Consider the following 57,671-nt stretch of genomic DNA (forward strand, 5'->3'; position numbering starts at 1 on the left):
GCTTTCGTTTCTTTTATCATTTTGTGATTTTACAACCCCTTTTAATCCTTTAATAAAGCTGCTTTTCTGGGTTTTGGTTAGCTTATCTACCCCTATATATAAGCTGAATTCACCTTCTCTGCCTAATCCGGATTGCTCATAGATTTCAAAAGCTTTAAGCTTGTTTTTCTTTTGAAATTGAGTGATATAATTCATAACGGGAACATCAGACAGTGGGCCGCAGCAAATACTTCCGTAACTTACTTCCAGGTAATTTTGATTCTTTTGTGAATAAAATATGGAGAAACAAAATACACTTAATGCCAATATAATTTTTTTCATGACGATGGGTTTTAAGAGTGCTTAAAATTAAGCTTTAAAATTTATTTATTAAAATAATCCCAGACCACTTTGGTAACATCTGAAACAATTTTGCAGTTTACGGCATCCGTTTCAGTGGAATTACTTACGAATACAGCTATTGCAAAATGCTTACCGTTAGGTAATGTGATGATACCCATGTCATTTTCGGCACCCGTTACACCATCCTTGTTTTTTCCAGATGCTCCCGTTTTATGGGCAACAGGAGTTGTTTTTGGAAGCTGTTCAACTATTTTGTTGGCTCCGGTTTTTGTTCCGAGCATTACTTTCATCAGATAATCGGTAGACTTTTTAGAGAGTAGCTTTCCGTCATAAAACTTCTTTAAGACCTGTACAATGGAACGTGTAGTACTGTAATTTTCATATTGAACATTCCAGTCTCTATGCATCTCTTCTTCATTGAATTTGATCTGGAAACCGGTTACTCCTTTTGAATCCATGAACTTCTGAACCGTTTTCGGTCCTCCGATCAACCGCAAAAGAATATCACAGCCGTTATTATCACTCAGGGCAACCGTATAATCTATGATTTCATTCAACGTGACCTCCACATTTCCGTTGGGGTATTTGTCGCGCATTGGTGACCAGGTATTTTCAAGGAGATCTGATTTTTTAAGCAATATTTTCTGGTCTAAAGAAAGCTTTCCCTGATCTACAAAATCTAAAACGGCGCAGGCAATATGAAACTTGAAAACACTTTGCATCGGTAGCTTCTTCTCCCCATTCTTATTATATTGGAAGCCGGTTTCAATTCCGAGAACGGAAACACCTACGGTGGCCTTTTTGTCTTTAAGAATTGTATTGATTCTCTTTTCCAGAACAGAATTCTGAGCCCAAACAAATACTGAGAGTAAAATAAAAAGCAAGCTTATTTTTTTCATATTGCTACAGTTAAAAAATGAATCCCTTTCAGAGTCTAAAAGGGATTTGCAATTTAAGATATTTATTATTGTACTTCAAAATAATTAAGGTTCGTTCCGTTATTTTCAAAGACGACCCTTATTTTATTCTCTCCTTTTTTAAGATGAACTCCTTTTACAGAAATGGTTTTCCAGTTTTCATTTCCACCTGTTGAAGGCAGTGCTACCGCAGCCAATTGTTTGCCTGATGCATCTTTAATTCTTATGCTAGAATCATTGGGAGCTGAGTATCTGATGTTGAAGATGTAGGACTTATCCGTTTTACCATTGATGGTGTATTGAAGCCATTCTCCGGTTTCTGTTTTCCCTATGTAATATTGATTGGTAATTTTATCATTACATACATAAATGTCGACACCGTCATTTCTCATCTGATGGCCGGAATTCCAGTCTGATCTTTTATTTTCATCACTTACCCAAAGATTCATGAAATCTTTATCCGAATAAGCCGATCCTATTCTTCCCAAATCATATTCCGTGGCAAAAATCCTTCCCGGAGCCTGATGTTTTTTAAAAGGCTTCGTTGATTCTTCTGTCGTTTGCCTGAACATTGCATCAATGACATCATTTTTGACTTCAACATTGCTGAATTTATAGTTATCTGCAATTTTCATCAACGTTTTATAGGCAAAATCCCTGGATGGTTTTTCACCTCCGTTTTTCCAATAGTTTAATAGCTTTTGATATTCCGGAGTGATCTTTACATTCGTGATACCCGCAATATTGTCAATTTTCTTCATGGGCCAGAAAGCATAGCCAATATTGTGTTTATCCAGCAAACTTATCAGTTCTGTGAACCACACATTGGAGTTTTCTCCTGTTTCTCCCAACCAGATAGGAATATTATGTTTCTCTCTGAGATTTAAAGCAAATTTCAACGTTTCGTCGTTGTTATAGTTCCAGTATTTATGAAAACTGAATACTAGATTGTTGTCCCAGAGAGGAGTGAGTCCGTTATAATTATTTCCCCATCCGTTCCCTTCAATAATGATGATATGTTTTTTATCCACTGTCCGGATGGCTTCTGTGATCTCTTTCTGCAGCTTCCATAAAGGGGCATTAGACATTTCATCTGTTCCGTTCGGATTTTTGCCGGTAAAATTGATATTGGGTTCGTTGATCAGGTCATATCCACCAATCCAGGGTTCATCTTTATATCTTTCCGCCAGTTTTTTCCAAAGAGCAATTGTCTTTTTCTGATTGTCTTCACTGTCCCAAAGAGACGGTTTGGATTTGTCGTTATCAGAAATATTTGCATCATTTCCTTGACCTCCCGGAGCTGCATGCAAATCCAGAATCAAATATAATTTATTATCGGCGCACCATTTCAGCAGATCATCCGTCATGGTGAATCCTTCTTCCAGCCAGGTATTCTGTCCTTTCACCGGTTCTTTTTCAATCGGCAGAGTGTAAAGATTATAATGCATCGGAAGCCTGATCGAATTGAAGCCTGCTTTTGCTAAAAAATCAATATCCTGTTTCGTGATACCGTTTTTAAGATAAGCCTTGTAGAATTCATTCATTCCATCTTCTCCAACCAGTTCAGCAATCTTCTCTTTGATTTTATATTGCGGACCGGCAAAATCGGCTGTTTTAAGCATATATCCTTCCTGCAACATCCATCCTCCGAGACCAAGCCCCCTCAGCTGAATGTTTTCACCTTTATCATTAATAATTTTTTGACCATTTGTTGTTAATAATTGTGATGTCCCAAATTGAGACAATAATAAAGCGGATAATAGGATGGTTCTTTTCATAGTAGTTTTTAATTATTAATTGTTAGGAGTAATATTAATCATAATGAATGGTGACTCCGTAATAGGAATCTACATTCACGCCATTGATTTGGGCAGGAATCCATTGGGTTTGTAAAACAAAATCTTTCAACTGCTTATTGAATTGCTTTTCAAATATATTGTTTTTTTTGTTCTGAAAACTGCTTTCTATTGTTAAATCTTTAATTTCTCCACTTTTAGTAAGGATGAAATCAGCGGAAGTATAAGAATAAGATTCTTCGTTTTTAATGATATATTCTTTGGGGATAGGATATTTGAAGAAATAGTCTTTCTCGATTTTATCAGCCTGATTATCAAAATTGGAAGAAGGATAACGGGAAACCTGGTCACACTGCTCAAAAGAAAAGACTTCTTCAGGATGATTTTTTACAAATTCTTTTTTAGCGATATTTCGTAAAGAATCAATGAAATGTTGGCCAAACTTCCCCCCGATCAGTTTATTCATTTCAATTTCTCCACAGTTTTCGTATTTTTCTGTAGGTGAAGAGATGCAGGTGGTATGGATGGTTTTGTTTTTGATTCTATGTTGAGTTAAAAGCTTTTTAAATTCTTCTTCACCTAGAAAATCATAACCGAGTCCCGAAAAAATGGTCCAGGTATAATTTTGATACCTGAAATCATTTTGAGCCTGCCTCTTCTGATATTCACAATCTATCTCATAGCCGCTTTTCTTAGGAGGGCTACAAGACAGAATGGTAATACTACTTATTGTGAATAAAAAAAGGGAAGGTTGTAATTTCAATTTTTGCTGATCAGTTTCATTACTTCCAAAGCCACTTTCAGGGCTTCTGTACCGTCTTCCAGGGAAACCTCAACATTTTTATTTTCGGTGATGGCTTCTGCAAAAGAGTTAAGCTCATCCAGAATGGCATTATTAGGCTGGATATTCGGATATTCGAATAAAATCTGATTTTTTTCTCCTTCTGCATTTTCAATGATCATGTCAAAGGGAGTAGGATTTTCAGGAGCATCTTTCATACGGATCACTTCTGCCTTTTTTTCAAGGAAATCTACTGAAATATAAGCGTCTTTCTGGAAAAAGCGGCTTTTTCTCATCGCTTTCATCGAAATTCTGGAAGTCGTAAGATTGGCAACACAGCCGTTTTCAAATTCTATCCTTGCATTGGCGATATCCGGTGTTTTGCTTACGACACAAACGCCGCTTGCATGAATGTTTTTGACTTTAGATTTGACGATGCTCAATAAAATATCAAGATCGTGGATCATGAGATCCAGAACTACAGAAACATCTGTTCCGCGAGGATTGAATTCCGCCAGTCTGTGGATTTCAATAAACATTGGATTATTAATGTATTCTTTAGTGGCCATAAAAGCAGGATTATACCTTTCAACGTGACCTACCTGAGCTTTAATGCCGTTTTCACGACATTTATAAAGAATTTCCTCCGCTTGCTGAAGTGTTTGTGTAACGGGTTTTTCAATGAAAAAATGAAGGCCTTTTTCAATGGCTTTTAAGGCATAGTCATAGTGATAAACAGTTGGTGTTACAATATCCAACACGTCAATCTGATCCAAAAGGTCATCGAAATTCTCAAAATAGGTGAATCCGAATTCGGCTTCTATTTTTTTTCCGTTTTCTACATCTTTATCATGAAATCCAATCAATTCGTACTGGTCTGACTGGCTTAAAAGTCTCAAATGTATTTTTCCCAGATGTCCGGCTCCTACCAAACCTGCTTTCAACATAGTTTTTTAATTTTTGTAAAGATAATAATTTTCGGTATTCAGAAACAGATGATAGGTTTTAGGTTGATCAATATGGATTGTTTTGTTACTTTTGTAAAAACTAGCACCTATTACCAAATACCTACTATCTAATGATGCATGATTCGTTTGTACATAAAGGGAAAAGAAAAAACTTAGTGAGTTATCTCCGGCACAAAATCGGAATTTCCGATGAGCATGTACTTTCGGCAATGAATGAAGTCCCGAGACATCTGTTTATCGAAAGTATTTTCGAAGATTATGCTTATGAAGACCGTGCATTTCCCATTCTGGCCCATCAAACGATTTCCCACCCCTCAACGGTAGCGGAGCAAACAGAGCTTTTGCAGGTGAAACCGGGAGAAAAAGTATTGGAAATAGGAACCGGTTGCGGATATCAGACGGCTGTTTTATTGGCTATGAAAGCCTTGGTGTATACTGTGGAAAGGCAGAAAGACCTGTTCGATTTTTCCAAGAAAAAATTCAGGGAGCTTCATTTATATCCTAAATTTCAAAGTTTTGGAGACGGTTTTGCCGGGCTTCCTACTTTTGCTCCTTTCGATAAAATTATCGTTACCTGCGGGGCATCTGTTTTACCCACAGAATTATTGAAGCAGCTGAAAGTCGGAGGCAAAATGGTAATTCCTTTAGGCCCTACGGATGAACAGGTTTTATACAGGTTTACCAAAATTTCTCCTACGGAATTTGAAAAGGAAGAATTCGGGGCCTATAAATTCGTTCCCATGCTGAATAACACCAATCAATAGATATAAGTTTCCAGTTCGGAATGATAATTGAAGCATATTCATTACCAAACACTTAAATCTTTTATTATGGATACGAATAGGTTTAAATCATCACACGATTTTAGTAATCTTCAGAAAAACCTGCACAATAATCCGGGGTATAGTGTGGAAAGCTATTCCCAACAGGTGAAAGATTATATTAACGATATGAAGAGTAAGAATCAGGAAGCTACCAAACAGGGATTTATGACGCAGGCTAAGAAATCTGCAAAAGATGTATGGGAGGAAATCCAGGAGATGGCTTCCGAAGCGTGGGAAAAAACTAAGAACTATGATGATGAGAAATAGTTTTTAATATTAAAGTTAGTAAGAAGCCTCACTTTTAATAAGAGTGAGGCTTTTTATTTGGAATTATTTTTGTTCTTGTAAAACAACACTAAATAATAAAAATATGATACCGGAAGACAATATTAACGAACAAAACAGGAAACTGGAACAGATGGACTACGATCCTGAAGAAGATCTTTTCAATCAGGAAGAACATATTCCGTTGGACGGAGACGGCAATCCGATGATCAACGAAGATAAAGAAGATGATAAAATAGATAAAGGACTGGATATCCCCGGCGTTGAAGATGACGATGAAATGGAAGAGCTGGGAACGGAGGACGAAGAAAATAATTATTGGAGCCTGAGTGATAACGAAGACGACCATGAAGAAGAAAATACGGATTTGATTCATTAACCTTACTGCTTCAGTAAGGTTTTTTATTTTCCCCATTTTTTCAATTTTATGAATGCTGATAGGGGCTTGCTGTTATTTTGCTTTGCATTATTTAATAAATACTTGATCTAGATCATATATTAATAAATGTTTATCATTGTATATTTCGCAAATAAATAACCTTATTTATAATATTTATTTGTAATTTTATAATAATATAACAGATTGAATTTTTAATATGGGAAGATCTTTATCAATTTTATTCCTGTTTATATGGGGCTTTGCCTTCTCTCAGGCACCTGCAAACGTTAAAGTAAAAGATACGGCAGGAAACGAAAACTTTAACGTGACGTGCAACAATGATCTTGATGCAAACGGTTGTATACAGCTTCACGTAGAATATCCCATATTGAATGCTACTACCGGTTATCAGGTAAATCCTGAAGCTTATAATCCGGTTATACCTCTGAATCAGGGAACACCACTGAATGCCAATTATGATGACCTTTTTGCCACAAAACTGGATCTGCCTTTTAAGTTCTGTTTTTATAACCAGTATTTTGAAGCAATTGTAGTAGGTTCCAACGGGATGATCACTTTTGATCTTGGCCAGCTTGGAAATATCAACTACCCGAATGTACAGTGGCAAAATCCAAGCGCAAGCCTTCCAAAGAATTCCATTTTCGGGGCTTATCATGATATGGTGTTTTCTTCTTCGGACCAGTCGGAGATCTATTATTCTGTTATAGGAACGGCTCCTTTCAGAAAGTTTGTGGTCAATTTTTATGAAGGAAGAATAACAGGGTGTACAGATCGTTCTTCTTCTCAGATCGTACTTCACGAGACAACGAATATCATCGAGATTTTTATTGATAAAAAGCCTCTTCCGTGCCCCACCAGAAAGTTTGAAAATGCTTTGATTGGTGTAATTAATAATGATGGGACTGCCGGAGTTTCTCCTGCTCCCAGGAATACCGGGAACTGGCAGGCTTCTCAGGAAGGATGGAGGTTTAATCCCCAGGGAAATGTGATTCAGCCAGAAGTAACCTGGACGAATTCGGCAGGGCAGACGGTAGGAACCGGAATTCAGACGACGATCTGCCCAACTCAGAACGAAGTATATACGGCTCATGTCGCATTTAATATTTGTGGAAACAGCCAGCTTATCTTAACAGATGATTTTACGTTAAATTTTGATGCTACATACCCCGCTGCAAAAAATCATACCCAGGATTTCTGTGGAAATGCTCCGTTGAATATTAATCTTAATAGCCTTCAGCAGAATGTGACCACACAAAATCCGGCTAATTTTAACTTTAGCTTTCATTCCTCCCTGCAGGATGCTCAGAATGGGCAAAATGTATTACCCACTTCTTATACGTTAAATGCAAATACTGTTTTATATGTAAGGATTCAAAATCCAAATGTGCCGACCTGCTTCAGAGTGGCGGTTTTAACACTTAATTTCCTGGTTAAGAATTTATTGAAAGATACCGTACTGCTTTGCGACACCAATAACGATGGAGTAGAACAGGCGTATGATCTTACTTTGCTTAATAACGAGCTTTTACCACCCGGAACCACCGGAATATCTTACCATCTTAGTCAATCGGCAGCTCAAAATAACACCAATGCCGTACTGACAGCGGATATTACCACTAATACTACTATCTGGGTAAGGCTTCAGGGTGCCTGTACGTATGTATTAGGCCCGGTGCATTTTCAGTTTAAGCCGGGAGTTAATATGAATTCGCCTATTACGTTTCCTTATACGATGTGTGATATCAATGCGGATAATACTGAGCCCTTTGATTTTCCAGTGAATATAGGCCCTCTTGTATCTTCTCAAACGGGAGCTATTTTTACTGCTTATGAGACCTATGCAGATGCTTTTGCGGGAACGGGGATTGTTTTAACCTCAATAAAGGAAGGGCAGTATCCTGTATTTATAAGAGTGCAGATTCCAAACGGATGCTTTGCAGTCGCTCAGGTAAATATGAATATCACATTCACTAAAATAATTGTGAATGAAAAGAACGAATATATTTGTTTTAACGGCACCGATGATATTTCAGTCAATCTCAACACGCTATCGGCTAATATGCTGGTTGCTCCGTCATCTGTACCCGTAACGGAATTTTATGCTGATTTTAATAGTGCCATGCTGGGGAATAATCCGATCAGTCCTAACCAAACCATTACCACTGACGGAAATTTTGTTACCCAGACGTATTATGTCCGTTTTGAACAGTCAGATACATGTTTTACGGTAAGGGCCATTAATGTGAATCTGGTTCATCCGGTAATCGTTCAGTCCAGCTTCACCGTTTGTGATATTAATAATAATAATACCGAAAATGTGTCTCTTGCCCAGTTTTCTGCAGGAATAACAGGAGCACAAAATGCAACTACGACATTTTATATTACCCAGTCTGATGCGCAAAATGGAATAAATCCTGTAAGTAATATTACAGTTATAGGCAGTGTGCAAATCTATGTAAAGATTACCTCTTATAATTGTGTAGAAATATATCCTTTAAATATAAGCCTGACTTCCACGCCCGTGGTCAATTCTCCGGTTACTATTTCTTTATTGAATATTTGTGATAACAATAATAACGGAACGGAGACCTATGATCTGACTCAGGCACAATCTCAAATTTACAGTGGGTCCAATGTTAGCTTCACCTATTATACTTCTTATGATCCTGCAACCCATACTTTCTTCAATGAAATTACCAATCCGGGACAGTTTACCATACAACCGGGGAATATAACAGTATATGTAAAAGTGAAGTTTAATAACGGCGAATGTTATTCTGCAGCGCAACTGAACCTTCAGGTGAGCTTCTTACCTCCGGTAGTTTTGCATAATGCAGTGCTGGACAGATGTGATGAAGATTTCAACCTGAGTGAAACTTTCCAGCTGAACGATGCCATCCCACAGTTATTCATCCCTTCACAAAATACGCAGCCGCTGTCGGATATGACGATATCTTATTATAATACGGCTGCTGAAGCGAATGCAGGAAATCCTGCGACTCAGATCGGTACTAGTGTGACAACGAATATTTCCACAGTGGAAGTTTGGGCAAGATTCCAGTCTCAGACCACGGGATGCTACTCTGTAGCCTCAATTCAACTGAATACGTATTTTCCTCCAAAAGCAATCAACTCAAGCATTATTATATGTGATGACAACCTGGATGGCATCTATGAAGTGAACCTGCTGAACTATACCAATCAGATGGTAGATATTCAGAACCCGAATAATATATTCACTTTTTATCTTACTCAAACGGATGCGCAAAACGGAACCAACGCCATTATGAATCCGCAAAATTTCACGGCACAGCCATTCCCGACCCAGATTTGGGTAAAAGTACAGAATTTACCTGGTTGTGATGATATTGCAAGCGTCAGCTTTGTGATCGGAAGCAAAGTGGTTGTTCAGAGCGGAGGTCCCTTCCAGCTTAATAACGTTTGTGATACAGGGAATAACGGAATTGAAAATGTTGATTTGACCCAGTTCCAGTCACAGATATATACAGGAACTAATGTTACGTTCACCTATTATCCTACATTGGCTGATCTTAATGCCAGTACCAACGCAATTAGCACTCCTGCCAATTATCAATTCAACCAAAATACAGGACCTAATAATATTTATGTAAAAGTAAGTGTTCCAGGATTTTGTCCGGAAGTAGTGGAAATTCATTTATCGCTTAAGCCGATACCAATTTTTGATATTTCGACCCAATTCTTCTGTCCGGATAGTTCTTTGAGCTATACCGTCCAGATTACCAATTATAATATTGTAAGCTACTCCTGGAGTGATTCTTCGGGACAGGTAATTTCTACAACAGATACTATCAGCGGGATCACAGGAGTAGGAACCTATAGCCTGACGGTAACTGCGGATAACGGTTGTTCTTATACCGATACCTTTGAAGTGAAACATTTTGATGTGCCGGTTATCCAAAGCCTGGAAGCTAATGGAAATAGTATTACTGTTCATGCAACAGGTTCGCAGCCTATTCTGTATTCAATAAATGGAGTTACATGGCAATCAGGCAATGTTTTCCATAATTTACCTACCGGAGTTACCACTTTCTATGTGAAATATGTGGAAGGAGAATGTATCATCAAGAAAGATGGTGTAATTCTCGATATTAAAAATGCCATTACGCCTAACGGTGATGGCTTCAATGATCATTGGATTGTGAAGGATCTTCATGTATTCGGAACTCAAAAATCCAATGTGAAAATTTATGACCGTTACGGATTTAAAGTTTTTGAACAGGATACCAATACCCAAATTGTCTGGGATGGAACCATAGCCGGAAGAACAGTACCTACAGCCACTTATTGGTATGTAATTACCCTGCCGGATGGAAGGTTGTTCAACGGTTGGGTTGTTGTAAAAAGTAATAATTAAATAGACCTTCAAATAGAACATAGAATCAATCAATTTTACCTTACTGAGTTTTTCAGTAAGGTTTTTTTATTTTTGAAAACCATCCCGTTTTAAAGATTAAAATTCCCCTCCTTTGGAGGGGTGGCAAAATTGAAAATTTTGACGGGGTGGTAAAAAAGATACACAAATGAAAGAAACCGTAACCCAAATCAACGGAGTTCCCATCCGCAGGAACTTTGTGGAAAACCTGCCGTATAATCCACATTTAAAAGTATTGTTAAAAGATAAACGTAAAGCCGGAATCCTGAGCGAAGTTTTATTCTGGAAAAAGGTCCGCGCAAAAACATTCCATGCTATTGATTTTGACAGGCAGAGAATCATTGGAAATTACATTGTAGACTTTTATGTGAAAACTTTAGGGCTTGTTATTGAAATTGATGGTTCAGGCCATGATCTGGAGCAGGAGTATGATGACGCCCGGCGAAATTATCTCGAATCATTAGGATTGGTTGTTTTCAGGACTACTGATTTTGAGGTAAGGAATAATCTTTCTTTAGTGATGAAAGACCTGGAAGATTTCATTGTGCAGCAATATGGAACCACCCCGTCTTCCCAAATTCCTTGAATTTTGAAATCCACCCCTCCAAAGGAGGGGAATTTTTCCCGTTTAGTTGCATTATATTTTCTAATTTGAATATCTTTAAAACTTCAAACTTTTGAATATAAAATCGTTGAACTTTGAATAACAATATGACTTTCCAGGAACAGATACAACAGGGGATACCCAATCAATTACCACAGCCGAAACCATACGAAACCAACATCAATCATGCGCCGAAACGTAAAGAGATTTTAGGAGAAGAAGAAAAAAAGCTTGCCTTAAAAAATGCATTGCGTTATTTTGATCCGAAATTTCATGCTGAATTATTACCTGAATTCAGGCAGGAGCTGGAAGATTACGGAAGAATCTATATGTATCGTTTCCGTCCGGATTATGAAATGAAGGCAAGGCCTATCACAGAGTATCCGGGAAAGTCTGAGCAGGCGAAAGCCATTATGCTGATGATCCAGAATAACCTGGATTATGCCGTGGCGCAGCATCCGCATGAACTGATCACGTATGGAGGAAACGGAGCTGTATTTTCCAACTGGGCGCAATACCTTCTGACGATGAAGTATTTGTCTGAAATGACGGATGAGCAGACCTTGGTGATGTATTCCGGACACCCGATGGGATTGTTCCCTTCTCATAAAGATGCTCCGAGGGTGGTGGTGACTAACGGGATGATGATCCCGAATTATTCAAAGCCGGATGACTGGGAAAAGTTCAATGCTTTAGGGGTTACACAATATGGGCAAATGACAGCTGGAAGCTATATGTATATTGGTCCCCAGGGAATTGTTCACGGAACAACGATCACGGCGCTGAATGCTTTCAGGAAAATCAATAAAGAGCCGAAGGGAGGACTTTTCGTGACTTCCGGATTGGGAGGAATGAGTGGTGCTCAGCCGAAAGCAGGAAATATTGCGGGCTGTGTTACCGTTTGTGCGGAAGTAAACCCGAAGATTACCAAAATCCGACATGATCAGCAATGGGTGAATGAGATCTATGAAGACCTTGACCAGTTGGTGGAAAGAGTAAGAAAGGCTCAGGAAAATAAAGAAACGGTTTCTATGGCTTACCTTGGAAATGTAGTTGAGGTTTGGGAGAAATTCGACCAGGAAGACTTAAGAATAGATATAGGTTCTGACCAGACTTCGCTTCACAACCCTTGGGCGGGAGGTTATTATCCTGTAGGGCAAAGTTTTGAAGAATCCAATGTGATGATGGCGGAAGATCCGGAGTTATTCAAAGAAAAAGTTCAGGAAAGTTTAAGAAGACATGCTGCAGCCATCAATAAGCATACAGAAAAAGGGACTTACTTTTTCGATTACGGGAATGCCTTTTTATTGGAAGCATCAAGAGCCGGAGCAGATGTAATGGCAGAAAATCCTACGTTGGGCAGAGAGTTCAAATATCCAAGTTATGTTCAGGATATTATGGGGCCTATGTGTTTTGACTATGGTTTCGGGCCGTTCCGTTGGGTATGTACAAGCGGAAAGCCGGAAGACCTGCAGAAAACGGATGATATTGCCTGTGCGGTTTTAGAAGAAATTCAGCAGCATTCTCCTGAGGAGATTCAGCAGCAGATGAGAGATAACATTCAATGGATCAAAGGAGCGCAGGAAAATAAGCTTGTGGTAGGTTCACAGGCAAGAATCCTTTACGCGGATGCAGAAGGAAGAATGAAAATTGCAGAAGCCTTTAATAAAGCCATCAAAAATGGTGAAATTGGACCTGTAGTGTTGGGAAGAGACCATCATGATGTTTCCGGAACGGATTCGCCGTACAGGGAAACTTCCAATATTTATGACGGTTCCAGATTTACAGCAGATATGGCGATCCATAATGTGATCGGTGACAGCTTCCGTGGGGCAACCTGGGTTTCCATCCATAATGGAGGTGGAGTTGGTTGGGGAGAAGTGATCAATGGTGGTTTTGGAATGTTATTGGATGGAAGTGATGATGCAGACAGAAGACTGAAATCTATGCTGTTCTGGGATGTCAACAACGGAATCTCCAGAAGAAGCTGGGCCAGAAATGAAGGGGCAATTTTCGCTATTAAAAGAGCGATGGAAGTAGAGCCGAATTTGAAGGTAACACTGCCGAATTTAGTGGATGAGAGTTTGTTTTAAAGCTTTTTAAATATTAATAAAACCTGCTTTGAGGCAGGTTTTATTTATTCTTGTATTCTGTTTTTAGATAAGTCTTCAACTGCTTTATTGGTGAAAAAATACTTAGCTATTCATTTTGGCTTTTAAAGCCTCAAGATGTTTTTGAGGCGTAAAGTCTTTTGCAATACCGGAATCAATTCCTTTTGAATAACATTTTAAACCCGATTTTACTTTCAATAAACACAATTTAAAATGTAAATTTTTTTATGGATTCATTATTTATTTCTTTTCCTAGTAATTTAAAATGTTTTATTATCAAATCTGGCACTTCATATTGAAAAGTATTTGATTTAATTTTCTCTCTTAATTCCATTAAAAGTCTTCCTAAGGCATTTGTTCCTTCATATATATTTCCATCAAGAACAGCTCCCCAAACCTTATCTTTCATTGTGTATTCTACTATTGGTTTATCACCCGTTTGTAATAAAATGCTAGAAAAAGAATTATAATTTTGTTGAAGTTTCGTCTCAATACAAAACTTCATTACCTTAAAACGTGTGTATTCCCAATCGGATCTTGTATACATATCATAATGCCTACTTATTCTCTTTGCAATCATAGGACTATATGCATCAATGATTTTTTTTTGAATGTCAGGAAATTCATTAAATTTTAAGGCTTGGTACAAAGCTTCAGAAGTTTTAATTAAATCGTTATTAATTGATATTGGGAAGTTTGGTGCCATATTTGAAAGAGCACCGAATTTTGATTTAGTACTTTTAAAAGTAATACAATTGTTATAATGATATGTTCGTATACTATATTTCACTTGTACAAAACTAATGTTTTCTTGCAAATAATGGATGCCAATCGTTAGCATCCCACCAAAATACTATTGGACAAGTATTTGATATATTTCGCCAAGTAAAGGTATGACTTCCTGTTCCTAAAGTCTTGTAAGAGGGCGGAGTCATCCCGAGTGGTCGTAAACTAGCAACATTTATTTCATCAATTCTTTTCATTATTTCAAACCCTTTACTTAGTAAAATATTCTCATATCTAATTCTATTTTGCGGTGATGAAAAAAAATTTTCTTTAATTGGATATGCATTATTTCTAAATGCATATTCAGATTTTACCATAGGGTAATCTCTTTTACAACAATTTTCTACGAAGTTTAAAGCATCTTCCCCTAAATCTGATTTAATAGGAAAAATATTATTAAATGAAGGGTTAGAATTATAGTAATTTATCATTGGTTTATTTGTTATAAAGCTAACACAATAAAAAAACAATCTTCCGTCTAATTTTATAGATAATTTTTCCTCTAGTGCAAATTTGGTATTATCACGCCCCCATTGATGAAGAATTATAAAAGGTGCAATGATTCTTATATCATCTTCTACAAATTTATTTATACCATATTCAGTAATAGTGTTAAAGATGTCATCTTTAAATGTGCGTCCTGATGCTAAAACGTCATCAACATAAAACCAATTTCGAACCTTTTTCGTCCCACAATTAGTAATGTTTGTATTATAATGTTTTAAAAGATTATTGTCAATAAAATCATTTAATATTTTTTGACTCTTTCCTTGTTCCTGACAATCCATAAATATTGTTTCATCAAAAAAATCTTGAAGAGTATTATAATTGAAATTTTCTCTATAAATGTCAAAATTACTCAACACTTGAAATGTTTTTTCTTTTGTTAGGTAGCTATTAGGTAATAGATATAAAAATTCTGATAAGATAAATTCTTGATCAGTTTCATCAAATTGATTAATCCATCGATTGATGTGTTCGTAATTCATATCATATATTCTCGAGGAAACATCTTCGTCATTTCTATAATCTTTTATTATTTCAAGTATTTTATTAATTAATTCTTCTTTCATATAAGTTTCTATGGCTATATTGTAATACATTAAATATAAAAAAGATTAATTAAAAGCAATTACGGTTTCCCGTAATCCAAAAACTTTTCATCCCAAAATCCCGCTTATAAACAAGATGATCCGAAAAAAATCAAATGAAAAAACTCAGCTACAGGCTGAGTTTTTTTATTATAATTAAAATCTTACTATCTATTTTTTATACGCATTCAATTCCTCCTGCAACCTTTGGTTTTCCTTTTTCAAAAGCTCTATAAGTTCTCTTTGGCTTTCTAAAAGAAATTCAGGAACATTACAATACAAATTTCCACTTACATTATTGCCAAAACCACTGCTTGAAGTAACATTATCAAAACTGAATGATAGTTTAACTTCATCTTCTTCATAGATTTCCTCCAAAGGAACTTCCAGAAATTTGGCGATTTTTTCCCACTCTTCTTTTATAATTTTTACGTCTCCGTTTTCCTTTCTGCTATAGTTGGAAACGTCTGTAGCGATAATATCTGCAATCTGCTGTTGTGTGATGCCTTTTCTTTTTCTTATGTTACGTAGTTTTTCTTTTTGCATGACCGTATTTTCTACAAATATGCAAAATATTGCTCAAAATAGACTAATAATCGGGAGGTCTTTTGGGTTTCTATCTTTTAACGCAAAGAATTTATTAAGGGAATGTAATATTTCAAGTGTGCAAAGAATAGCGACAAAGTCGCTGATAAAGCTATTGGTAAAAGCGTCCGATTCTTCAAATCAATTGAAAATTGATCAATCTTTGCCTACTTAAAAATGAAGGGTATAAAAATAAAGCTTTGCGTTTTTCTTTTCAGTATTGATAACCGTTTTCAAAATTATTTAACGACAAAAGGTACAAGATAAGCTTATACACATAAGTTATTTGAGAGTACATATAAAAGTGGATATAAGACCACATTAGTTTGAAAATCAAAGATTTTCTTCTTATGTGTTCTTCTTTTCTCAATCCTTTCAACTTTGAACTAAAGTGAGCTGAAGTGTTTACATCTTTTGTGCCTTTTGTGGTTGCAAAAAAATATTCCCAATAAAACAATATTTTTGAATACTATAAATATTTAACATTCACCATGAAAAAATTAGGCATCATCGGTTTTGGCTGGCTGGGAAATCATATCGCAGAAAGATTATCTAGTAGGTACGAAATTTTCGCTACCACAACTACTCAGTCTAAAGCAGAAGATTTAGCTTCTCAAGGATATTATGCAACATTAGTGGACTTTCCTGATGATCTTTCTGAGGAGATTACTGAGTGGGAAGCGATACCACAGTTGGATGCCATCATGATTACCGTTCCGTTTTCAGGGAACAGGGGAGCGCGGATTTCCATGAAAGCCAGGCAGGAAAACCTGTTGAAGTTCCTTGGAGATTATAAAGGCCAGCTGTTTTTGATGAGTTCTACCGGAGTATACCCGCAAACAGAAAAAGAGTTTACGGAAGATGATCTTCCTGTCGGGAATGTAGAAAGTGAAAGTTTTATTAGAAACAAATTTCCTCAGGCCAATATTCTGAGACTGGCCGGATTAATGGGCGGGACGAGACTTTTAAAGAATTACAATATTTCCCATCTGGATCAGCTGGTGAACCATATTCATTATGCGGATATCTGTTCGGTGGTTGAAAAAATGCTGGAAAATAAATCAGAGTCCAAGGTTTATAATGTAGTGGCACCGGTTCATCCTGATAAGGAAGAGGTGATCAGTGCACAGAAGGGTCTGCCTTATTCAGGAAAACGAGCGGATAGGGGAAGACTGATTTCGCCTGCCAAATTAATTGCAGAGTTGGATTTTGAGTTTCAATATCCGGACCCGAGGTATTTCCATCTTTAATGTCTTCTGAATGCCATGTACAACAGCATGGTATTTCAATAGAATAAATCTATGAACAGCTTTCTCTGCAAACCAATTTTATCCTCTACCTTTATTCAACAATTACCCTCAAATAGTAAAAAAATATGAATTCAGTCAATGCAGCATTCCCGAAAATCTTTAAAAGCGAAAACGAAATACCGGAAGAATACAAAGTTCCCGAGATTCACCAGAGAACCTATCTGCTCAACGGTGAGCTTGTAGCGTGGAATGGGGAAGTACAGAATGTTTACTCACCGGTTTGTATTCCTACGGAAAACGGTCTGGAAAGGAAACTGTTGGGAAGCATTCCCAATATTGGTCCGGATGAAGCCCTGAAAGTTCTTGACGCTTGCGTTAAAGCTTACGATAACGGATTAGGAGAATGGCCCACCATGTCGGTGGAGGGACGTATCAAATGCATGCAGAAATTTGTGTATCTGATGATCCGGCAGCGCGACCTTGTCATTAAGCTCCTGATGTGGGAAATCGGCAAAACACTGGCGGATTCTACCAAAGAGTTTGACCGTACTGTAGATTACATCAATCAGACCATTGATGCCTTAAAGGATCTGGATCGGGAATCTTCGCGTTTCAAGGAAGCGGAAGGCACCATTGCGCAGATCAGAAGAGCTCCGCTAGGGGTGGTCCTGAGTATGGGACCTTTCAATTATCCTCTGAACGAGATTTTCACCACGCTTATTCCGGCATTGATTATGGGGAATACCATTTTGTTTAAGCTTCCCAAACATGGTGTCCTGGCTCATTATCCCCTGCTGAATGCCTTTAAGGAAGCATTCCCGAAAGGAACGGTGAATACCTTATATGGAAAAGGTTCCGAAATCATTACTCCCATCATGGAAAGCGGAAAAGTGAATGTTCTGGCCTTCATCGGGTCCAGTAAAGTAGCGAACGGACTGAAGAAACTGCATCCTAAAGTGAACCGGTTGAGAGCAATATTAAGCCTGGACGCGAAAAATGCTGCGATTGTCACCAAAAATGCCAATCTTGATGTTGCCGTTAATGAGTGTATTCTTGGTGCTTTGTCTTTTAATGGGCAGCGTTGTACGGCTCTTAAGCTGATATTTGTACAGAAAGATGTAGCCGCAGAATTCACGGAAAAGCTAACGGCTGCAGTGGCTGCTCTGAAGCCTGGGCTGCCATGGGAAAAAGAGGTGAAAATAACTCCGCTTCCGGAAGTGAATAAACCGGACTACCTGAAAGAATGTATTGATGATGCTATCGCAAAAGGAGCGAAAGTCCTCAATGAAAATGGAGGTTACACTGAAACTTCCTTTGTTTTTCCGGCAGTAGTATATCCTGTGAACAGTGATATGAAGCTTTATCATGAAGAGCAGTTTGGTCCCATCATTCCTGTAGTGCCTTTTGATCATATTAATGAGCCCATTGATTACCAGGTAAATGCATCCCATGGAATGCAGGTAAGTATTTTCAGTGAAGATCCGCAGGAAGTCGCTGAATTAATAGATCCTTTTGTGAATCTGGTAAGCCGTGTGAACATCAATTGCCAGGCGCAGAGAGGTCCTGATGTTTTTCCGTTTACAGGAAGAAAAGACAGTGCGGAAGGTACGCTTTCCGTGTTTGATGCGCTTCGTTCATTTTCCATCCGCTCATTGGTAGCTGCCAAGGTAACGGAATCCAATAAAAATTTATTAAATACGATTGTAAGAGATCATGACTCCAATTTCCTGAGTACGGATTATATCTTTTGATAATTGTAGGCAGCATTATAGGTAAATCCTCAATAAAGTATCTTTTTATTGAGGATTTTTTACTTTTAATGGAAATGTGTTGTGCTTTTTGTTAAAAAATGTAACATTTATGAAAAATTGCTACTAACTGTGCAGACTACAAGCCATGTCTTCACAGGAAAAAGAGTTCTTGGAGAAAATTGAAAAGCATAAGGGTGTGATTTTCAAGATTTCTAAGATGTATATGGATAATCGGGACGACCAGAATGATCTCTATCAGGAGATCATTTACCAAGCCTGGAAATCATACGCCGATTTCCAAAGGAAAAGTGATTTCTCAACCTGGCTTTACAGAACAGCGCTCAACACAGCCATAGTATTTCTCCGAAGTGAAAAAAAACGTAGTTTTATACAAAACCAAAGCATAGACAATCTTACCGTCCACCAGGAACCCTATAACGACACAGATGATAAAAATATGAAGAAGATGTATGAAGCCATTCACCAGCTCAGCCCCATTGATAAAGCTCTTATCTTTTTCTTTCTGGAAGATTTTCCGGGAAAGGAAATTGCCAACCAATTGGGAATTACGGAAGTGAATGCGAGAGTAAAGCTCAATAGAGCAAAAGCTAAACTAAAAGAAATAGTTGAAAAACAGAGAGACAATTAATCAAAACAGTAAGGAATGGAATTAGAAAATTTTAAAGAACTCTGGGATAAGGACAACAGGCAGTCCCCTCCCGAGGTATCTCTGGAAAAGCAGAATGAAATTCATTCGCCGCTACAGATGCTCAGAATCAATATGGAAACCGAATTCTGGCTAATGGTTATTACATTACCCACATTTCTCATTGGTTCTCCATTTTCAATAGATGATCCTAATATCAGGACAATATCAATCATTGTTACGGTTTTAACGCTTGCTTTTATGGTGTACTTCTATTCAAGGTTTCTCAAACTTTATAAAATGCTTAAAAGAAGCAGCATCAATACCAATTATGATTTATTTAATCTCAGGACACAGCTTTTGATTTCGAAAGAGATTTATATATCCTATTATATCGCTTATATTCCGTTGGCTTTGCTATTATCATTGATTAAGATTAATTTTCATTTTGATGTGGAATACAATCTTGCCATTTTCGGATTCAGTTTTTTCATCACCCTTTTTCTTATCTATTTTATCATAAAATATTGGATACATTATATGTACGGAAGGTATATTCAGGATGTTGTGCGTTTGGTGGACGAATTGAACGGAGTAGAGGTAAAGCCTCATATTTCCGGCAAAAAAACCTGGTTCGAACGTTCTCAGACTTACTTTATAACCCGGTACGGGATTAAAGGAAATGTACTGAATACCATTGTATGGTTTATTTCAGTGTATATCTGTATCACATTATTTTTCTTAATAGTTATTTTAATTGTCATTTTCATTGGGGTTAAACTGGATTTTGTTGATCTCCAATCCTTACAAAATGCCTTAGACAGGCTGAATTAAATATTTTGAAAAAAGAGTGTAACATTTTTCATTTTTTCCTACTAACTGACTACAAATTCTAAGCGTACTATTGATACGGTACATTTGAGTAAATTAAAAAAACACCTTAAAAGATGATGACCGGTAGATAAATTATCCACCGGTTTTTTATTTCGTTATAAAAAAATTAACAAAAATTTAAAATGACATGTAACATTTTGTTTTTTATTCTACTAACTGTGGGAAATAATTAAAAAATAATATGAAAAAGATCACTACAATTGTTAAAGCGTTGTCATTTGTTTTTGCTATTGGTGTTCCTACTTCTGCATTCCATGCACAGGATAGGAATGGAACGGAAATTTCTATTAAAGATCTGCCTAAGATTTCTGTTAATTCTTCTATAGGGAATTTTCAGGTCGGTTTTAGCGGGACAGATGTATCTGCTGATTTTTTATCTGCCCATTTGGGAGAGTGGCTGGGAACAAGCAGTGACCATACTTTTACATTCGTAAAAGCTTCAACCGATGAGCTGGGAATAAAACATTCTGTTTATCAGCATTTTTATAAAGGGATAAAAGTGGCGGATGAAGTTATTTTACTTCATGAAAAGGAAGGTAAAATTACTTTTGTCAATGGTGAACTAAGCAGAGATATCCATCTGGACATCAAACAACCGCTTACCAGGACAGAAGTAGAAAGCATTGTGAATGCAGATATGAGAGCAGCCAATGTAACTTTCGACGAGTTTGATCAGGTAATTACCAAAGTTATCACAGGAAAAGAAGTGAGCCTGCACCTGACAAACCAAATCAATGCTCTTTCATTAAAATCACTGGACAGCTATATGTATTATATTGATAATACAACGAAACAAATTGTAAAGAAGCTAGAAAAAATTCACCATCATAACATTCCTGTAAGTAATGTGGCACCTTTAGTTGATGCGTCGTCTACAAGCGCAACTTATTACAAAGGTAATCAGCAAATTACAGTGGATTCATACAATGGATCATATCGTCTAAGAGATAATGCAAGAAATATCCATACCTTGAATGGAACAAACTGGGATGGAAACGGAACAGCTGCAGGCGGCTTAACGGGAAATATTACTGAATATACCAATGCCACTGCAAATTTCACGGCTACAGAAACTAAGCCGCCTGTTGAAGTTCATTGGGCTATGAAAACGGCTTATGATTATTATGTAAACAGACATAATAGAAACTCGTATGATAATAACGGGTCTATTATCAGAAACTATTATAATATTAATTTTAACAGAAATTCAAGCACCGGAGCGGCACAAACTCCGGAAAACGGAGTAAATGCGGCAGCAATAGATACACAGGGAATTGTAGCGATGGTATATGGAAATGGAGCTTACCAGGGACAGGCGGGTTACTTTTATCCATTTGTAGCGCTGGATGTAGCTGGCCACGAGTATTCTCACCTTATGGTAAGCAGAACAGCTAATTTAGCATATCAGGGAGAATCAGGAGCGTTGAATGAATCTTTTGCCGATATATTTGGAGCGTCAATTGAATTTTATTCCAACCTGAGTCCGAACTGGACCATTGGGGAAGGGATTCCTAATCCGGCATTGGGGTTTACTTATCTAAGAAGCATGTCGAATCCTAATTCAGGTCCTGCGGCATTATCTTCCCAACAGCCGGACACTTATCAGGGTACTTACTGGGCGAATACGGCAGGTCCATATTCTCAAGCAAATGACTTTGGAGGAGTACATACCAACAGTGGGGTAGGAAATTATTGGTTTTACCTGTTATCTGTAGGAGGTTCAGGGACGAATGATATAGGGAATGCCTTTAGTGTGACGGGGATAACGATCCAAAAAGCAGAAAAAATTGCCTACAGAACACTGGCTAATTATCTTACGGCAAACAGCCAGTTTGTGGATGCCTATAATTTATCAAAACAAGCGGTAACCGACCTGTATGGAGCTTCAAGCAATGAGCAGCTTCAGAACGTAAAAGCATGGTACGCTGTTGGATTCGGTAACGGATTATTGGCAACCAATGAGGTGGGAAATAAATTGGAAAATCAGTTCAATATATATCCTAATCCGGCTAAAGGAGGGATATTTACCATAGAAAACACTAAAAATGAAGCTGTATTTGAATTATATGACGTTTCAGGAAGATTGATCAAGAAAGCGGAGAAACTGAACAGAGGGAAAAATAACATTCATATTGATGGTGTTCAAAAAGGAGTTTACTTAGTAAAAATTAATTCTGAGGGGTCTACTGTTTCCAAAAAAATAGTAGTTGAGTAAATTGAATGTACCGACATCATGATGAACCGACAGAAACTTCTGTCGGTTTTTTTTTATTTTAAAAAAAATCTGTAACATTTTTTTTGTAATAAAACTAACTCTATAGAGTAAGCAACCATGACCTCATCAGAACAGGATTTTTTAGAAAAAATAGAAAAGCATAAAGGAATCATTTTCAAGATTTCTAAGATGTATATGCATGAGAAAGACGACAGAGATGATCTCTTCCAGGAGATCACCTATCAGGTCTGGAAGGCATATCCTTCTTTCAGAGGACAAAGTGAATTTTCTACCTGGTTATACAGAATTGCTTTAAATACCGCCATTATTTTCCTGAAGTCCGAAAAATGAGAAGCTTTATAGCCAATGAAGATTTTTCCGGCTATAAAATAGTACAGGATGAATACAATGAGGACAAAGAAAAAAAGCTATTTGCGATGTATCATGCCATCCACCAATTAAAAAACCCTATTGATAAAACTTTTATTGTGCATTATTTCCTTTCTCTCTTTCAATCTCTTTCATCACCCAATCCATCTGGGGATCTCTTTTATCAATTATGTCCTGAATACTTTCAGTAACCGTTATATCCGGGATTACTCCTCTCCGGGTGTTGGTGAAATTGATATTGGGCTGTACCAGAAGTAACCCGATCGGTAAATCGATTTTAGAATTGGGAAGTTTTTGGTAAGAATAAAATCCTGCAACGGTGCCGTCATTGGCTCCTCCCGTTTCTTCTCCTACAATAACGGCGCGCTTATCATTCTTAAGCTTGGCTGAAATAATAGAAGATGCCGAAAAACTTCCACCATTGACCAGTATGAAAACTTTCCCATTGTAAGCATTCTTATTAGGCTTGGTGGGTTTGTTTTCTTTCATTTTGTAAAAAACTTTTCCGTCTTTTTTGTAAGTGCTGAAAGTCTGGGCAAAGAAATAAGTAGGATAGGTAAGACTCTTATAAGCATATTGCAGGACGTTGCTTTTTCTAAAATAATTGGTCTTAAGGGGAGTCATTTTAGAAGTAACCTCTGAAGGTTTTATCAATACAAAAGGTTCCGGGGCAAGATAAGAATACAGATTATTGATCTCATATAAAGATCCCCCGTAATTATTACGGATATCTATAATGAGATAAGAGACCTTTGCATTCTTAATATGGGCAAAAGCTTCCTTATAGAATTGGTCCGAATAGGATCGTGAAAAACTCCTTATTTTTACATACGCAATACTGCTGTCCTTATCCAGAAACCTGAAGTTTCTGTTATAGGAATTGTTAAAAGCGATATAATCATTTACTTTTTTTTCAGGCGTTCTTTTTTTCAGCTTCTTATCGTTTTCAATATCGGTTTTAGACTTTGTTTCCCTTTTTAAAGTATAAACTTTTTTTACGTTGTTATAGAGAGTCTCAATGTTGGCGCTGTCGGCAAGTCCATTTTCTGCGGTATAGAAATTAAAAAAAGTATCTTTCAGGAAATAAGGCTGAAAAGTAGTGTTAAATCCGTCACTGCTGATCAGGTTTCTGTACTTTTTAAGATAATCCGAGACCGGGACTTTATTAATTGCCAATATTTCAGTTCCGGGCAGTATTCCTTCAATAGAATCTTTATTTTCAACAATATACAAATGATCATCTTTCACGTAATATTCAAAACGGCTGAACATTCCCTTTTTATTCCGGAAAGATTTGAAATCTTTTTTTCCAAATTTTTTTCTTGGAATTCTGAGAGACAGATGCCCTTCGCGGATACTTGCAATAACGGGTTGTAAGGTAAAATAAAACTGAAGCGGAGTAAGCGGTTTGTTGAGAGTGCTTTTTACGCTGTCGAATTTATGGGCCAGCTCTTCTTTTGAAATATACCAATAGAGCTGGGGATGCATCTTCTGAAGTTTACGATAGGCATAATCCACATCTTGTTTCAGCTTTTCAGGAGGAATAAGAGAAGTGGTCTGTTCATTATGTTTTCGGACAGAACATGAGGTGAGAATTAAAAATAATAATACTATCGAATAATTTTTCAAGACAACTGAGTTTCAATCAATCTGCTAAATTACAGAGTTTTAAATTATTGAAGATTAAATCAATGATAAATTATTCTGAAATCCTTTTAATTTTAGTTAAAATAGTTGTGTCCTCATCCTATTGACTTTCATTTAAATCAAAAAGTCAATACATTTGATGCTTATTTAAAAAAACAAATGATTTATTTAATTATTACGATAGTTGGTTTAATAATACTCTATTTTATCATAACAGGTCAGCAGGCTTTCGGGGCAGAACCTAAGGGAGCGAGATTGCAACGAATACAACAATCGGGGCTTTATAAAGACAAACAGTTTCAGAATCTAAGCCCTACACCCTCTATTGCAGAAGGCTACAGCATGCCGAAAGTAATGTATGATTTCTTTTTTGCGAAAAAAAATCCGCTTTTAAAGCCCCTGAATAGCATTCCGTCTGTTCATACCAACCTGAAAAGCCTTTCAAGAAATGTAGATGTCTTCATTTGGCTGGGGCATTCATCCTATTATATTCAGGCGGATGGTATTTCTTTTTTGATAGATCCGGTACTGAGCTCTTACGGTTCACCGTTTAAATTTTTTAATAAAGCATTTCAGGGCTCAGATATCTTTACGCCTGAAGATGTTCCCAACCTGGATTATCTTGTGATTACCCATGATCACTTTGATCATCTTGATTATCCGACAGTGAAGGCAATCAGGGACAGGGTAGGCAAAGTAATTCTGCCCTTAGGAGTCGGGGCGCATTTGGAAAGATGGGGATATACCGCTGATCAGCTTATCGAAGAAGAGTGGGGAGCATCCATCGATTTAAAAAATAACAGTAAGATTACTTATACCCCTGCAAGGCATTTTTCAGGGAGAAAAATAAAAAGAAACAATACACTTTGGACTTCCTATGTTCTTGAGACACCCACTAAAAAAATATTTCTGGGCGGAGACAGCGGGTATGATACCCATTTTAAAATGATCGGGGATACTTACGGACCTTTTGATTATGCCATTATTGAAAACGGGCAATACAACGAAGCCTGGAAATATATCCATGCCTTGCCGGAAGATGTTATCCAGGCAAGTATAGATGTCAATGCCAGGAATATCATTCCTGTACATTCGGCGAAGTTTGCTCTGGCGCTTCACGCATGGAATGAGCCCCTGAAAAAAGTAACAGAACTTGGAAGAGGAAAAAATCTCGATATACTGACCCCAATGATCGGTGAAATTGTTGATTTAAATAAATCGGACAATCGCTTTACAACCTGGTGGGAAGACTAGGCGTGCCAGATGTCCTTGTACCTTGCCGGGTGATTTTCAAACTGCTGCCGTACAAAGTCGCATTCAGGGTCTACCAGCAAGTCTTTTTCCTCAGCATACCGTACAAGCTCATCTAAAAGCATTTTGGCATATCCTTTTCCTTCATGCTCCGGATCAAGCTTGGTATAATACACAATTAAAAGCCTTCCGTCAATCTCTATGGACATATAGCCTGCTTTTTTTTCATCTATTAATATTTGCAATTCGTCCTGATATGGAGATATTTCGAATTTTATATTTTCCATAATGATGAGATTTGGTTGATTATAACTAGATTCTTTACTTTAAAATTACGAATTAAAAATTATAAAACGATTATTCTCTGCTAAATATTGATTAATCCATAATTATAGGAGGTTACATTACTCTTTTTGCAAGAATTTTATCAATTCTGTTGCCATCCTTATCTACAATTTCCATAAGCAGATTGCCGATTTTTATCTGATCTCCGGTTTTCGGCATATTTCCGAATTCATCAATAAAAAGGCCGGAAACACTTATGAAATTCCTCTCAGTTTCCGGATCCATCTCTATTTTAAAATATTTTTTAAAGGTGTGAATGGAACATTTACCGTCTATCAGCCAGGAATTTTCGTTACGTTTGATAATTTCCGGCTCTTCATCAGAACCATCCGGGATATTACCTACCAGATCGTCCAGGATATCATTCAAGGTAATAATTCCTTTTGTCGTACCATATTCATCAATAACTACAGCAATATGGGATTTATTATTCTGAAAGCTTTCCATTAAAGGATAAATAAAGGAGTTTTCACTTACAAATACGGCTTTGCGGAGATGCCCCCGCAAATTAAAATTATGATGATCAAGATCAAACAGGTCTCTCATTTTTACAATTCCGATAATGTTATCGAGATTATTGCTTTCAGTAACAGGGTAAGTGGAATAGGAGCTGTTTTTGATTTTTTCTTTTACGCTTTCATAGCTGTCATCGGCATCTAAAGAGATGATATTGGAACGATAAGTTGCTAAGGAACTCACTCTTCTGTCTCCCAGTTCAAAAGCATTCTTTAAAACATCATGCTCTTTTTCCTCTATAATTCCGCCTTCTTTTCCTTCTTTGATGATGGATTTTATTTCTTCTTCGGTCACCAGCTCTTTTTCATTATTACTGATACCCATAAGTTTCAGGACACCCTCATTTGTAATAGTCAGAAGCCATACAAAAGGAGAAGCCAGTGCTGAAATCCAATACATGGGCTTGGCTATAAACATGGCAATTTTTTCAGGAAATTTTAATCCGATCCTTTTGGGTAGTAATTCTCCGAATACAATAGACAGGAAGGTAATAACCACTACAATCAGCACCGATGCAATGCCTTTGGAATACTCTGTCAACCCCTCAAATGTTGAAATATATTGCGCCAGTCCCGCAGTTAGCTTGTCACCGGAATAAATACCGAGTAAAATACCGATCAGGGTAATGCCGATCTGTACCGTTGAAAGGAATTTATTAGGATTTTCTGAAAGTTCCATGGCTGTTTTGGCATTAGAATTACCCTTTCTTTTTTCGCTTTTCAGCTTGAAATTTCTGGAAGAGACCAATGCCATTTCAGACATCGAGAAAATGCCATTCAGCAGGATAAGAAAAATAATAATAATAATTTCCATAAAGTGGTAAATATCTAATGGGTTAACATAAAAATAGAAAATATTTTAATCGTATCCACCGTATTATAAGGGTTTTAACAAAAATTGTGATATATGAAAGCCTTTTGGCATTTAAATTGTGATTACTATACCGTTGAATCAAAAAAAACAACAGAAATGAAAAAAATATTATTAACAGTGATGTTTTTAGGAACATTTACATTGAGTTTTGCTCAATCAGATTATTATAACGATTACAAAAGAAGTATTGCAGATGTTAACTGGACTACTGTAGCTACAGATTTGGTATTGAGTGCCATTCAGGTTAAACAACTGAATACATTGAATAGCAGATATTCAGATTATAACACGTGGCTTAGAGTATATGGTGATAATCCTGACAGATGGAGAACCGACAGATACTATGAAATAGAAAGAATTTTAGGGCCGCAAAAGTATCTGAAGTTTAAAAATAAATATTATAAAGGAAAAAATCCTGTGGCTGTTTATAACAGAAATAAAAATAACCACAAAAAATATAAGCAAATGGCTCCAAAGGCAAAAGTACATAAAGCTGTTAAAGGAAATGGCCATAAGCATTAATCAATTATTCAACTATACATTCAACTTTTTTAATGACTGATCTCCGGATCAGTCATTTTTTATTTTATCGATTATTATCATTTTTATATCAGAATGATGTTTGAATTTTATAATTTTGGTTCATGGAATCAATAGAAACAGTAAGAGGGTTTTATGAGCGTAATGCCATAGGCGGTTTTTCATGCATCAAAACTCCGGGAATCGGACACTTTAATGTGTTCTCCAGAGAGAACTGTTCATCTGTCACGCCTTATAGCAGGAGGGATTATTATAAAATTTCTTTAATTATAGGAAAGGGGAAGCTTCATTATGCCGATAAATGGATCTATGTAGACCGGCCTGCATTATTATTTTCAAATCCTGTTGTTCCGTATTCCTGGGAAGCGGAAGAAGAAAATCAGAGAGGCTGGTTTTGCCTTTTTACCGATCAGTTTTTGCAAAATGGGAGCAGGCTGGGAAATATTCAGGATTCCCCTCTTTTCAAAATCGGAGGAACGCCCGTTTTCTTTGTAGATGAACAACAACAGAAATCCATTTCCGAAATATTCATAAAAATGATGGCGGAAATCCAGTCCGATTATCTGCATAAATATGATATGTTACGGGCTTATCTTCACCTTCTGGTTCATGAAACCATGAAAATGCATCCTGCGGAAAGTTTCGAACATTACCAAAATGCTTCACAAAGAGTGGCTTCCTTGTTTATGGAATTGCTGGAAAGACAATTTCCTATTGACAGTCCGGAAGCATATCTTAAGCTGAAAACCCCCACAGACTATGCGGAAAGCCTGTCTATTCATGTTAATTCTTTAAACCGGTCTGTAAAGGAAATTACAGGAAAAACAACAACACAACAAATCACCGCAAGGATCATTCAGGAAGCGAATGCGCTTTTACAGCATACTGACTGGAATGTTTCTGAAATAGCCTATGGATTAGGGTTTGAAGAACCTGCTTATTTTACCAATTACTTCAAGAAGCAAACAGGATATACTCCTATTGCACTCAGAAGTAATCTTGTTTGATTTTTATAATTCTTAGTTTGAATTCTATATAAAGAACTGATCGTTCTTGTTCTAATTTTGTTCCACTAATTAAATCACAAACATTATGAAATTTAGAAAATTAGGAAACACCGGAGAACAATTATCTGCTATCGGGCTGGGATGTATGGGAATGAGCTTTGCGTATGGCCCTGCAGATGAAAACGAAAGCATCAACACCTTACACAAAGCATTGGATGCAGGAGTTAACTTTTGGGATACTGCAGATATGTATGCCAATGGGGAGAATGAAAAACTGATTTCTAAAGTATTGGTACCCAATCGGGATAAAATTTTCATTGCCACCAAGTTTGGATTCAGGTTTAAAGATGGTAAAGCAAGTCACAGCGGAGCTCCGGGAACCTATTTTGATGGCTCTCCGGAATGGATTAAACAGGCAGTTGATCTAAGCCTTCAGAGACTTAAAATAGACACCATTGATCTTTATTATGCCCACAGGATAGATCCGAATATTCCCGTTGAAGAAACAGTAGGAGCTATGGCAGATCTGGTAAAGGCAGGAAAAGTAAGATATTTAGGATTGTCCGAAGCTTCGGCGGAATCCATCAGAAAAGCCAATAAAATTCATCCGATTACCGCTTTGCAATCAGAATATTCTATTCTTACCAGGGATGTAGAAAAAGAAATTTTGCCGACTATCAGGGAACTTGGAATTACTCTGGTGCCTTATTCTCCTTTAGCAAGAGGACTTTTTGCGAACATCAATGAAGTTCAGAATTTCGGAGATGATGATTTCAGAAAATCGTTGCCGCGTTATCAGCAGGAAAATCTTGAAAACAACAGAAACCTGGCTAAGGAATTCAATGATTTTGCAGCTTCTAAAGGGGTAAAAGGAACACAGCTGGCTTTAGCATGGGTGGTGAACCAGGGAGAAGATATCCTTCCTATTCCGGGAACCAAGCGCATCAAATACCTGGAAGAAAATATTCAGGCCATTGATATAGAACTTTCTCCATCTGACCTGGATACCATAGATACCCTTCTTAAAAAGTATCCGAATGTTGGCGAAAGATATACTGAAGGCTCTATGAAGCTTGTTAATAATTAAACTGATATATATGTCCGGGCTTTGAAATTTCAAAACTCAGATTTTTTTAAAAAGATGAAAAGGTCAATGAGGATCCTTAAAGAAAAAAACAAATTTATTGCGACGGTGCTGGCTTTTGGGATGATTCCCATATCAGGTTTGGCAACGGATATTTATCTGCCTTCCATGCCGAGTATGGCGACGGAATTCAACCTTCCTGAAAGCAGCATTCAGCTTACCCTATCCATATTCCTGATCAGCTATGGACTTACCCAGTTCTTTGCTGGAAGTGTTGTGGATTCATTTGGAAGATACAGGATTTCCCTGATCTCCATGTTTTTGTTTATCGTAAGTTTTTTAATTACCGTATCCACCAAGAATATTATGGTAATTTATGCCATGCGGGTCATGCAGGGTGCTTTGGCAGGTCTTGCGGTTGTTTCCAAACGGGCATTTTTTGTAGATGTATATGAAGGTGAACAGCGGAAGCACTATCTAAGTATCATGACAATCGTCTGGTCGGTGGGCCCCATCATTGCGCCGTTTATCGGAGGATATTTGCAGAAGCATTTCGGATGGCAGTCCAACTTTTATGTACTGGCCGGATACAGCTTATTGTTACTGATTCTGGAATTGATGTTTTCCGGAGAAACGTTGAAATCCAGAAACCCTTTCCATATCAACTTTTTACTGAAAGAATATGACAGGATGTTCAGAACCAAAGATTTCTTCTACGGAATGCTGATGTGTGGATTGAGCTATGCGATGGTTATTTTCTTTAATCTTTGCGGGGCTTTCATCATTGAACATAAAATGGGCTATTCCGAAGTCATTGCAGGTTATGCTTCCCTGATTTTAGGTTTTGCCTGGATGGTGGGAGGTTTTATAGGAAAAGCATTGATGAATAAGGCATTTTTACCCAAGATCCGGTATGCCAATTTTATTCAGCTTGCTTTGATCATCCTGATGTTTGCGGCATCTTACCTGACAAGCAATCTTTATACTTTAGTAGCATTTGCTTTTGCGATCCACGTGACGGCAGGATTTATATTTAATAATTATTTTGCCTACTGTCTGGGGAGATTCCCAAATTCTGCGGGACTTGCAGGAGGGTTAACCGGGGGAGTGGCATTTATCATCACTTCAGCCATCAGTTACGGAATCGTAGCAATCATTAAACCTGAAATCCAGCTACAGGTAGCAGAAGGATATTTCATATTGGGAATCCTGGGGCTCTTTATTTTAAGCATGATCAAAATCAGAAAAGCACATATTTAAACGATGAACAGAAGAGAACTTTTAAAAAATGGATTGTTAGCCGGAGCATTAAGCGTCACTCCTTTTTCAGGTATTTTTGCTGCGGCCAACGGAAAAAAATATTTGAAACCTGAAAATGATCTTTCTGGATTCAAAAAAATTCTTCTTGGAGAATTGGAATTATTCATCCTTACAGACGGATATATTCATGAAAAAGACTTGAAATCTTTCGCTCCGAGAGGAAATTTATCACAACTGAAAACTATTCTTAAAGACAATTTCCGGTCTGATGAATATATTGATATGGCTATGAACATCCTTCTTGTGAAAACCAAGGATAAACTGATCTTATTGGACGCGGGTATGGGTATTTTTGCGGATGAAAGAACCGGGTTTTTATTAAAAAGCCTTCAGAAATCGGGATTTTCTCCCGGTGATATTACAGATGTGTTTATTTCACATGCCCACCCGGATCATATCGGAGGAGTAGTGGACAAACAAAATAAACCAGTATTTCCTAATGCCAGGCTTTTTATTTCAAAAGTAGAATTTGATTTCTGGATGAAAGCTACCATTAAAGATTTCAGCAACAGTGCCCTGAAGGCCCAGCCGGAGTTCCTTAATCAGATTATTCCTGCCGTTCAGAATATATTGAAAACCATACAGCCTCAACTGAACTTTTTTAACCTGAATAAAAATCTTTATGATCATTTCAGTTTTCAGCTGGCTCCGGGACATACTCCGGGCTTAACGGTGATGACGATTACTTCTGGGACAGAAAAACTGGTTTATATAGCTGATCTTATTCATTCCGATGTGATTCTTTTTCCGAATCCGGATTGGGGATATTTCGGAGATACGGATCTGGATATTGCTTCTGGGTCCCGCATCAAACTTCTTCAGCAATTAGCAGACACAAAAGCAAGAGCTTTTGCCTATCATTTGCCGTGGCCGGGATTGGGTTTTACTAAAAAGAAAGCCAAAGGATTCGAATGGATTCCGGAAGCCTTTATGAATCCTTAATATTAATATTTTATATTTTTCTACTCATAATTTTCTACAATAAATCCTCCCGGAAACGAGAGGATTTTGATGTATTACCCTTTTAAATTTGCCCAACTTTCTAAATTACGAGACTCATGTTTTAAGCCTGGATAAAACAGCAAGGGTTTTACAGAACTTAAATCAACTGAAGTGTTATTAGCTTTGTGTCTTTTGTAGGTAACTACCAGAATAAATCTAACAAAAAAGCTCCTTAAAAAAGGAGCTTTTTTGTTATCGTATAAACTGAAATTAAATTCCGTCAATGATTTCATTTAAAACTGTACTAGGTCTCATAGCTGCATACGTTTTATAAGCATCAGCTTTGTAATAACCACCGATATCCTGAGGTTTCCCTTGAGCACCGATTAATTCTGCATTAATAACAGCTTCGTTTTCCTGCATTGCTTTTGCAATTGGAGCAAATCGTGCTGCTATTTCTGCATCAGCAGTTTGGTTAGCCAAAGCTTCAGCCCAATACATTGCCAGATAGAAATGAGAACCTCTGTTGTCGATTTGTCCTACTTTTCTTGCAGGAGATTTATCGGTAGCCAGGAATTTTGCATTCGCTTCGTCTAATGCATCTGCTAAAATCTGAGATTTGGTATTTCCCTGAGTTTGAGCCAGATGCTCTAAAGAGGCCTGAAGGGCTAAGAATTCGCCTAAAGAATCCCATCTTAAATATCCTTCTTCTACAAATTGCTCAATATGTTTTGGAGCAGAACCACCGGCTCCTGTTTCAAATAAACCACCACCATTCATCAATGGAACGATAGACAGCATTTTTGCAGAAGTTCCCAGTTCAAGGATAGGGAAAAGGTCCGTTAAATAATCTCTCAATACGTTCCCGGAAACAGAGATCGTATCTTTACCTTCTCTTGCTCTTTTCAATGTTTCAGTCATGGCATCTTTTACATCAAGAATCCTGATGTCAAGACCTGTAGTATCATGATCCTTAAGGTATTTTTCTACTTTTTTGATGATTTCTCTGTCATGAGCTCTTCCTTTGTCTAACCAGAAAATAGCAGGCGTATCAGAAAGTCTTGCTCTGTTAACGGCTAATTTTACCCAATCCTGGATCGGAGCATCTTTTGTCTGGCACATTCTGAAGATATCATTTTTTTCTACTTTTTGGGAAAGAAGAACATTTCCTGCTTCATCCTGAACCTCAATAGTTCCTTCTGCCATAGCCTGGAATGTTTTATCATGAGAACCATATTCTTCCGCTTTCTGGGCCATCAATCCAACGTTTGGTACAGAACCCATGGTGGTAGGGTCTAATTTTCCGTGCGCTTTCATATCATCAATTACAGCCTGATAGAAACCTGCATAAGAACGGTCAGGAATAATACAAACAGTATCCTCTTCGTTTCCGTCTTTATTCCACATTTTACCTCCGCCTCTTACCAAAGCCGCCATAGATGCATCAACAATAATATCAGAAGGAACATGGAAATTCGTAATTCCTTTATCGGAATTTACCATCGCCACTCTTGGTCCGTTCGCTAAAGCCGCTTCAATATCAGCGTTGATTTCAGCCTCCTGGGCATTTCCTTTGATTTTTTCGAAAAGATCAGCAAGACCGTTATTTGGATTAATATCTAAAGACCTGAACGTCTCCGCATATTTTGTAAATACATCTTTAAAGTAAGTTTCTACGATAGCCCCGAAAATAATCGGGTCAGAAATTTTCATCATCGTTGCCTTTAAGTGGGCAGAAAGAAGTATATTTCTGTTTTTAGCTTCATCAATAGCCTGCTGAACGAAAGCTTTCAATGCACTTAGATTCATTACAGAAGAATCAATCACTTCACCTGCCTGAAGATTCGCGAAATCTTTCAGTAAAGTTTCAGCACCATCGTTTCCTTTGAATACGATTTTAAATTTAGTGGCATTTTCTACTGTAGTTGAAGTTTCAGTACCATAGAAGTCTCCACTGTTCATATGGGCTACATCTGTTTTGCTGTCGGAAGCCCATTCACCCATTTTGTGAGGGTTTGCCTTAGCGTAGTTTTTAACAGCTTTTGGAGCACGTCTGTCAGAATTTCCCTCTCTTAACACTGGGTTTACGGCACTACCTAAGACTTTAGCATATTTAGCTTTAATAGCCTTCTCTTCGTCATTTTTAGGCTCAGCAGGATAATTAGGAACTGCGAAACCTTTTCCCTGCAATTCAGCAATCGCTTCATCCAATTGAGGAACGGAAGCCGAAATGTTAGGTAATTTAATAATATTTGCATCAGGTTGAGTGGCCAATTGACCTAATTCTGCCAAAGCATCACCAATTTTCTGGTCATCTTTCAGGAACTCAGGAAAGTTCGCCAAAATTCTTCCTGCTAAAGAAATATCCGGAACAGCAATTTCAATATCTGCTGATTTTGTAAAAGCTTTTACGATAGGTAAAAACGAGTGTGTAGCCAGCATTGGAGCCTCATCCGTTAATGTGTAGTAGATTTTTGATTTTTCTGACATTATACTGTTATTTATTATTTGAAATTTTAAATCCCACAAATTTAGTTAAAATTTAAATTTTTTAAATTAATACTCAGTAAGATTTTGCACTTTAAGAATTATTTAACCTTTATCAGAGAGGAAATGCGGTGTAATTTGAGTAAATTTGAGAAAACTAAAAAAACAAAGTTTATGTCAACTACTATTACTTTAAAAGGAAATGAAGTACATACGATAGGAGTTCTTCCGTCTGTAGGAACTACCGTAAGGGATTTTGCACTGGTAGATTCCAATCTGCATGTTAAAACATTGCAGGATTTTGATGGTAAGAAAAAAGTCTTCAATATATTTCCAAGTATAGATACGGGAATTTGTGCGGCTTCTGCAAGAAAATTCAATGAAGAAGCTTCAAATCTGCACAATACTGTCGTAATCAACATTTCAAAAGATTTACCTTTTGCATTAGGCAGGTTCTGTGCTGCGGAAGGCCTGAACAATGTTGAAACACTTTCGGATTTCAGAAGCAGTTTTGGTGATGACTATGAAGTAACTATTACAGATTCTCCAATGAAAGGTCTTTTGAGCAGAGCAGTAATTGTTACCGATGAAAATAATAAAGTAGTATATACGGAACAGGTTCCGGAAATCACTCACGAACCTAATTATGAGGCAGCGATTGCAGCTTTAAAATAATGACGGCATACAATTGATATAAAGCCTTGTGAGAATCTTATTTTCGCAGGGCTTTTTCAGCATAATATTTCAGCTTAACAGAATGGTAAAAAGAATTGTAGCTCATATAAAAACAGACGATTTGTCAAAAGCAAATCATTTTTATCAGGATATTTTAGGACTGGATTTGCTTATGGATCATGGCTGGATTAAAACCTTCGGAAATGATAACGAAGCAAAAGTTCAGATGAGTTTTGCTACACAAGGGGGAAATAATACAGAAGTACCTTATCTCTCCATTGAAGTTGATGATGTAGATGAGGTATATAATGCCATTAAAAAATCCGAATTCGAGATTATATATGATATTACAGATGAAGATTGGGGAGTGCGCAGGTTTTTTGTAAAAGATCCGTTAGGTAATGTAATTAATATTCTTTCACACTCATAACGTATTATAACCAATGACAGCAGAACAGGTGATACCTATCTTAAGAATCTTTGATTATCAGAAAACCATTGAATTTTATGTGGACTGGTTGGGTTTTGAAATTGTTTGGGAGCATCACTTTGGTGAAAATGCTCCCGTTTATATGGAAGTGAAAAAGAATAATATCGTCCTGCATTTAAGCGAACATCACGGAGACGGAACTCCCGGAAGCCGGGTTTTTATCTGGGGAGAAGGAGTGGCGGAATATCATAAGGAATTAATAGAGAAACAATATAAGTATAACCGTCCGGGCCTGGAAAAAACCTTTTACGGGGCTATTTCCTTTACGGTGGATGATCCGTTTGGAAATAAAATTATTTTCAATGAAAAGTTTGATAAAGAAAAACATAACAATGTAGTATTTTGCTGTCAGAATGATTAAGCAATATTGAGCCAGATCATAAGATGAAAACCATATAAAGATTAACTTCGCACGTTTGCAAAACAAGTAAATAAATGAAACGTTCAGGAACAGCAGATTTACCTCTTCACTATGGCAAAGTACCGCCATGGCTGTATGAACGCATGTCTGTTCTGGGGCTTTCGATCGTGGAAGTCATTTTAATGGATTATGGCAAAGATGAAGTTCTCCGCAGATTGGCAGATCCGTTCTGGTTTCAAAGCTTTGGAGCTGTCATGGGAATGGATTGGCATTCTTCAGGAATTACTACATCCGTGATGGGTGCTTTAAAACGTTCCGTCAATCCCCATTCACAGTCCCTCGGACTTTATATCTGTGGAGGAAAAGGTAAATTTTCCAGAGACACCCCATCAGAATTGATCCAGATTGCTGATAAAACAGGCTTGAATGGAACCGAATTGGTAAAAGCAAGCAAACTTTCGGCAAAAGTTGATAATACGGCTATTCATGACGGGTATCAATTGTATCTGCATAATTTTATTCTTGCTGACAATGGAAACTGGAGCGTAGTTCAGCAGGGAATGCATGAATCCGACGGAACTGCAAGGCGTTATCATTGGCATTCCGGGAATATAAAATCTTTTGTTGAAGAGCCACACACAGGAATTAACGGAGTTTTCAGAGGACAAATCCTCAATCTTACTGCTGCAGAAGCTTCCGGTAACAGGAAAGGTATTGTAGAAATTTCCCATACGGATTCTGCACAGATCATGAGTGATTTTTCGAGGCTGATCCTCCCCAATCACCATGATGTACAGGCTTCAGATGTAGATTTGAAACGTTTGGGGGCACTTTTATATGTAACCCGGGAACAGCAGCCTCAAAATTTCGAAGATTTATTGATGCTGGAAGGAGTAGGGCCAAGAACCATGCAGTCTTTAGCTTTAGTGAGCGAAGTCATTCATGGGGCACCGTCAAGATTTACCGATCCTGCAAGATTTTCGTTTGCCCACGGTGGAAAAGACGGACATCCTTTCCCCGTTCCTGTCAAAGTATATGATGAAAGCATCAATATCCTCAAAAAAGGAATTGAAAAATCCAAATTAGGGAATGCAGATAAACTGAAAACGTTAAATAAGCTGCATCAGGTGATCACAACTGCTGAAAAAAACTTTACTCCAGATTTCGATATTCAGCAGGTTATTGAAGAAGAAAGACAGAATTCATGGCGGTTCGGAGGAAAAACCGTTTTCGGAGACGCTCAAAAGCCCGGTGCTTCCCAGTCAATCCAATTGTCTTTATTTTAAGAATATTCTGTTGAATAGTTAAAAAAAATAAATTTCCTGCATTGAATGCGAGAAAAATTTTATTTTTAAGATCCTAAAAAACAGCTAGTCAGATGAATTATAAAGCCCTGGAAGTTTCCTATGATTTTCCGTTTTTCTTACCCGAAGAACTTGATGAGATATTTAAGGCTCATGAGAAAGTTGAGTTTCAAAAAGGGGATTTTATCCTTGAGGAAGGGAAAACCGCTAATGAATACTATATTATAGAAAACGGACTGGCCCGCTCATTCGTCAATGACTTCAACGGGAATGAAGTAACTACCCATTTCTTTATAGACAATGAGGTGGTGATTGAAGTCTCTTCACTGTTCCAAAGAATTCCCACCCAGGAAAACATCGTATGTATCACAGATTGTGAATGCTGGAAACTGGATTTTGATGTTTTTCAGGACCTTTTTCATAAAATTCCGAACCTTAGAGAATGGGGTAGATCTTGGATGTCTCAACAGCTTTTTGCCTATAAACAGCGTTCTGTGGAAATGTTTACGCTTTCTGCCACCAAACGCTATCTCAATTTATTGGAACAAAAATCCCAGGTAGTACAATATGCCCCATTGAAACAGATTGCTTCTTATCTGGGGGTTACAGACACTTCTTTAAGCCGGATCCGGAAAGAATTGGTTTCCCATCCCAAGAAAATTTAAATCTTGTCTTATGGCAAGTTGATTTTCATACCAACTTGGTAATTTTGGTTAAAAGTTTAACACTTAATAATTACAAAATGAAAATCAATCAAATCTATGTCAATCTTCCCGTAAAAGATATTCAGAAAACAAGAGAATTCTGGACAAAGCTTGGTTTTTCCATCAATGAACAGTTTTCAGATGACAAAGCTGTCTGTGTGGTCATGAAAGAAGATATCTATACTATGTTCCTGACAGAAGAATATTTCCAGACTTTTTCCGAAAGACCTGTTCCAAAAGGAGATACAACGCAGGTTCTTGTTGCCATTGGGTTAAACAGTCGTGAAGAAGTAGATAAAGTAGTAAATACAGCTTTGGAAAACGGTGCTTCACAGCATGAAGAACCTCAAGATTACGGATGGATGTACCAAAATTCTTTCTGGGACATCAATGGACATGGCTGGAATGTAACTTTTGCAGATATGTCTCAGTTTCCCACTGAATAATTTTAATACAGGTTGTAAATAAAATCTGCATAATCTGACAAATCCTTGGAAAAAATAGACTCTAACCACTAAAATAGAAATATGGAAACAATAACAAACGATATTGAAATTATAAAAGTACAGGCATTCAGCAATTATAAAGTGATTTCTATGAATCTGGAAGGGATTACCCACGAAGAATCCATGATCTTTCCTAACGGGGATGCCAATTGCATGAACTGGATATTAGGGCACCTGATTTACATAAGAAATGCTTTCCTGAATATCCTGGGTGAAGAACCGGTTTGGAATGGTGAAAAGTTCTCAGCCTATAACAGAGGAGAAATTCCATTGAACAGAAAAGACGAGTTCGTGAATTTTGAAGACTTAAAATCCTATTTAAAAAGTTCTCAGGATAAACTGGAATCCGCATTCAGTAAGCTAGAAAAAATTGAACCGGAAAACGTTAACGATATTGCTATTTTATCCTTTCATGAGATTTACCACAGCGGACAATTAGGATACCTTAGAAGAATCCTCGGAAAACCCGGAGCAATAAAGTAGATTCAAAAAATCTGTGTCATCTGCTCAATCAGCGAGAAACAAAAAACTAAAATACCATGGAAAATTCATTCTCAATACTTCATAATCTGGAGGCAAGCGCAACATTGGAAAATGTTTTCCAGATGTTTTCCGTTCCAGGGTTTTTAAATGAATGGTGGACTCACTATTGTGAAGGAGCTCCGGAATTGGACTCAGAATATACCTTTGAATTTTCCGGAGAATATATCTGGAAAGGAAAAGTTTCAAAAATCAATCCTCCTTTTGAAATTGAATATGTAATGACAGAAGCGGATAAAGACTGGATGGGAACTCAGGTGGGATGTATTCTTAAAGAAACAAAACACGGAACCCGCATACGTTTTTATCATTCAGGATGGAAATCCACCAATGACCATTTCAGACAGACGTCTTTCTGTTGGGCCATGTATTTAAGAATCCTGAAAAAGTTTGTAGAAGAAGGACTTCATGTTCCTTATTCTGAACGAGACAATTTCTAAATTAAAATTAAAAAAAATCAATCAAATGGACACACCAAAATCAAAAAAATTAGAAATCATTATTCCTGCTTTCAGAGGACATAGTCAGAGCTTTCTGATGGTTCTCGATGGAATATCAGAAGAAGATGCATTAAAAAGAATAGAAGGAAGAACCAATCATATCGTTTGGATGGTGGGGAATTTCCTGGATATGCGCTATGCAATGGGAGGAATTCTTGGGCTTAACGAAGAATTTCCATACAAAGACTTGTTCTTTCAGGGAAAAGCATTGGATGAAAATTTGAAATATCCGACTCTGCAGCAACTTAAAGAAGAATTTCATAAAATTTCACCCCTTGTATACCAGAAATTACTTGAAGTTTCCGATGAAGAACTGGAAAAAGCTTTCCCAATGGGAATGAACATCGATTTCTTCCCGGAAACCGTATTAAGCTTTATCGGAATGTGTATCGGACGTGAAGATTATCTGTCCGGACAAATAGGATTGATGCGCAGAATTCTCGGATATGAGGGAATGAAATACGATTTTGACAAGGATCTTAAATACTGATCAATGACTCCCAAAGAAAAAGGATATAAAGCGGTGAACGGAATCAGGATGTATTATGAAATATATGGTTCCGGAAAGCCTTTGGTACTCATTCATGGAGGAGGCTCATCCATTCTGTTTGATTTCAAGGAAGTGATTGCAAGGCTCGAAAACAAATTTCAATTAATTGGTATTGATTTGCAAAACCACGGAATGACAGAGCATAGGGATATTCCGGAAACCTTCGAACAGGACGCTCACGATGTAGCCGCTCTATTAAAAGAAATCAATATCCACAAAGCATTGTTCTGGGGATTCAGCAACGGAGGAAATACCGTCATGCAGATTGCCCATCTTTATCCGGGAATGGTAGAAAAGTTAATTGTAGCGTCTGCTTTTTTCAAAAGAAACGGAATGATAGACGGATTTTTTGAGGGAATGCAGGAAGCCACTCTGGATGTAATGCCGGAACCGCTTAAAATCAATTTTTTAAACCTTAATCCGGATTTCTCAAAACTGGAAAACCTTTTTGATAAAGACAGTAAGAGAATGCAGAATTTTGAAGACTGGAGTGAAGATATCTTAACCTCCATAGACTCTCCAACCTTACTGATTACCGGTGATAAAGATGTAATGAAACCGGAACATACCGTGGAAATGTGGCGTTTGATCCCGGATTCCCAATTAATGATCCTTCCCGCCACTCATGGCTCTTATATGATGGCTGACTTTGAAGGAAATATCGATCGGAACTTAATCAGCTTAACAACATCAGAAGTAGAAAAATTTCTAAACTAATATTAACTTTTTAAAAATAAAAATCATGGCTAAATTAAATCCCTACCTAAATTTTGACGGAAAAGCAGAAGAAGCTTTCAATTTTTACAAATCTGTTTTCGGAGGTGAATTCCTTGGAGAAATTCATAAAATGGGAAATGCTCCCGGAACGGAAAACCTATCAGAAGCAGACAAAAACAGAGTAATGCATATTGCGCTTCCCATTGGAAACGATCTTTTAATGGCTTCAGATATAGTTCCGGCATTCGGGCAGACTTTAAACGTAGGAAATAATAACTACGTTTCCATATTCCCTGATTCAAGAGAGGAAGCCGACAGGCTTTTCAAAGGACTTTCAGAAGGAGGAAATATAGAAATGCCGATTGAAGACCAGTTCTGGGGCGACTATTTCGGGAGCTTTCAGGACAAATACGGTGTTCATTGGATGGTGAACTATAACGAAGAATACGCAAAATAATCTTATATTTAACTCATTATAAACGGGTGGTCAATTTTGCTTTGACCGCCCTTTCACACCACATTTTAAAAATAGAATTATATGGAACCAGTTAAAATTGACATCACTATTTTAGAACCTGTTCAGAAGGTTTGGGATTATTACAATACCCCTAAGCATATTATGAAATGGAATTTTGCCCATGAATCATGGCAATGCCCAAGTTCCGAAAATGATTTAAGAGTAGGCGGAAAATTTAAAAACAGAATGGAAGCTAAAGACGGAAGCTTCGGTTTTGACTTTGAGGGGGTCTATGATGAAGTAATTCCCAATGAGAAAATAAAATATCATATGGAAGACGGAAGAAATGTAGAAGTAAACTTTGATGAAATTGATGAAAGCACCACCAAAGTCCGTATAGAATTTGATCCTGAGAAACAAAACTCTGTGGAAATGCAAAGAGACGGATGGTATGCCATTCTTAACAATTTTCATAAATACGTAGAAAACCACTAAAAAATTTCCTGAAGACCATGCTCAATTTAGTGATAATGGCGAGATGTCTCAATTCCATTTGTGCAGATAATCATACTGTTAAAGGGGATTTTCTCAAGGGTATTATTGCAATGCCTGCGAGAAGAGCGTTGGAAAAAGAGAAAATAGATACATTGGAAAAGCTTTCCTGTTATTCCGAAGAAGAAATCAGGAACCTACATGGTTTCGGAAAGAATGCAATGGAAAAGCTGAAGAATCACATGAACAAATATAAGGTTTCCTTTAAAAATGAAAATTTCGAGATTAAGTCCTGATGATGCTGAAAAGCTGAGTATTCTGGAAAAATTATACGTAGAAGTTTTTGAGGTAAATAACTCTCAGAATCCGGGATTGGAATATTTCAAAAGCCTCTTAAAGAACGACAATTTTATCTATCTTGTTGCCGAAAATGAACAGGGGATAACAGGAGGATTGACAGCTTATCTCATGCCATCGCTTCATGGGCATCTGGAAGTATATGTTTACGACCTGGCCGTTAAAACTCATTTTCAGAGAAAAGGAACCGGAACCTTATTAATGCAGAAAATATTTGAAGTCTCTAAAAATCTCGGAGCTACAGAAGTCTTTCTTCAGGCAGATAATATAGATGAGCATGCTTTAAGATTCTACAGAAAATTAAAAGGCATTCCGGAGGAAGACATAACCAATTTTTCGTACAAATTATAAAAGTAAAAAAAAATGAACAACGATATTTTCCCGTGTCTCTGGTATGACGGAGATGCGAAACAGTCAGCAGATTTCTACTGCAAAGTCTTCAACGGAAAAATTACCGCAGATACACCGGTTGTATTGAATATTGATCTTTTTGGACAGAAACTAATGTTGCTAAACGGAGGTCCTCACTTCCAGAAAAATGCATCCGTTTCCTTTATGGTGATCTGTGAAACAGAAGATGGGGTTCAAAACTATTGGGACCAGTTAATGGAAGGAGGGATGGCTTTAATGCCATTAGATTCTTACCCATGGAGTAAAAAATACGGTTGGGTGAGAGATCAGTTTGGAGTTACCTGGCAACTTTTTTTGGGAGAAAAGGCAAGCGATCAGAAAATTGTTCCAACGTTGATGTTTATCCATCAAAACAATGGAAAGGCGATGGAAGCCATGGAATTTTATACCCAGACTTTTCCGAACTCAAGCATAGGAAATGTTTTAAGATATAAGGACGGAGGAGAACCCGGTGAAGTTCCGGAGAATGTTCAGCATGCCCATTTTATAATTGATGGTTATAGTCTGTTCTGTATGGATAACTCTTATGATCACCAGTTTGATTTCAATGAAGGGATTTCCATGGTCATCATGACAGACGATCAGGAGCAGACGGATTATCTTTGGAACACTCTTATTTCAAATGGGGGAAGAGAAAGCATGTGTGGTTGGCTGAAAGATAAATATGGCTTCAGTTGGCAGATCGTCCCGAAAAGATTGATTCAGCTTATGAGCGATCCTGATCAGGAAAAAGCTCAGAAAGTGGTACAGGCCATGATGAAAATGCAGAAAATCATGATCAAAGATTTAGAAGAAGCTTATCATTCTTAAAACTGTTTCGGCTTGCTGTTTGATGTGATGTAGGAAAGATTTGCTTATGAAAACACAGAACAAGTCACAATCTAAATCAAAAGTCCCCAAAGAAGGCCTATTTCCGGAAATCATCCGCGAAAACTATCTTGGAAGCCACAAATTAGCCGGTAAGAGGGCAATAATAACAGGTGGGGACAGTGGAATAGGACAAGCCGTCGCTGTTCATTTTGCAAGAGAGGGAGCAGATGTAGCCATCATTTACAAAGAAAGCGATGATGATGCGAAAGAAACTAAAAGACTGGTTGAAAAAGAAGGGAAGGAATGTATCGTATTGAAAGGGGACCTTACCAAAAAAACCTTCAGGACAAAATGCCTGAACACCATCAAGGAAGAATGGAAAGGTCTAGATATTCTGGTGAATAATGCCGGAATTCATACCTCCAAAGATACTCTTGAAAAAATCTCTGATGAACAGATAGAAGATACCTTTAATACGAATATCATTTCAATGATCGCGTTTACCAGGGCTTTTTTGCCTTTAATAGGTGAGGGAGGAAGAATTATTTGTACAACATCCGTTACCGCATATCGTGGAAGTGACCATCTTATTGATTATGCAGCTACCAAAGGGGCAATTTTATCTTTCATACGTTCCTTATCTACCAATCTTGCGGAAAAGAAGATTTTAGTTAACGGAATTGCACCCGGACCCATATGGACCCCATTGGTAAAGGAAACATTCGATGATCTTTCAACCTTTGGAAAAGATACTCCGCTACAACGTGCTGGACAGCCTTCCGAAGTAGCTCCGGCTTTTGTATTTCTTGCTTCCGAAGATGCCAATTATATCACAGGAGAAGTTATACATATCAACGGCGGTGGTTTTGTGGGCGGATAAATAGTATATTTGAGTCATACATCAATTATTAAATTAAAATTACGGAATGGAGACATTAACTTTTGAAGTCCAAATAGAAGCAACACCCGAAAAAGTATGGAGCGTGCTTTGGAATGATATAAGCTACAGACAATGGACAACCGCATTTACGGAAGGTTCATTTTATGAAGGAACCCTTGAAGAAGGAACCATTGTAAAGTTTTTTGACCCCAATAATAACGGAATGTTCAGCCGTGTGGATAAAAACGTGCCCAATAAGGAAATGAAATTCCTACACTTGGGTGAAATCTATGATGGTGTGGAACAACCGCAGGATTGGGGAGAAGCTACGGAATCTTATATTTTGGAAGAAACAGAATCCGGGACCACTTTAAAAGGGGTTATACAGACTCCGGAAGAATTTAAAGGGTTCTTTGAAGAGAAGTTCCCGACAGCATTGGGAATTATAAAAAACCTTGCAGAAAATCAACTGTAAACCTAACTAAATATATTAATATGGAAACATTATCTTATGAAACAGTAATTAATGCTCCCCTACAAAAAGTTTGGGACGTTCTTTGGGGGCCGGAAACCTATGGTCAGTGGACACAATTTTTCAGTCCGGATTCATCGGGATCAAAGATGAAAACCGATTGGAAGGTAGGTGGGAAAACTTACTTTCTTAATGCCAATGACGAAGGGATGGTTTCAACCATAGACAGTATGGATGAACCGAACCAGATTGTGTTTAAACATTTGGGAATGGTAAGCAACGGAGTAGAAGATACTCAAAGTAAAGAAATCATGGAATGGAGCGGTGCTTTTGAGAAATATTTCTTAACGGATTTGGACGGTAAAACAAAACTGCATACAGAAGTGCAGGTGGATAAAGAATGGGAAGAACATATGAATACAGGTTTCATCAAAGGATTGGAAATAGTGAAAAACCTTGCTGAAAATTCATGAAGCTTTTAGTTGTTCTTTTCGGTACGTGTATTCTGGCTTTGTTGGGAACCAAAATTTTTCAGGGAAGCTGGAATTTTTTATTTTCGGGAAACCTGGGAATGGCTGTCTTCATCATTTTTACAGGACTTTCACATTTTAAATTTCAGAAAGGAATGGCTATGATGATCCCTGATTTTATCCCTGCCAAAATGTTTTGGGTATATTGTACCGGATTCATTGAAATTGCTGCCGGAATTGGTTTAATGATTCCGTCTATTCGTGAAACGACGGCTGTTTTGTTAATAGTGTTTTATGTATTGGTTTTTGTGGCGAATATCAATTCCTCAAAGAAGAACATCAATATATTCAAAGCGGATTACACCGGCCCCGGAATGAAGTATCTTTATACGGAAAGAATTCCGATGCAGATCATTTTAATTGCCTGGACCTGGTATTTTGGGATCTATTTATCCTAAAAAAACTGACAAAATTTCAGAAAAAATAAAACGGAAGGTGTTTTGCTTTCCGTTTCTTGTTTTTATTTAAATACCCACTTTGTCATTCAGAATAAAGCGCATCGGAATGAAGAATCCCTTGCATAAGATTATTTAGCCGTTAGAAGATTCTTCACTTTGTTCAGGATAACAGAGTGCATTATAAAAGAGAAAAGTCATGGTTGAGAAAAATATTTTAAATTTATTAAAGTAAAATAAAAAGACCGATCGTCATAGCAATATGGAGGTTGTCGAAAAAATAACAATGCCACAGAAGGACAAGGACAATATCATTGCTCAGACCGTATCCAGTTACGGAGGTAAGCTGATGTCCTACATTCGTCCCAAAGTGAAAAACACGGAAGATGCAGAAGATATTCTGCAGGAAGTGTGGTACCAGTTCAGTAGTCTTACCAATCTTTCCGAGATTGTAAACGTAGGGGGTTGGCTGTACAGGGTTACGGCAAATAAAATCACAGACCGCTATCGTAAAAAGAAGACAGAAAATCTTGAAGATTTTGTATACGAAGATGAAGACGGAGACTTCTCCATTAAGGATATCTTATTAATGGATGAAAGTGCCGGCCCGGAAATCAAGATGTTTCAGGATGAGATCTGGAAAAAATTATTTGAAGCATTAGACGAACTTCCTGAAAAGCAAAGACTGGTATATGTTGAAAATGAACTGAACGATAAAACTCTCCAGGAGATCGCGGATGAACAAGGCGAAAATATCAAGACGATTATCAGCAGAAAAAATTATGCTGTGAAGCATTTAAGAAATAGATTAAGAAAGTTATACGAAGATTTAAACAGTTAAGAACGAAAATATGATGAATCATAAACACAAAAAAGGTTGGATTTTTTTAATTCTTTGTCCGCCATTGATTTTTCTTGGAGTTACGTGGATTGTAATGTGGCTTTGGAACCTGTTGCTTCCTGAAATTTTGGGCGTGAAATCAATAACATTCTGGCAGGCCATGGGAATCTTGGTTTTAAGTAAAATCCTTTTTGGAGGATTCCATGGTAAGTTCGGAAGAGGGGTGAGAGATTTTAAAGAAAGAAAAATGAGAGAAAAAATGATGAATTTATCTCCTGAAGAAAGAGAAAAATTCAAAGAAGTATGGAGAAGCAGATGCGAAAGCGGGTTCTTCAACAGGAACAAAGGAACCAACGAATAATTGTAAAGAAGTAGTAAAGTAAAATCACAATTCATTCGTCTCTATAAAAAACAAGAAGTAGTAAAATTTAAAATTTTGAAAAATGAAAAATTCAGCATTAAAAGGTGCGCTGGGAGCACTGGCCGTGGTGGGCGTTGCATTAGTGGCTAAAAAAATAGGAGAAAGAAAAAAATTCATGAGAGGTATTTTTGATGAATACGGAATCAAGGAAAAATCTCCATTTGGCCTTGCAGACAAAATCAGAGAAATGAATGATGAGCAGTATCAGGAACTGAAAGGTAAATTCAAAAAAGAATTTGGAGCTGGAAGATGCTGCAAAAGAAGAGAAGAAAGTTTTGAAGCATAATATTATTTAAAACTAAATTTGAAATTGTTATTCCGGCGCGGGAAGCTCTGCTTCCCGCGCCGGAACTTTTATATTTGGACATTCTGTCATTCTGAGCGCAGCGAAGAATCTCACTCCATAATCTTAACTTCTTATTTCATCTTAATGCTTATTATTAAAAACCATTTGTCATTCCGTAGGAATCTAAGCTGGCTCATTTTGAGATTCTTCGCTGCACTCAGAATGACAACTATATTTTGATATTGAAACCCATCAATTCGGAAAATAAATCCTTATTTTTGCATCGTTACATGAAAGATTACTATTATTTTTTAGGGATTTCTCAGGATGCTTCGGAAGAAGACATCAAAAAGGCTTATAGAAAGCTTTCTTTAAAATACCATCCCGATAAAAATGACAATGATGATTTTTTTGCCGACCGTTTCCGTGAAATTCAGGAAGCGTATGAGATTTTGAGTGACTCTTCAAAAAGAAGAACTTATGATCAGAGCCTGGAAAATCATCAGAAAAGTTTCAGGTATAATGTTCCGCCGTCTATAAAAACCTTTACCTCCAATAAAATCCATGCAAAAAAAGGGGAGGAGATTATCATCAACTGGCAAACCAGCAATGCGGATGTTGTAAAGGTTCTTCCTTTTGGACTCGAAAAACCTTTTGGAGAAAGAATTTTTAAGATTACAGAATTTAAGGATGGGAAATTTCAGCTTCTTCTTCATGCAACCAATTCGCTGTTGCATAAAACGGTTGTACAGGGTATTACGATTACAGAAGTTTTTGAAAATGATGGAGAAAAATTCAGAAATGATGTGGAAGATTTATTCAAATCACAGCCGAGAACGGTGACTAATCCACATGGCCAGCCGAAAATTGTGAAAATTTTAGTGGCAGTTATATTATTAGTGTTGGCGCTGTATTTTCTAGTGAAAAACTTTACTTAAGCCAGCTTTTTCCTTCCCGGGCATTTTTTGCAACGTTTTCCTGTTTTGAATTTCTTACAGCAAGACTTTTTTCCGCAGTACATCTCTTCCGTGTGGCCAGAGTATGCAGGTGCTAATGGTGCTACTTTAAATGGGACAATCAAATTCATACTGCAAATATATTAATTTAGAATAAATATAATTAATAAATTTTCAAAAAATATTTGAAAGCTGATAATCAGCATATTGACGGCTGTTTTTAAGATTGGGAAAAACATGATTGATCCCTTATCTTATATCTTAGCTCTGAAAAATTATCTGGAGCCCCGTTATTGTAAACTGATACTCAATTTTTTTACTTTTTTTTACCTGTTTTTCCTCTCTTGTACAATCCCTTAAAAAATTGTAATTTTACGAATCTTTTTTACAAACAAAATCTAATATAAAAAATGAATACAGAACAGTTTGTGAACCGTCACATTTCCTTAAATGAAGCCGATAAACAGGCCATGTTGGAAAAGATTGGCGTTTCAAGTATTGAAGAGTTAATTTCTCAAACCATCCCATCTTCTATCCGTTTAGAAAAAGACCTTGACATCTCAGAACCTCTTTCAGAATACCAGATGCTTATCCGCTCAAAAGAATTGGCATCAAAGAATACTGAGTTTACGAGCTATATTGGTTTTGGATATTACAATACACTTTTACCATCAGCTATTCAGAGAAATATCTTTGAAAACCCCAGCTGGTATACGGCATATACTCCTTATCAGGCAGAAATAGCACAGGGAAGATTAGAAGCTCTTCTTAATTTCCAGACTGTTGTATGTGATCTTACAGGTTTTCCGTTAGCTAATGCTTCGTTACTGGATGAATCTACAGCTGCTGCAGAAGCTATGCACATGTTCTTCAACAACAGAACTAAAGATCAGAAAAAAGCAAACGCGAACAAATTCTTTGTTTCCGACCTTGTTTTACCGCAGACAGTTTCCGTTTTAAAAACGAAAGCAGAAGGATTGGAAATTGAAATCGTTGTAGGCGACCACAAAACACATGAGTTTGACGGTTCTTATTATGGAGTGTTATTACAGTATCCGGGTAAAAACGGTATTGTTCTGGATTATACGGAAAATATCACAGATTATAAAAAACTTGATTTACAAGTTGTTGTAGCTTGCGATCCGATGGCGTTGGTGAAACTGAAGTCACCGGCTTCCATGGGAGCTGACTGTGCTGTAGGAACAACCCAGAGATTCGGTATTCCAATGGGATACGGAGGCCCTCACGCAGCATTTTTCTCCTGCAGGGAAGATTATAAGAGAGACATTCCGGGAAGAATTATCGGGGTTTCTCAGGATATGTACGGAAGACGTGCATTGAGAATGGCTTTACAGACGAGAGAACAGCACATCAAAAGAGAAAGAGCGACTTCAAACATTTGTACAGCTCAGGTTCTTTTGGCGGTAATGGCAGGAATGTATGCTGTTTATCATGGCCCGAAAGGATTAAACTATATCGCTGATCAGATCCATTTTAAAGCAAATGCATTAAATAATGGTCTTAAAGCTTTAGGGTACAATACGGTTGAGGAGCCAATCTTTGATACGGTGAAAATCTCAATGAGCGAAGACGAAAAAGGAAGATTGATGAGAATGATGAAAGATCATAAAATCAATCTTAATTACTTCACAGAAGGAGTCGTAAGCATTGCTATCAACGAAAGTACTACCCTTGAGAAGCTGAATTATCTGATGACTTCTTTTGCCCAGTTTAAAGATAAGCAGGCTTTCAAATTGGAAATTAAAGAAGGATACAGCATTCCTGCAGACATCCTGAGAAAAGATGAAATCCTTACGGAAGAAGTATTCAACAAATATCATACGGAAACAGAATTGATGCGTTACATCAAGCGCCTGGAAAGAAAAGACCTGTCTTTGACACATTCTATGATTTCTTTGGGGTCTTGTACGATGAAGCTTAATGCAGCAACCCAGATGTTGCCACTTTCGTGGGATAATTGGGGAAGTGTTCACCCGTTTGTACCGGTTGATCAGGCTCAGGGGTATCAGGAAATGATCCGTGAGCTTGAAAAAGATTTAGCAGAAATCACAGGCTTTGCAGGAACTTCACTTCAGCCGAATTCCGGAGCACAGGGAGAATATGCAGGATTGATGGTGATCAGAGAATATCATAAATCAAGAGGGGAGGCTCACAGAAATGTGGTATTGATCCCTCAGTCTGCTCACGGAACCAATCCGGCGTCTGCAGCAATGGCAGGAATGAAAATTGTTGTCGTTAAAAACCTTGAAAACGGAGAAATTGATTTCGAAGATTTAAAAGCTAAAACAGAACAGCATTCTGAGAACTTATCTTGTGTAATGATCACGTATCCGTCCACTTACGGATTCTTTGATGCCAACATTAAAGAAATTACCAACTTAATTCACCAACACGGAGGACAAGTATATATGGATGGTGCCAATATGAACGCTCAGGTAGGATACACAAGTCCTGGAAACATCGGAGCAGATGTTTGTCACCTGAACCTTCACAAAACCTTCGCCATTCCTCACGGGGGAGGAGGTCCTGGAGTGGGGCCAATCTGTGTGGCTAAACATTTAGTTCCTTTCCTTCCTACCAATGCGAATATTAGAATCGGATCTAAAGAAGCTATTGAAGGGATTTCCGCTGCACCTTACGGTTCAGGATTGATCTTGAATATCTCTTACGCTTATATTAAAATGTTAGGTACTTCAGGCTTGAAAAAAGCTACTGAACACGCCATCTTAAATGCCAACTATTTAAAAGAAATATTAGCTGAGCATTTCCCAATCTTATATTCCAACGAAAACGGAAAAGTAGCGCACGAATGTATCGTAGACTTCAGACAATTCAAGTCTTTAGGAATTGAAGTAGCTGATGTAGCGAAGAGATTAATGGATTATGGTTTCCATGCTCCTACAGTTTCTTTCCCTGTAGCAGGAACATTAATGATCGAGCCTACAGAATCTGAAAGCAAAGCAGAAATCGACCGTTTTGCAGAAGCATTGATCTCTATCAAAAAAGAAATCGATGAAATTGCTAACGGAGAAGCAGATGCAACGAACAACGTATTGAAAAATGCGCCTCACACAGAGCAATTGGTAATCTCAGATTCTTGGGATAAGCCATACAGTAGAGAAAAAGCAGCGTATCCGCTAGAGTGGGTAAGAGACCACAAATTCTTTGCTTCCGTATCCAGAGTAGATGAAGCGTACGGAGACAGAAACTTAGTTTGTACTTGTGAGCCGATTGAAGCTTATATGTAATTAAAAAGTTTTTTAGATATAAAAAATCCCTCTCAGTTTTGAGAGGGATTTTTTTGCTATTATTGCTATTGAAGTTTTATTATTTTGATAAACATAAATCTTAAAATATATCCAAATAAAGAAAATTATATTTTTCGGCTTTTAATTAAAAAGTTAATATTTATAATTAAAAAGTGAAGAAAAACACCTATTCCAATACAATAAACTAAAAAATAGTGAAGGAAATAGAATATATTAGCTGTAGGGGTTATCGGAGACATATTTCCTGTAAATATTGAAGATATACTATAAGGAAGTAATGTTGCGAAAGTCCAAAAATTATTTTTGTCTAATTCTACTTTTTTAACTCTGTAATATTGAAGTTCATTTTTAAGGTAGTTAATGTCTTGGGTTATTGCGTTTCCAAATGTCATAGAATCCAACTCGTTTTGATCTCCACCTTTATATAATTTATTTTTTAATGTACCATTTTTGCTAAATATATAAATAGTTGCTGTGAAATTTCTAGCAGGAATAGTAGGAACAACATCCGTATGTATTATGTAATTTTTTGTAAAAGCCAATTGTTTTAAATCTTTTAATTGTTTGTTTAAGATAATGCTGTTTGATAATTTTATATTTTCAAGATCTTTAATCTTTTGAGGGATGGATTTTGAATCATTAATCCATTCATTAAGTCTTATCTGTTTTTGATTGGTATGAATAGCAGTTTTAAATTCAAAACTAGCAGGATTATTTTTGAGCATTAAAATATATATGAAAGGAAAGATAACTAAATGCAAAATCAATATAATTGAGAGAGAAGTAATTGCATATTTAGATTTTTTATATCGTTCATCTTTTGATTTTCTGTATAGATACACACATAAACATAAAATAAGTAGAATTAAAAAGGTTGTTGAAAAAAACTCAGCAACTCCAAATGAGATATTAAGGGTTAAAATTATTGTCATATAAGTAAATTATTATTCTGTAGTTTATTTTTAATGTTATTAAAATAAAAGAAAATACAATATACTAATTACGGAAATCCGTAATCCTATTTTGGAAATTATTAATTTTATATGTAATTAAAAGTTTTTTAGATATAAAAAATCCCTTTCAAAAACTGAAAGGGACTTTTATTCTATGTCAATTATCTATTATGGTTTTAACGACTGCTGAATGATTTTTTTCTTTCAATGGTATTCATTATAATAAAAATGATATAAGTAAGTATAAAAATTATCAATGGAACTTTAAAAGCTAAATAGTCAAACATTTTTATTGGAGTTTGTATTAATCTACTTGCTATAGGAGATAACATTAATATTAAACTAATAATTGTCACTGAAATTTTATTCTTCCACTTGATGAAATTTAAAGCGATACCAATAATTCCAAATATGGCAAACAATTGATCAATATTTCCAAAATCAAAAACAGTGAAAATTAGCCATAAAATAAATGGAAGTCCAATCATTTGTCCCGCAAGGATTATTGAAAAATAAGATATTATTGACGTTATTCGGATTAAGTTTTTCATTTTTATTTTGAATCAAATATTTTTATTAATTCAATTCGTATTTTTTTCATGCAATAGTTTCATTCTTTGCTTCCAATTTCCTAATCAATCCCGCCTTCACCACCGTCAACGCATAATCCTTCGCCTCCGCAAAAGAAATCCCATATTGACGCGCAATATTCCTCATATCTTCCGGAAATTGAGATAATAAGCTGTCATAATACTGATCCAGGAATTCCCGTGAAGGCATTTCATAATTAATTTTCAATTGAAAACGTCTGATCAAGGCCGTATCAATAATTTCAGGATGATTGGTGGCACAAAGCAAAAGGGCATTTTCAGGATAGTAATCGATCAGTTGAAGCAAAGTATTCACTAATCTTCTCATTTCGCCCACATCTTTATCATCACTTCCTCTTGCTTTCCCGATCTGATCCAGTTCGTCAAGAAAAAGTACAGATCTTTCACGGCCCGCTTTATCGAAGATCATTTTGATATTCTGGGAAGTTTCTCCGATTCGGGAGGAAACAATATTGCTCAAATTGAGGATGATAATACTTTTCCCTAAAGCATTCGCAATGGCTTTGGCGGTCATGGTTTTTCCACAACCCGAACTTCCCTGAAGAAGAACTTTGTTGTTGACCGGAAGCCCGTATTCCTGAAGTTCCTTGATATAGGTATGCTCTTTAATGAGCTGTACAAACTGTTCCTTATTGGCTGGAGCTAGAAAAACATCATTCAGCGTTACCTCTTCTTTGTCCTGGATAATAAGATTGTACAGATTCATAATTCAAAAATTAATGATTGCAAAGATAAAGCTTTCTGGAAGTAAAAAGAAAAGCCGAACTTCAAGTTCGGATAGACTAATATAATATTAAAATTTGTTCGTTATTTAGTAAACGGTCTTTTTATGTTTTTGGGCCCTTTTACTCCCGATGAGTAAAAGAGCAGCAATCTGAAGTCAGATTAAAAACATAAACAATACAATTCAGTTCTGAAAATCTTAATTAGTATTCTCTCTTCTAACAGTTGCGAAATAAGAAGCTAATACTACTAAACATGTTGCGATTCCGATGTAAGTTACCATTTTGCTTAATTTTTAATTTATTTGATTATTTTTGTTAATTTGATAATGCAAAGTTACAACTTTAAATTGATATTGCAAGACCGAAATCATGATGTATATCAGTTGTTTATGGGTGTTTTGTGTTAAATTTAAGTAATCTTTAGTTTATAATTATTTAATATATTATTGTGAATTTATTGTGGCTTTAATTATATTTTGTTTAAAAAATTAAAAAATTCACAAGCTTTTGAAGACTTCCATAGTGAACCTGACAAAACAAAATAGAAAGAATGGGATGCATAATAGTTGTAAAAAGAGTGTTTTTGAGACGTGAAAATTTCAACAGAAAGTGATTTCTTTGATAAGAAATTCATTTTCGGCTCATTTTTATCAGAATTATATGAGATTATTTATAGAAATAGATTTGCTAATTTTGCAATCATAAAAAGCATGAATATGGGACGGAGCTATATGTATCTGCTGTTGGCTATTGCTTTTGAAATTGTAGCCACCACTTTTTTAAAAAAATCGGAAGGGTTTACCAAGCTTGTGCCTTCTATTATTACTGCGGTAGGCTATGCCGTTGCTTTTTATTGCTTGAGCCTTACTCTTCGTCAAATACCGGTAGGAATTACGTATGCCATCTGGTCCGGAGTGGGAATTGTATGCATTACAATTATCGGGATCATTGCTTTTAAGCAGGTTCCGGACTGGCCTGCCATCATAGGAATTGTATTAATTATCATTGGAGTAATGATCATTAATCTTTTTTCAAAAATGGGAACACATTAAGATTAATATAACTTCTGATCCTGCTCACAGTAAAAGCTTCGTCTTTTTCCAAGACCGGTATATTTCTTCACAAGCTTTTGCCCGCATTTTGGGCAAGTCGTTTTGGTATGAACCAGCCAGTGTTTTTTCAGAACAAATTCCCTTTTCCACTCTAAAAAATCAAAACTGTAGCTTCTGGCTTCTGCAATAAGTTCTTTCAACTTTTTAAGAGGTAAATTTCCAATTACACTTTCAGGGTGCACACCGATTCTGAAGAGGACTTCATTTTTGATAATGTTACCAACGCCGGAAAAAATATCCTGATCCATTAAAGCATCGCAAACCATCATTTGAGGTTTTGCTTTCAGTTTCTTTTCTGCTTTCAGGGGATTCCATTGATCACTTAAAACATCAGCTTCCCAATCGATTTGGGATAAATAGTTAATTTCGAGAAACTTTACGGAGCAGGTATAAAAATAGATGCTTCCGGTTTTAAAATTCAAAGCTAAACGTAGGCTTTTATCGGGTTTTGTCTGTTCGTCGACACTGTATGAACCAAACATGAGTAAATGGATTCTAATACAGAATTCATCAAAAACCAAATAGGTCTGTTTCCCAAACGTCCGGATTTCAAGTAAGATCTTTCCTTCTAAAGGATTTTTATCAAATTGAGCATTCCCGGAAGCATCCATGACTTTTTCACCTGTGAATTTTTGCAGGCTTTCTTTCATCAATAGTATGGACGGACCTTCCGGCATGGAGAGAATTTAGATAATCAAAAGCAAGAATTTTGCCATTAAAAACCTAAGATTACAGATGTAAGCTATTGAACATTTCTATATATTTATCCTTGAACACCTTTTCCGCATTTTCAGGAAAGCGGAATCCATTGGGACCTACATAAATCTGCTTTACCTGTTCATTATTTTCTACAGATCGGATCTGGTTGTATTTGCTCAACCAGATATCAAAATGCTCTATAAGCTTATTAGCCTCATCCAATAGTTCCGGCGGTAAATAATGGCCATTGTTGAGCAATACATCGCGAATATGCTTATTTGAATGATACATGATTTCATTTTCATAATAAGGATCGTATTCTTTCAGCCTGGAATATTTATTCTTGAACCCTAATGAAGTACGGTTAAGATGTATATAAACCTGTCCCAGTAATTCCACCGTGTTTTTTCTCCACTCAAAATGAGCGGTGTCTTTTTGAGATAGTTTCTCAAATTCCCTTTTGATGAGAGCTTGTTGTCTCTCGGTCCTTTTGTGGAATAAATAGACGATAACAGATGTAATCAAAGTTGTGATGATCGTGCTGCTTAGTATTTGTTTTAATAATTCAGACATGGTTTTCGTTTTTATTGAACTAAGTTAAGGTAAGAACAGTAAAGTTATTTAAGGGTTTTTACGGATGCATACCGTTTTTAATACGGTCTTTTTTTGAAAAAAATAATGGATTTCTTTACTACAAATAAAATTTGAAGTAATTTTGAAAAATGATGAATTTAAACCAGATTTACACCAATCAGCGTACCGGAAACAATCCTCATACTAAAGCTTCAAGAACGGATTTTCAGAGAGATTTTGACAGAATTATCTTCTCCTCTGCATTCAGAAGACTTCAGAATAAAACACAGGTTTTTCCGCTTCCCGGAAGTGTTTTTGTACATAACCGTTTGACGCATTCTCTGGAAGTTTCATCAGTGGGAAGAAGTTTGGGAAGCACCATCGGTGAATTTATTTTTGAAGGCTTTCAGAATGATCTTACGGAAGATTCAAAGAACTTTTATCTTCATAATCTTGGAAACGTAATTGCTGCAGCTTGTTTATGCCATGATGTGGGAAATCCGGCTTTCGGACATTCAGGGGAAGATGCTATTGCAAGCTATTTCGAAAAAAATGAAAGAGATCTGAAACCTAAATTTTCTGAAAAAGAATGGGCAGATTTAGTCAATTTTGAAGGAAATGCCAATGCCATAAGGGTTTTAGCCCATCAACAGCAGGGAAAAGACGAAGGGGGAACTCAGCTTACAATGACCACATTGGCAAGTATTGCCAAATATCCGTGTGAGGCTATTGCCAAGAAAAAAGGAATCATCCACAGAAAGAAGTTCGGGTTTTTCCAGAACGAAAAAGAAACATTCTTACAAATCGCAAAAGGAACCAGTCTGATCTCCGAAAGCGAAGAGCCCTATATTTTTAAAAGACATCCCTTTGTATGGCTGGTTGAAGCGGCCGACGATATTTGCTATAATATCATTGATATGGAGGATGCCCACAGATTAGGGATTGTATCTACTGCAGACTGTAAAAACCTGTTCTTTGAACTGGTAAAGTC

The 57,671-nt window shown here is 36.9% G+C and carries 62 protein-coding genes (2 of these 62 running past the window's edge); 44 read left to right on the forward strand and 18 right to left on the reverse strand.

The features are described 5' to 3' along the window. The 5 genes from BCF58_RS05350 to BCF58_RS05370 form a co-directional block, all read right to left on the reverse strand. A protein-coding gene (locus BCF58_RS05350) for a hypothetical protein (protein ID WP_121460741.1) crosses the window boundary here: on the reverse strand, nt 1-321 show its 5' portion. It extends 96 nt beyond the left edge of the window; 321 of the gene's 417 nt are visible here — the first part of the coding sequence; it begins with the start codon at nt 319-321; its stop codon lies beyond the left edge, outside the window. Nucleotides 322-362: 41 nt separating this feature from the next. Further along, complete coding sequence (gene bla-A / locus BCF58_RS05355; protein WP_121460742.1) at nt 363-1,241, reverse strand: CGA/CIA family class A beta-lactamase; 879 nt, start codon at nt 1,239-1,241, stop codon at nt 363-365. Nucleotides 1,242-1,306: 65 nt separating this feature from the next. Then, on the reverse strand, nt 1,307-3,037 hold the full coding sequence (locus BCF58_RS05360; protein ID WP_121460743.1) for a cellulase family glycosylhydrolase: 1,731 nt from the start codon (nt 3,035-3,037) through the stop codon (nt 1,307-1,309). A 34-nt stretch (nt 3,038-3,071) separates the two neighbouring features. Further along, nucleotides 3,072-3,818, reverse strand: a complete 747-nt coding sequence (locus BCF58_RS05365; RefSeq protein ID WP_121460744.1) for a hypothetical protein — start codon at nt 3,816-3,818, stop codon at nt 3,072-3,074. Further along, entirely contained in the window at nt 3,815-4,783 is a 969-nt protein-coding gene (locus BCF58_RS05370) for a Gfo/Idh/MocA family protein (protein ID WP_121460745.1), read from the reverse strand. The genes BCF58_RS05365 and BCF58_RS05370 overlap by 4 nt, the downstream gene beginning before the upstream one ends. 134 nt (nt 4,784-4,917) lie before the next feature. Between BCF58_RS05370 and BCF58_RS05375 the strand changes: the two genes are divergently transcribed. The 6 genes from BCF58_RS05375 (at nt 4,918) to BCF58_RS05400 (ending at nt 13,424) form a co-directional block, all read left to right on the forward strand. Further along, the gene (locus tag BCF58_RS05375; protein ID WP_121460746.1) at nt 4,918-5,568 is read left to right on the forward strand and encodes a protein-L-isoaspartate(D-aspartate) O-methyltransferase; all 651 of its coding nucleotides are present in this window, start codon (nt 4,918-4,920) and stop codon (nt 5,566-5,568) included. Between the two features lie 66 nt (nt 5,569-5,634). Beyond that, a complete protein-coding gene (locus BCF58_RS05380) occupies nt 5,635-5,895 on the forward strand; it encodes a prevent-host-death protein (protein ID WP_121460747.1) in 261 nt (86 codons plus the stop codon). Between the two features lie 103 nt (nt 5,896-5,998). After that, complete coding sequence (locus BCF58_RS05385) at nt 5,999-6,292, forward strand: hypothetical protein (protein ID WP_121460748.1); 294 nt, start codon at nt 5,999-6,001, stop codon at nt 6,290-6,292. 217 nt (nt 6,293-6,509) lie between these two features. Then, complete coding sequence (locus BCF58_RS05390; RefSeq protein ID WP_121460749.1) at nt 6,510-10,709, forward strand: T9SS type B sorting domain-containing protein; 4,200 nt, start codon at nt 6,510-6,512, stop codon at nt 10,707-10,709. A gap of 166 nt (nt 10,710-10,875) precedes the next feature. After that, on the forward strand, nt 10,876-11,313 hold the full coding sequence (locus BCF58_RS05395) for an endonuclease domain-containing protein (protein WP_121460750.1): 438 nt from the start codon (nt 10,876-10,878) through the stop codon (nt 11,311-11,313). A gap of 125 nt (nt 11,314-11,438) precedes the next feature. Next, nucleotides 11,439-13,424, forward strand: coding sequence for a urocanate hydratase (locus BCF58_RS05400; RefSeq protein ID WP_121460751.1), 1,986 nt, complete (start codon nt 11,439-11,441; stop codon nt 13,422-13,424). 226 nt (nt 13,425-13,650) lie between these two features. Here the strand turns inward: BCF58_RS05400 and BCF58_RS05405 are convergent, their stop codons facing one another. From BCF58_RS05405 to BCF58_RS05415, 3 genes are all read right to left on the reverse strand, one after another. Further along, the gene (locus BCF58_RS05405) at nt 13,651-14,283 is read right to left on the reverse strand and encodes an NADAR family protein (protein ID WP_121460752.1); all 633 of its coding nucleotides are present in this window, start codon (nt 14,281-14,283) and stop codon (nt 13,651-13,653) included. Beyond that, nucleotides 14,243-15,301, reverse strand: coding sequence for a phosphoribosyltransferase-like protein (locus BCF58_RS05410; RefSeq protein WP_147462032.1), 1,059 nt, complete (start codon nt 15,299-15,301; stop codon nt 14,243-14,245). Before BCF58_RS05410 ends, BCF58_RS05405 begins: the two co-directional genes overlap by 41 nt. Before the next feature lie 189 nt (nt 15,302-15,490). Next, nucleotides 15,491-15,865, reverse strand: coding sequence for a helix-turn-helix domain-containing protein (locus BCF58_RS05415; protein ID WP_121460754.1), 375 nt, complete (start codon nt 15,863-15,865; stop codon nt 15,491-15,493). A 530-nt stretch (nt 15,866-16,395) separates the two neighbouring features. On the opposite strand from BCF58_RS05415, the gene BCF58_RS05425 reads away from it, so the two are divergent. From BCF58_RS05425 to BCF58_RS17570, 6 genes are all read left to right on the forward strand, one after another. Further along, entirely contained in the window at nt 16,396-17,154 is a 759-nt protein-coding gene (locus BCF58_RS05425) for a Rossmann-fold NAD(P)-binding domain-containing protein (RefSeq protein ID WP_121460756.1), read from the forward strand. A gap of 125 nt (nt 17,155-17,279) precedes the next feature. Further along, nucleotides 17,280-18,905, forward strand: coding sequence for an NADP-dependent glyceraldehyde-3-phosphate dehydrogenase (locus BCF58_RS05430; RefSeq protein WP_121460757.1), 1,626 nt, complete (start codon nt 17,280-17,282; stop codon nt 18,903-18,905). Nucleotides 18,906-19,050: 145 nt separating this feature from the next. Next, nucleotides 19,051-19,554 carry an RNA polymerase sigma factor gene (locus BCF58_RS05435; protein WP_121460758.1) on the forward strand — a complete coding sequence of 168 codons (504 nt, stop codon included), beginning with the start codon at nt 19,051-19,053 and terminating at the stop codon, nt 19,552-19,554. Between the two features lie 15 nt (nt 19,555-19,569). Beyond that, nucleotides 19,570-20,385 (forward strand): hypothetical protein, encoded by an 816-nt coding sequence (locus BCF58_RS05440; protein WP_121460759.1) that lies wholly within the window; start codon nt 19,570-19,572, stop codon nt 20,383-20,385. Between the two features lie 241 nt (nt 20,386-20,626). After that, nucleotides 20,627-22,660 carry a M4 family metallopeptidase gene (locus BCF58_RS05445; RefSeq protein ID WP_121460760.1) on the forward strand — a complete coding sequence of 678 codons (2,034 nt, stop codon included), beginning with the start codon at nt 20,627-20,629 and terminating at the stop codon, nt 22,658-22,660. 117 nt (nt 22,661-22,777) lie between these two features. After that, the gene (locus tag BCF58_RS17570; RefSeq protein ID WP_228434739.1) at nt 22,778-23,011 is read left to right on the forward strand and encodes an RNA polymerase sigma factor; all 234 of its coding nucleotides are present in this window, start codon (nt 22,778-22,780) and stop codon (nt 23,009-23,011) included. A 132-nt stretch (nt 23,012-23,143) separates the two neighbouring features. Here BCF58_RS17570 and BCF58_RS05455 read toward each other — a convergent pair whose 3' ends face one another. Next, the gene (locus tag BCF58_RS05455; protein WP_121460761.1) at nt 23,144-24,679 is read right to left on the reverse strand and encodes a S41 family peptidase; all 1,536 of its coding nucleotides are present in this window, start codon (nt 24,677-24,679) and stop codon (nt 23,144-23,146) included. A 177-nt stretch (nt 24,680-24,856) separates the two neighbouring features. Here BCF58_RS05455 and BCF58_RS05460 point away from each other — a divergent pair, with 177 nt between their 5' ends. Next, the gene (locus tag BCF58_RS05460; RefSeq protein ID WP_121461054.1) at nt 24,857-25,951 is read left to right on the forward strand and encodes an MBL fold metallo-hydrolase; all 1,095 of its coding nucleotides are present in this window, start codon (nt 24,857-24,859) and stop codon (nt 25,949-25,951) included. Here BCF58_RS05460 and BCF58_RS05465 read toward each other — a convergent pair. Both BCF58_RS05465 and BCF58_RS05470 read right to left on the reverse strand, forming a co-directional pair. Beyond that, nucleotides 25,948-26,235 (reverse strand): GNAT family N-acetyltransferase, encoded by a 288-nt coding sequence (locus BCF58_RS05465; RefSeq protein WP_121460762.1) that lies wholly within the window; start codon nt 26,233-26,235, stop codon nt 25,948-25,950. The genes BCF58_RS05460 and BCF58_RS05465 overlap by 4 nt on opposite strands. A 112-nt stretch (nt 26,236-26,347) precedes the next feature. Further along, the gene (locus tag BCF58_RS05470; RefSeq protein ID WP_121460763.1) at nt 26,348-27,622 is read right to left on the reverse strand and encodes a hemolysin family protein; all 1,275 of its coding nucleotides are present in this window, start codon (nt 27,620-27,622) and stop codon (nt 26,348-26,350) included. 156 nt (nt 27,623-27,778) lie between these two features. On the opposite strand from BCF58_RS05470, the gene BCF58_RS05475 reads away from it, so the two are divergent. The 5 genes from BCF58_RS05475 (at nt 27,779) to BCF58_RS05495 (ending at nt 32,575) form a co-directional block, all read left to right on the forward strand. Continuing rightward, a complete protein-coding gene (locus tag BCF58_RS05475) occupies nt 27,779-28,204 on the forward strand; it encodes a hypothetical protein (RefSeq protein WP_147462033.1) in 426 nt (141 codons plus the stop codon). A gap of 122 nt (nt 28,205-28,326) precedes the next feature. Further along, complete coding sequence (locus tag BCF58_RS05480; RefSeq protein WP_121460765.1) at nt 28,327-29,229, forward strand: helix-turn-helix domain-containing protein; 903 nt, start codon at nt 28,327-28,329, stop codon at nt 29,227-29,229. Nucleotides 29,230-29,314: 85 nt separating this feature from the next. After that, nucleotides 29,315-30,316, forward strand: a complete 1,002-nt coding sequence (locus BCF58_RS05485; protein ID WP_121460766.1) for an aldo/keto reductase — start codon at nt 29,315-29,317, stop codon at nt 30,314-30,316. A 54-nt stretch (nt 30,317-30,370) separates the two neighbouring features. Next, nucleotides 30,371-31,573, forward strand: a complete 1,203-nt coding sequence (locus BCF58_RS05490; protein WP_228434740.1) for an MFS transporter — start codon at nt 30,371-30,373, stop codon at nt 31,571-31,573. Between the two features lie 3 nt (nt 31,574-31,576). Continuing rightward, nucleotides 31,577-32,575 carry an MBL fold metallo-hydrolase gene (locus BCF58_RS05495; protein WP_121460768.1) on the forward strand — a complete coding sequence of 333 codons (999 nt, stop codon included), beginning with the start codon at nt 31,577-31,579 and terminating at the stop codon, nt 32,573-32,575. 270 nt (nt 32,576-32,845) lie between these two features. Here BCF58_RS05495 and BCF58_RS05505 read toward each other — a convergent pair whose 3' ends face one another. Then, nucleotides 32,846-35,065, reverse strand: coding sequence for an NADP-dependent isocitrate dehydrogenase (locus BCF58_RS05505; RefSeq protein ID WP_121460770.1), 2,220 nt, complete (start codon nt 35,063-35,065; stop codon nt 32,846-32,848). A gap of 171 nt (nt 35,066-35,236) precedes the next feature. Between BCF58_RS05505 and tpx the strand changes: the two genes are divergently transcribed. The 23 genes from tpx (at nt 35,237) to BCF58_RS05620 (ending at nt 48,699) form a co-directional block, all read left to right on the forward strand. After that, on the forward strand, nt 35,237-35,737 hold the full coding sequence (gene tpx / locus BCF58_RS05510; RefSeq protein WP_121460771.1) for a thiol peroxidase: 501 nt from the start codon (nt 35,237-35,239) through the stop codon (nt 35,735-35,737). A gap of 82 nt (nt 35,738-35,819) precedes the next feature. Beyond that, on the forward strand, nt 35,820-36,167 hold the full coding sequence (locus BCF58_RS05515) for a VOC family protein (protein WP_121460772.1): 348 nt from the start codon (nt 35,820-35,822) through the stop codon (nt 36,165-36,167). A gap of 13 nt (nt 36,168-36,180) precedes the next feature. Continuing rightward, a complete protein-coding gene (locus BCF58_RS05520; RefSeq protein WP_121460773.1) occupies nt 36,181-36,588 on the forward strand; it encodes a glyoxalase superfamily protein in 408 nt (135 codons plus the stop codon). Nucleotides 36,589-36,662: 74 nt separating this feature from the next. After that, the gene (locus tag BCF58_RS05525) at nt 36,663-37,874 is read left to right on the forward strand and encodes a DUF763 domain-containing protein (protein WP_121460774.1); all 1,212 of its coding nucleotides are present in this window, start codon (nt 36,663-36,665) and stop codon (nt 37,872-37,874) included. 92 nt (nt 37,875-37,966) lie between these two features. Further along, complete coding sequence (locus BCF58_RS05530; RefSeq protein WP_121460775.1) at nt 37,967-38,557, forward strand: Crp/Fnr family transcriptional regulator; 591 nt, start codon at nt 37,967-37,969, stop codon at nt 38,555-38,557. Nucleotides 38,558-38,634: 77 nt separating this feature from the next. Continuing rightward, nucleotides 38,635-39,042 (forward strand): VOC family protein, encoded by a 408-nt coding sequence (locus BCF58_RS05535; RefSeq protein ID WP_121460776.1) that lies wholly within the window; start codon nt 38,635-38,637, stop codon nt 39,040-39,042. 81 nt (nt 39,043-39,123) lie between these two features. Then, complete coding sequence (locus tag BCF58_RS05540; protein ID WP_121460777.1) at nt 39,124-39,585, forward strand: hypothetical protein; 462 nt, start codon at nt 39,124-39,126, stop codon at nt 39,583-39,585. 56 nt (nt 39,586-39,641) lie between these two features. Further along, the gene (locus BCF58_RS05545) at nt 39,642-40,082 is read left to right on the forward strand and encodes an SRPBCC family protein (RefSeq protein ID WP_121460778.1); all 441 of its coding nucleotides are present in this window, start codon (nt 39,642-39,644) and stop codon (nt 40,080-40,082) included. Nucleotides 40,083-40,107: 25 nt separating this feature from the next. Continuing rightward, nucleotides 40,108-40,632 (forward strand): DinB family protein, encoded by a 525-nt coding sequence (locus tag BCF58_RS05550; protein ID WP_121461055.1) that lies wholly within the window; start codon nt 40,108-40,110, stop codon nt 40,630-40,632. Nucleotides 40,633-40,635: 3 nt separating this feature from the next. Then, a complete protein-coding gene (locus tag BCF58_RS05555; protein ID WP_121460779.1) occupies nt 40,636-41,409 on the forward strand; it encodes an alpha/beta fold hydrolase in 774 nt (257 codons plus the stop codon). Nucleotides 41,410-41,434: 25 nt separating this feature from the next. Next, complete coding sequence (locus BCF58_RS05560; protein ID WP_121460780.1) at nt 41,435-41,866, forward strand: VOC family protein; 432 nt, start codon at nt 41,435-41,437, stop codon at nt 41,864-41,866. 81 nt (nt 41,867-41,947) lie between these two features. Continuing rightward, nucleotides 41,948-42,361, forward strand: coding sequence for an SRPBCC family protein (locus tag BCF58_RS05565; RefSeq protein WP_121460781.1), 414 nt, complete (start codon nt 41,948-41,950; stop codon nt 42,359-42,361). Between the two features lie 35 nt (nt 42,362-42,396). Beyond that, on the forward strand, nt 42,397-42,654 hold the full coding sequence (locus BCF58_RS05570) for a helix-hairpin-helix domain-containing protein (RefSeq protein WP_228434741.1): 258 nt from the start codon (nt 42,397-42,399) through the stop codon (nt 42,652-42,654). Beyond that, a complete protein-coding gene (locus tag BCF58_RS05575) occupies nt 42,629-43,066 on the forward strand; it encodes a GNAT family N-acetyltransferase (protein ID WP_121460783.1) in 438 nt (145 codons plus the stop codon). Before BCF58_RS05570 ends, BCF58_RS05575 begins: the two co-directional genes overlap by 26 nt. Nucleotides 43,067-43,078: 12 nt before the next feature. Further along, nucleotides 43,079-43,936, forward strand: coding sequence for a VOC family protein (locus BCF58_RS05580; protein WP_121460784.1), 858 nt, complete (start codon nt 43,079-43,081; stop codon nt 43,934-43,936). 46 nt (nt 43,937-43,982) lie between these two features. Next, entirely contained in the window at nt 43,983-44,816 is an 834-nt protein-coding gene (locus tag BCF58_RS05585) for an SDR family oxidoreductase (RefSeq protein WP_121460785.1), read from the forward strand. 46 nt (nt 44,817-44,862) lie between these two features. Further along, nucleotides 44,863-45,291: an SRPBCC family protein gene (locus BCF58_RS05590; protein WP_121460786.1), complete on the forward strand. Its 429-nt coding sequence runs from the start codon at nt 44,863-44,865 to the stop codon at nt 45,289-45,291. A gap of 20 nt (nt 45,292-45,311) precedes the next feature. Beyond that, nucleotides 45,312-45,761: an SRPBCC family protein gene (locus tag BCF58_RS05595; RefSeq protein WP_121460787.1), complete on the forward strand. Its 450-nt coding sequence runs from the start codon at nt 45,312-45,314 to the stop codon at nt 45,759-45,761. Next, nucleotides 45,758-46,216, forward strand: a complete 459-nt coding sequence (locus BCF58_RS05600; RefSeq protein WP_121460788.1) for a DoxX family protein — start codon at nt 45,758-45,760, stop codon at nt 46,214-46,216. Before BCF58_RS05595 ends, BCF58_RS05600 begins: the two co-directional genes overlap by 4 nt. Nucleotides 46,217-46,499: 283 nt before the next feature. Further along, nucleotides 46,500-47,054, forward strand: coding sequence for an RNA polymerase sigma factor (locus BCF58_RS05605; protein ID WP_228434742.1), 555 nt, complete (start codon nt 46,500-46,502; stop codon nt 47,052-47,054). 10 nt (nt 47,055-47,064) lie between these two features. After that, the gene (locus BCF58_RS05610) at nt 47,065-47,415 is read left to right on the forward strand and encodes a hypothetical protein (RefSeq protein ID WP_228434743.1); all 351 of its coding nucleotides are present in this window, start codon (nt 47,065-47,067) and stop codon (nt 47,413-47,415) included. Nucleotides 47,416-47,497: 82 nt separating this feature from the next. Continuing rightward, on the forward strand, nt 47,498-47,761 hold the full coding sequence (locus BCF58_RS05615) for a hypothetical protein (RefSeq protein ID WP_121460790.1): 264 nt from the start codon (nt 47,498-47,500) through the stop codon (nt 47,759-47,761). 290 nt (nt 47,762-48,051) lie between these two features. Further along, nucleotides 48,052-48,699 (forward strand): J domain-containing protein, encoded by a 648-nt coding sequence (locus BCF58_RS05620; RefSeq protein ID WP_121460791.1) that lies wholly within the window; start codon nt 48,052-48,054, stop codon nt 48,697-48,699. Here BCF58_RS05620 and BCF58_RS17345 read toward each other — a convergent pair. Then, complete coding sequence (locus BCF58_RS17345; protein WP_170148974.1) at nt 48,696-48,848, reverse strand: hypothetical protein; 153 nt, start codon at nt 48,846-48,848, stop codon at nt 48,696-48,698. The two genes, BCF58_RS05620 and BCF58_RS17345, sit on opposite strands and share 4 nt — an antisense overlap. Before the next feature lie 279 nt (nt 48,849-49,127). On the opposite strand from BCF58_RS17345, the gene gcvP reads away from it, so the two are divergent. Next, nucleotides 49,128-51,986, forward strand: coding sequence for an aminomethyl-transferring glycine dehydrogenase (gcvP, locus tag BCF58_RS05625; RefSeq protein ID WP_121460792.1), 2,859 nt, complete (start codon nt 49,128-49,130; stop codon nt 51,984-51,986). Between the two features lie 125 nt (nt 51,987-52,111). Here gcvP and BCF58_RS05630 read toward each other — a convergent pair whose 3' ends face one another. From BCF58_RS05630 to BCF58_RS05645, 3 genes are all read right to left on the reverse strand, one after another. Further along, entirely contained in the window at nt 52,112-52,939 is an 828-nt protein-coding gene (locus BCF58_RS05630) for a hypothetical protein (RefSeq protein WP_147462034.1), read from the reverse strand. 197 nt (nt 52,940-53,136) lie between these two features. After that, nucleotides 53,137-53,511, reverse strand: coding sequence for a hypothetical protein (locus BCF58_RS05640; protein WP_121460795.1), 375 nt, complete (start codon nt 53,509-53,511; stop codon nt 53,137-53,139). Between the two features lie 46 nt (nt 53,512-53,557). Further along, a complete protein-coding gene (locus BCF58_RS05645; RefSeq protein WP_121460796.1) occupies nt 53,558-54,277 on the reverse strand; it encodes an AAA family ATPase in 720 nt (239 codons plus the stop codon). A 735-nt stretch (nt 54,278-55,012) separates the two neighbouring features. Here BCF58_RS05645 and BCF58_RS05650 point away from each other — a divergent pair. Continuing rightward, nucleotides 55,013-55,348: a DMT family transporter gene (locus BCF58_RS05650; RefSeq protein ID WP_121461057.1), complete on the forward strand. Its 336-nt coding sequence runs from the start codon at nt 55,013-55,015 to the stop codon at nt 55,346-55,348. A gap of 2 nt (nt 55,349-55,350) precedes the next feature. Here BCF58_RS05650 and BCF58_RS05655 read toward each other — a convergent pair whose 3' ends face one another. After that, nucleotides 55,351-56,085 (reverse strand): DNA-formamidopyrimidine glycosylase family protein, encoded by a 735-nt coding sequence (locus BCF58_RS05655; RefSeq protein WP_121460797.1) that lies wholly within the window; start codon nt 56,083-56,085, stop codon nt 55,351-55,353. Between the two features lie 52 nt (nt 56,086-56,137). Then, nucleotides 56,138-56,680, reverse strand: a complete 543-nt coding sequence (locus BCF58_RS05660; RefSeq protein ID WP_121460798.1) for a hypothetical protein — start codon at nt 56,678-56,680, stop codon at nt 56,138-56,140. Nucleotides 56,681-56,832: 152 nt separating this feature from the next. Between BCF58_RS05660 and dgt the strand changes: the two genes are divergently transcribed. After that, a protein-coding gene (gene dgt / locus BCF58_RS05665) for a dGTP triphosphohydrolase (RefSeq protein WP_121461058.1) crosses the window boundary here: on the forward strand, nt 56,833-57,671 show its 5' portion. The gene runs 517 nt beyond the window's last position; the window shows 839 of its 1,356 coding nt (coding positions 1-839); its start codon is at nt 56,833-56,835; the stop codon falls past the right edge of the window.

Origin of the sequence: Chryseobacterium defluvii, assembly GCF_003634775.1 — a bacterium.
In the GTDB taxonomy this organism is placed as follows: Bacteria; Bacteroidota; Bacteroidia; order Flavobacteriales; family Weeksellaceae; genus Chryseobacterium; species Chryseobacterium defluvii.

Coding starts and splice junctions, on each gene's coding strand:
- BCF58_RS05395 (WP_121460750.1), top strand. CDS start 10,876: ATGAAAGAAACCGTAACCCAAATCAACGGAGTTCCCATCCGCAGGAAC.
- BCF58_RS05575 (WP_121460783.1), top strand. CDS start 42,629: ATGAAAATTTCGAGATTAAGTCCTGATGATGCTGAAAAGCTGAGTATT.
- BCF58_RS05415 (WP_121460754.1), bottom strand. CDS start 15,865: ATGCAAAAAGAAAAACTACGTAACATAAGAAAAAGAAAAGGCATCACA.
- BCF58_RS05505 (WP_121460770.1), bottom strand. CDS start 35,065: ATGTCAGAAAAATCAAAAATCTACTACACATTAACGGATGAGGCTCCA.
- BCF58_RS17570 (WP_228434739.1), top strand. CDS start 22,778: ATGACCTCATCAGAACAGGATTTTTTAGAAAAAATAGAAAAGCATAAA.
- BCF58_RS05545 (WP_121460778.1), top strand. CDS start 39,642: ATGGAAAATTCATTCTCAATACTTCATAATCTGGAGGCAAGCGCAACA.
- BCF58_RS05430 (WP_121460757.1), top strand. CDS start 17,280: ATGAATTCAGTCAATGCAGCATTCCCGAAAATCTTTAAAAGCGAAAAC.
- BCF58_RS05630 (WP_147462034.1), bottom strand. CDS start 52,939: ATGACAATAATTTTAACCCTTAATATCTCATTTGGAGTTGCTGAGTTT.
- BCF58_RS05645 (WP_121460796.1), bottom strand. CDS start 54,277: ATGAATCTGTACAATCTTATTATCCAGGACAAAGAAGAGGTAACGCTG.
- BCF58_RS05585 (WP_121460785.1), top strand. CDS start 43,983: ATGAAAACACAGAACAAGTCACAATCTAAATCAAAAGTCCCCAAAGAA.
- BCF58_RS05380 (WP_121460747.1), top strand. CDS start 5,635: ATGGATACGAATAGGTTTAAATCATCACACGATTTTAGTAATCTTCAG.
- BCF58_RS05400 (WP_121460751.1), top strand. CDS start 11,439: ATGACTTTCCAGGAACAGATACAACAGGGGATACCCAATCAATTACCA.
- BCF58_RS05615 (WP_121460790.1), top strand. CDS start 47,498: ATGAAAAATTCAGCATTAAAAGGTGCGCTGGGAGCACTGGCCGTGGTG.
- tpx (WP_121460771.1), top strand. CDS start 35,237: ATGTCAACTACTATTACTTTAAAAGGAAATGAAGTACATACGATAGGA.
- BCF58_RS05385 (WP_121460748.1), top strand. CDS start 5,999: ATGATACCGGAAGACAATATTAACGAACAAAACAGGAAACTGGAACAG.
- BCF58_RS05590 (WP_121460786.1), top strand. CDS start 44,863: ATGGAGACATTAACTTTTGAAGTCCAAATAGAAGCAACACCCGAAAAA.
- BCF58_RS05465 (WP_121460762.1), bottom strand. CDS start 26,235: ATGGAAAATATAAAATTCGAAATATCTCCATATCAGGACGAATTGCAA.
- BCF58_RS05520 (WP_121460773.1), top strand. CDS start 36,181: ATGACAGCAGAACAGGTGATACCTATCTTAAGAATCTTTGATTATCAG.
- BCF58_RS05605 (WP_228434742.1), top strand. CDS start 46,500: ATGCCACAGAAGGACAAGGACAATATCATTGCTCAGACCGTATCCAGT.
- BCF58_RS05570 (WP_228434741.1), top strand. CDS start 42,397: ATGGCGAGATGTCTCAATTCCATTTGTGCAGATAATCATACTGTTAAA.
- BCF58_RS05440 (WP_121460759.1), top strand. CDS start 19,570: ATGGAATTAGAAAATTTTAAAGAACTCTGGGATAAGGACAACAGGCAG.
- BCF58_RS05410 (WP_147462032.1), bottom strand. CDS start 15,301: ATGAAAGAAGAATTAATTAATAAAATACTTGAAATAATAAAAGATTAT.
- BCF58_RS05390 (WP_121460749.1), top strand. CDS start 6,510: ATGGGAAGATCTTTATCAATTTTATTCCTGTTTATATGGGGCTTTGCC.
- BCF58_RS05540 (WP_121460777.1), top strand. CDS start 39,124: ATGGAAACAATAACAAACGATATTGAAATTATAAAAGTACAGGCATTC.
- BCF58_RS05485 (WP_121460766.1), top strand. CDS start 29,315: ATGAAATTTAGAAAATTAGGAAACACCGGAGAACAATTATCTGCTATC.
- BCF58_RS05595 (WP_121460787.1), top strand. CDS start 45,312: ATGGAAACATTATCTTATGAAACAGTAATTAATGCTCCCCTACAAAAA.
- gcvP (WP_121460792.1), top strand. CDS start 49,128: ATGAATACAGAACAGTTTGTGAACCGTCACATTTCCTTAAATGAAGCC.
- BCF58_RS05560 (WP_121460780.1), top strand. CDS start 41,435: ATGGCTAAATTAAATCCCTACCTAAATTTTGACGGAAAAGCAGAAGAA.
- BCF58_RS05425 (WP_121460756.1), top strand. CDS start 16,396: ATGAAAAAATTAGGCATCATCGGTTTTGGCTGGCTGGGAAATCATATC.
- BCF58_RS17345 (WP_170148974.1), bottom strand. CDS start 48,848: ATGAATTTGATTGTCCCATTTAAAGTAGCACCATTAGCACCTGCATAC.
- BCF58_RS05655 (WP_121460797.1), bottom strand. CDS start 56,085: ATGCCGGAAGGTCCGTCCATACTATTGATGAAAGAAAGCCTGCAAAAA.
- BCF58_RS05470 (WP_121460763.1), bottom strand. CDS start 27,622: ATGGAAATTATTATTATTATTTTTCTTATCCTGCTGAATGGCATTTTC.
- BCF58_RS05370 (WP_121460745.1), bottom strand. CDS start 4,783: ATGTTGAAAGCAGGTTTGGTAGGAGCCGGACATCTGGGAAAAATACAT.
- BCF58_RS05495 (WP_121460768.1), top strand. CDS start 31,577: ATGAACAGAAGAGAACTTTTAAAAAATGGATTGTTAGCCGGAGCATTA.
- BCF58_RS05525 (WP_121460774.1), top strand. CDS start 36,663: ATGAAACGTTCAGGAACAGCAGATTTACCTCTTCACTATGGCAAAGTA.
- BCF58_RS05555 (WP_121460779.1), top strand. CDS start 40,636: ATGACTCCCAAAGAAAAAGGATATAAAGCGGTGAACGGAATCAGGATG.
- BCF58_RS05530 (WP_121460775.1), top strand. CDS start 37,967: ATGAATTATAAAGCCCTGGAAGTTTCCTATGATTTTCCGTTTTTCTTA.
- BCF58_RS05580 (WP_121460784.1), top strand. CDS start 43,079: ATGAACAACGATATTTTCCCGTGTCTCTGGTATGACGGAGATGCGAAA.
- BCF58_RS05610 (WP_228434743.1), top strand. CDS start 47,065: ATGATGAATCATAAACACAAAAAAGGTTGGATTTTTTTAATTCTTTGT.
- bla-A (WP_121460742.1), bottom strand. CDS start 1,241: ATGAAAAAAATAAGCTTGCTTTTTATTTTACTCTCAGTATTTGTTTGG.
- BCF58_RS05480 (WP_121460765.1), top strand. CDS start 28,327: ATGGAATCAATAGAAACAGTAAGAGGGTTTTATGAGCGTAATGCCATA.
- BCF58_RS05600 (WP_121460788.1), top strand. CDS start 45,758: ATGAAGCTTTTAGTTGTTCTTTTCGGTACGTGTATTCTGGCTTTGTTG.
- BCF58_RS05515 (WP_121460772.1), top strand. CDS start 35,820: ATGGTAAAAAGAATTGTAGCTCATATAAAAACAGACGATTTGTCAAAA.
- BCF58_RS05435 (WP_121460758.1), top strand. CDS start 19,051: ATGTCTTCACAGGAAAAAGAGTTCTTGGAGAAAATTGAAAAGCATAAG.
- BCF58_RS05660 (WP_121460798.1), bottom strand. CDS start 56,680: ATGTCTGAATTATTAAAACAAATACTAAGCAGCACGATCATCACAACT.
- BCF58_RS05360 (WP_121460743.1), bottom strand. CDS start 3,037: ATGAAAAGAACCATCCTATTATCCGCTTTATTATTGTCTCAATTTGGG.
- BCF58_RS05620 (WP_121460791.1), top strand. CDS start 48,052: ATGAAAGATTACTATTATTTTTTAGGGATTTCTCAGGATGCTTCGGAA.
- BCF58_RS05650 (WP_121461057.1), top strand. CDS start 55,013: ATGGGACGGAGCTATATGTATCTGCTGTTGGCTATTGCTTTTGAAATT.
- BCF58_RS05490 (WP_228434740.1), top strand. CDS start 30,371: ATGAAAAGGTCAATGAGGATCCTTAAAGAAAAAAACAAATTTATTGCG.
- BCF58_RS05405 (WP_121460752.1), bottom strand. CDS start 14,283: ATGCTAACGATTGGCATCCATTATTTGCAAGAAAACATTAGTTTTGTA.
- BCF58_RS05550 (WP_121461055.1), top strand. CDS start 40,108: ATGGACACACCAAAATCAAAAAAATTAGAAATCATTATTCCTGCTTTC.
- BCF58_RS05460 (WP_121461054.1), top strand. CDS start 24,857: ATGATTTATTTAATTATTACGATAGTTGGTTTAATAATACTCTATTTT.
- BCF58_RS05640 (WP_121460795.1), bottom strand. CDS start 53,511: ATGAAAAACTTAATCCGAATAACGTCAATAATATCTTATTTTTCAATA.
- BCF58_RS05475 (WP_147462033.1), top strand. CDS start 27,779: ATGAAAAAAATATTATTAACAGTGATGTTTTTAGGAACATTTACATTG.
- BCF58_RS05565 (WP_121460781.1), top strand. CDS start 41,948: ATGGAACCAGTTAAAATTGACATCACTATTTTAGAACCTGTTCAGAAG.
- BCF58_RS05535 (WP_121460776.1), top strand. CDS start 38,635: ATGAAAATCAATCAAATCTATGTCAATCTTCCCGTAAAAGATATTCAG.
- BCF58_RS05375 (WP_121460746.1), top strand. CDS start 4,918: ATGCATGATTCGTTTGTACATAAAGGGAAAAGAAAAAACTTAGTGAGT.
- BCF58_RS05445 (WP_121460760.1), top strand. CDS start 20,627: ATGAAAAAGATCACTACAATTGTTAAAGCGTTGTCATTTGTTTTTGCT.